The following is a 53,538-nucleotide window of genomic DNA, read 5'->3' on the forward strand; positions in this document are numbered from 1 at the left end:
GCGAGCAGACGGCCGACGAGTACGGCGTCTTCATCCAGACGCTCCTCAGCACGCGCGGCATCGAGCAGCAGCGCATCACGGGCGTGGCCATCTCGAACGTGGTGCCGACCGTGCAGCAGACGCTCGAGGCCATGTCCGACGCCTACTTCGGGGTGCAGCCGTTCAGCGTGGAGCCGGGCAGGAGCGACACGGTGCCGCTCGCCGTGGAAGCGCCGCAGGAGGTCGGAGCCGACCGCATCTGCGACATCGTGGGCGGCGTCACGCTCTACGGCTCGCCGCTCATCGTGGTCAACTTCGGCACGGCAACCACGTTCGACTGCGTGAACGCGCGGGGCGAGTTCATCGGCGGAGCCATCGCCCCGGGCCTCGTCACCGCCTCCGAAGCGCTGATCTCGCGCGCGGCGCGCCTCTACCGCGTCGAGCTGCTTCAGCCGAAGGAGGCGATCGGGCGGAACACCGTCACCAACATCCAGTCGGGCGTGATGTACGGCTGGGCGGGGCTGGTGGACGGCCTCGTCGACCGCATGCGCGCCGAGATGGGCGGGCCCATCAAGGTGGTCGCCACGGGCGGGCTGGCCGGCCAACTGCGGGGCGTCGCGCGCACCATCGATCTGGTCAACCCGGACCTGACTCTCGAGGGCCTGCGGGCGATCTGGGAGCGCGCAAATCCTCAGGAACCGCGGCGCGCGTCGACGCAGGGTTGACAGGTGGTGGTGACGCTCGTATACTCCCCCTAAATACGGTAGGGTCGGGCCGGCGGCTCCCTATATACGGGGCCTGGTGGGGTGCGGCAGGGCCACTCGGGTCCGGAGAGGACGACAGCGCATGGGCATGTGGGTGGGGCGCGGGCGCAAGGCTCGGGCGGCATACGGCTTCGACGACATCGCGCTGGCTCCAGGAGCGATCACCATCAATCCCAACGAGGTGGACATCTCGTGGGAGCTCTGCGGCCGCAACTTTCAGATCCCCATCATCGCAGCGGCCATGGACGGCGTCGTCAGCCCCAAGCTCGCCATCGAGATGGGCCGCCTCGGCGGGCTCGCAGTGCTCAACCTCGAGGGCATCTTCTCGCGCTACGAGAACCCGGACGAGGTCCTCGACCGGATCACCTCCGCGAGCCTCGGAGAAGCGACCAGGATCATCCAAGGGATCTACGGCGAGCCCATCAAGGAAGAGCTGATCCACAAGCGGATCTCGGAGATCAAGAAGGGCGGCGGGCCCGTCATGGTGTCGGCAATCCCGCAGCGGGCCGAGCGCTTCGCGAAGATCGCCGAGGAGGCCGGCGCGGACTTCTTCGTGGTCCAGTCCACGGTCACAACCGCGCGCCACGTCGCCAGCGAGTACACGCCGGTGGATCTCCGCGAGCTCAAGAAGCACCTGTCGATCCCCCTCATCATCGGCAACACGGTCACGTACGAGGCCTGCCTCGAGCTGATGGAGTGCGGGGCCGACGCGCTGCTGATCGGCGTGGGGCCCGGCGCCGCATGCACCAGCCGCGAGGTGCTGGGGGTCGGCGTCCCGCAGGTGACGGCCACAGCCGACTCCGCCGCCGCCCGGGACTTCTACTACAAGCGGAAGGGGCGCTACGTGCCCATCATCACCGACGGCGGCATGACCACCGGTGGCGACATCTGCAAGGCCCTGGCCTCGGGCGCCGACGCGGTCATGATCGGATCGGCCTTCGCGCGCGCCCAGGAGGCGCCGGGGCGCGGGTACCACTGGGGAATGGCGACGCCGCACTCGAACCTGCCGCGCGGGACGCGCATCCGGGTCGGGGTGTCGGGTCCGCTCGAGCAGATCCTTTTCGGTCCCGCCTTCACCGAGGACGGCACGCTGAACCTGGTCGGCGCGATCCGCACGTGCATGGGCTCGGTGGGCGCCATGAGCATCAAGGAGCTGCAGCAGACCGAGCTCATCATCGCCCCGTCCATCAAGACGGAAGGCAAGGTGTTCCAGCGCGCCCAGAAGCTCGGCACGCCCAGATAGCGGAGCGGCCGTTGCGCCCGCGCCGCCCGGGAAAGATTCGAGGGACGGCGCCCCCGACGGCGCCCCCGATGCTACCCAAGTTGTGTGAAGTGATTCTCGCCCGGAGTCCCGATGGATAAAATTTGCGTCCTGGATTTCGGCGCGCAGTACGCTCAACTGATCGCCCGCCGTGTCCGCGAGCTGTCCGTCTATTCCGAGATCGTCCCCTGCACGGAGCCCGTGGAGAAGCTGCTGGCCGCCGGCTACAAGGGGATCATTCTCTCGGGCGGCCCATCGAGCGTCTACGACGACGGCGCCCCGCTGCCCGACAAGCGCCTCTTCGAGGCCGGCATCCCCATTCTCGGCATCTGCTACGGCATGCAGGCCATGGGCTACCTCCTCGGTGGAGAGGTCGTGCCGGCGGAGCGGCGCGAGTACGGCCCGGCGGACTTCCTGCTCGAGGCCGGCGGAGGGCTGCTGGACGGGATGCGGCCTTCGGCGGCCGGCCGCGTCCGGGTGTGGATGAGCCACGGGGATACCGTGATGAAGCCGCCCCAGGGCTTCGTGCGGCTCGGTTCCACCGACAACTGTCCCGTGGCGGCCATGGCGGATGCCGACCGCAAGCTCTACGGCGTCCAGTTCCACCCTGAGGTGGCGCACACGGACCAAGGCAAGACGGTGCTCCGGAACTTCCTCGCGGCATGCGGCGCCAAGGGCGACTGGTCCATGGCCTCCTTCATCGACACGGAGGTGGCGGCGATCCGGAAGACCGTGGGGCGGGACCGTGTCCTGTGCGCGCTCTCGGGAGGCGTGGACTCCTCGGTGGTCGCGGTACTCCTCCACAAGGCCATAGGGGAGCAGCTGACCTGCCTCTTCGTGGACAACGGTGTCCTGAGACATGGCGAGGTCGAGTCCGTCGTCTCCACGTTCAAAGATGCCTTCAAGATCAATCTCATCCATGTAGATGCAAGCAAACGATTTCTTGACCGTTTACACGGCGTCACGGATCCGGAGATCAAGCGCAAGCGCATCGGGAACGAGTTCATCGCCGTCTTCGAGGAGGAGGCGCGGAAGCTCGGCGAGATCCCTTGGCTCGCGCAGGGCACGCTGTATCCCGACGTCATCGAGTCGGTGTCCTTCAAGGGGCCCTCGGCCACCATCAAGACGCACCACAACGTGGGCGGGCTTCCCCCCGACATGAAGTTCAAGCTCATCGAGCCGCTCCGTGAGCTCTTCAAGGACGAGGTCAGGGAACTGGGCGGCCTGCTCGGGTTGCCGGGGGAGATCATCTGGCGCCAGCCCTTCCCGGGGCCGGGGCTCGCAATTCGCGTGCTGGGCGAGGTGAGCGAAGAGCGCCTCACCGTCCTCCGCGAGGCCGACGCGATCGTGCAAGAGGAAGTCCGGCGCGCCGGGCTCGAGCGCGAGGTCTGGCAGGCGTTCGCCGTGCTGCTGCCGGTGCGGACCGTCGGGGTCATGGGCGACTTCCGCACGTACGCCCAGGTCATCGCGCTCCGGGCGGTGACCAGCCAGGACGCCATGACGGCGGATTGGGCGCGGCTGCCCTACGAGCTGCTCGCCCGCATCTCCTCGCGGGTCATCAACGAGGTCAAGGGCGTCAACCGCGTCGTCTACGACATCTCCTCCAAGCCCCCCAGCACCATCGAATGGGAGTAAGAGACTCCGCAAAGGCCGGCGCACCGCGCGCCGACTTCGTTCACCTCCACGTCCACTCGGAGTACAGCCTTCTCGACGGCGCGGCCCAGCTCGAGAAGGTCGAGCGGGTGGACGGGCAGGGGAAGAAGGAGAAGGACGTCGGCCTCATCGCGCGGGCCGCCGAGCTCGGCTTCCCGGCCCTCGCCCTGACCGACCACGGCAACCTGTTCGGCGCCATCGACTTCTACACGGCCTGCAAGAGCGCCGGCGTCAAGCCCATCGTCGGCTGCGAGCTCTACGTGGCGCCCGGCAGCCGCTTCGAGCGGTCGGGGCAGGACGGCGGCTACGAGGGCGCGAGCCACGCGACGGTGCTGGTCAGGAACGAGGCGGGTTACCGCAACCTGATCAGGCTCGTCTCCAAGGCCTACCTCGAGGGCTTCTACTACAAGCCGCGCGTGGACCGCGAGCTGCTGGCTCAGCACTCGGACGGCCTGCTGGTCCTCTCGGGCTGCCTGAACTCCGAGGTGAGCCGCCTGCTCTCGGCCGGGGAGGACGCCAAGGCCCGCGAGACGGCCGGCTGGTACCAGGAGGTCTTCGGCAAGGACTTCTACTTCATGGAGGTCCAGTCGCATGGGATAGAAGAGCAGTCGCGGGTGACCGAAGGTACGGTCAAGATCGCCGGGGAGCTGGGCGCGCCGCTCTGCGGCACCAACGATTCGCATTACGTTGACGCAGGCGCCGCGAAGGCCCACGAGGCGCTGCTCTGCATCCAGACGGGGTCGAGCATGAGCGACCCGAACCGGTGGCGCTTCTCGACCGAGGAGTTCTACCTCAAGTCAGCCGACGAGATGCGCGCCGTCTTCAAGGACCTGCCGGAAGCCTATCGCAATACGCTCGCCGTCGCCGAGCGCTGCGACCTGGAGCTCGCCTTCGGGCAGTTCCACCTGCCGAAGTACGACGTGCCGGCCGGCCACACGCTCGACTCCTACCTCGAGCACCTGGCCTTCGAGGGACTCACGCGGCGCTACGGCGGATCGCCCGCCGACGCCGTGGTAGAGCGGCTCCGCTACGAGCTCTCGATCGTGTCCAAGATGGGCTTCTCGGGCTACTTCCTCGTCGTGTGGGACTTCATCACATTCGCGCGGCGGCAGGGCATCGCGGTCGGCCCCGGGCGCGGCTCGTCCGCGGGGTCGCTCGTCGCCTACTGTCTCGGCATTACCAACGTCGACCCGGTGGGCTACGGGCTCCTGTTCGAGCGCTTTCTCAACCCCGAGCGCGTCTCCATGCCCGACATGGACATCGACTTCGCCGACGACCGTCGTGACGAGGTGATCCGCTACGTCGCGGAGCGCTACGGCTCGGATCGGGTCGCCCACATCATTACGTTCGGCACGATGGGCGCCAAGGCGGTGATCCGTGACGTCGCGCGGGTGATGGGGTTCTCCTTCGGCGAGGCCGATCGGATCGCGAAGCTGGTACCTGCTTTCCCCCTCAACATCACCCTGGACGAGGCGCTCGAGAAGGTGCCGGCGCTGGCCGAGCAGGTCAAGCGCGACCCGCGCGTGGGAGAGCTCTGGGCCGTGGCGCGGACCCTCGAGGGGTGCACGCGGCACGCCTCGGTCCACGCCTCGGCCGTGGTCATCTCGGACGAGCCGCTGATGGAGCGGGTGCCGCTCTACAAGGATCCGAAGCGGCCCGAGCTGATCACCGGTTTCGCGATGGGCCCCATCGAGAAGCTGGGCCTGCTGAAGATGGATTTCCTCGGTCTCCGCACGCTTACCGTGATCGCGGACGCGGTTCGGCTCGTCAAGGAGTCCAAGGGCCTCCAGCTCGACCCCGAGGCGCTGCCCCTCGACGACGCGCGGGCCTACCAGATCCTCTCGGAGGCCAGGACGTTCGGCGTCTTCCAGCTGGAATCCGCAGGGATGCGGGACGCGCTCAAGAGCCTCAAGCCCACGCGGATCCAGGACATCATCGCGATGGTCGCGCTCTACCGCCCCGGGCCGATGGAGCTCATCCCTGAATTCATCGACCGCAAGCACGGCCGCAAGCCGATCACCTATGAACACCCGCTCATGGAGAAGCACCTCCGGGAGACGTACGGGATCATGGTCTACCAGGAGCAGGTCATGGGGCTCGCGGCCGAGCTCGCGGGCTTCACCCTCGGCGAGGCCGACACGCTCCGGAAGGCCATGGGCAAGAAGGACCGCGAGCTCATGGCCGCGCAGAAGGCGAAGTTCCTCGTGGGCTGCCGCGCCAACGAGATCGACGGGCGCAAGGCCGAACGGGTCTGGGACCTCATCGAGAAGTTCGCCGGCTACGGCTTCAACAAGTCGCACGCGGCCTGCTACGGGCTCGTCGCCTACCAGACCGCGTACCTCAAGGCCAACCATCCCGTCGAGTTCATGGCCGCCCTGCTCACGTCCGAAATGGAGAAGACGGACAAGATCGTCCAGTACATGGAGGAGTGCCGGAGCATGGGGCTGCGGGTCGAGGCCCCCGATGTCAATGTCTCAGGGGCGCGCTTCACCGTGGTGGGCGAGACGATCCCCTTCGGCCTGGCCGCCATAAAGAACGTCGGCGGGTTGGCCATCGAGTCCATCGTCAAGACCCGGAACGAGGCGGGGCGCTTTTCATCGCTCGGCGACTTTTGCGCCCGCGTCGATCTCAGGCTCGTGAACCGCCGGGTGGTGGAGAGCCTCATCAAGGCCGGCGCGTTCGACTCGCTCGGCGGCACGCGGGCTGGGCTCCTCTCGAGCCTCGACCAGGCCATGGAAGCCGGTCAGCGCAGCCAGCGGGACCGCGACGAGGGACAAGGCTCGCTCTTCGAAGGCCCGCTCTTCGAAGGATCGTCCAGTCCGAGGCAAGCGGCCGCCGCGACCCCGCTCGCCGCCGTCGCGCAGGTGCCCGAGTGGCCGAGGGAGGAGCTGCTGGCGGCCGAGAAGGAGGTGCTGGGTTTCTACCTAACCGGCCACCCACTCGACGACTACCGCGACCTCGCTGCTCGGCTCAAGACCGTGTCGGCCCTCGAGCTGGCGGCGCGGCCCGCGGCCTCCCGGGTGCTCCTGCTGGGCCTGGTCGGCGCGCTGACGGAGAACGCGACCAAGAGCGGCAACCGCATGGCCTTCGCCACGCTGGAGCTGGTGGACGGCTCGGTGCCGCTGACGGTCTTCCCCGAGCCCTATCGTGCCTGCTCCGTCGCGTTGAGACATCGGGGCCCCGTGCTGGTGCGCGGCCGTATCGACGACAGCGACAAGGGGCGCGTCGTGCTGGCCGAGGAAGTCAAGCCACTCGACGAGGCTACGATCGCCGGCGCGCGGGCGGGGGAGAACGGCGGGACCACAGCCCGCAATGGGTCGGACGCGGGGCCGTCGGCTGTCAGGGGGGCCGATGAAGCGGCGCACACCTGTAGAATTCGCGTGCACGCGGGTCCCGGTGGCCCCCCCGGCGTTCCCGATGAGACGTTCGCTTCCGTCCGCTCAATCTGCGAGGCGCACCCGGGGCCCACGCCGGTGTTCGTGCACGTGCTGCTGGCGGACCAGGAGGTCGTGGTGCGCGCCAAGGGGCTGTCGGTCGCGCCGGAGCCGGAGCTGGTGGCGAAAATCGAAAGCCTGCTCGGGCCGGGCAGTATACTCGTCGAGTATGCCGGAAGAGCTTGAGTTCGAGCGGCCGCTCCTGGAGCTCGAGAACCGTATCGCAGAGCTCCGCGCCTCGGACGACGCGCAGGCCGCGCGCGACGAGATCGGCCGTCTCGATGAGCGCCTGAAGCGCCTCCAGCAGAAGGTCTACGGCGGCCTGACCCCGTGGCAGCGGGCCCAGCTCGCCCGGCATCCGAAGCGGCCCCACACGCTCGACCTGTTCCGCCTTCTCCTCGAGGATTTCGTCGAGCTGCACGGAGATCGCGTCTTCGGCGACGACAAGGCCATCGTGGGTGGGCTCGCGCGCTTCGAGGGCGACCCGGTCGTGGCCATCGGCCATCAGAAGGGGCGCGACACCCGGGAGAACATCGCGCGCAACTTCGGCATGCCGCACCCCGAGGGATACCGCAAGGCCCTGCGCCTCATGGAGCTCGGGGCCAAGTTCCGCAAGCCCATCATCACGTTCATCGACACGCCCGGCGCTTACCCGGGGCTCGGCGCGGAAGAGCGCGGCCAGGCCGAAGCCATCGCGCGCAACTTGAGAGAGATGGCCGGCTTGGGCACACCGATCGTCTGCGTCGTGACGGGCGAAGGGGGGAGCGGCGGGGCCCTCGCCATCGGCGTGGCGAATCGCGTCCTGATGCTCGAGCACGCGATCTACTCCGTCATCTCCCCCGAGGGCTGCGCGGCCATCCTCTGGGGCGAGGCCACGAAAGCGCCCGAGGCCGCGGCGCTCATGCGCATCACGGCGCCAGATCTGCTCAAGCTCGGTGTCATCGACGGCATCGTGCCCGAGCCGACCGGCGGCGCCCACCGGAACTGGGAGGGGACGGCCGAGAACCTCCGCGGCCCGCTCCGGGACGCCCTCTGGGAGCTCCGCTCGCGCACGCCCGAGGAGCTGGTCGCCGAGCGCTACGAGAAGTTCCGCAAGATCGGCGTGTTCGAGGAGAGCGCCTGACCGCGCTCGCTGTTTGACAGGCTAAGGCGCCGATGCTAACGTAAATGCCGATCTTTTATGCCAAAACTCCACCTGATCACCTACGGCTGCCAGATGAACGAATACGACTCCGAACGCGTCGCGGGTCTGCTCAAGCGTGAGCGCTACGAGCTCACCGAGGTGGCTGAGGAAGCCGACCTCATCCTGCTTAACACGTGCGCGATCCGCGAGAAGGCGGAGGATAAGGTCTTCTCGCGCCTGGGGCAGCTCCGAACGCTGAAGCAGCAGCGGCCCGAGATCCTGATCGGCGTGATGGGCTGCATGGCGCAGCTCTGGCAGGGGAAGATCCTGGAGCGTGCGCCCCAGGTAGATCTGGTATTCGGTTCCGCCGCGGTCGCGCGTGTCGGCGAGCTGGTCGAGCAGGCACGGGCGGCGGGCGCGCCGATCGTGGAGGTCCGCGAGGCGCCGCTGGTCAAGCTGACCGCCAAGCCCGACCGCCCGGGGCAGATCAAGGCCTTCGTCACGGTGATGGAGGGGTGCGAGAAGTTCTGCACCTTCTGTGTCGTGCCGGTGACGCGGGGGCGCGAGCGCAGCCATCCGCCGGAGGCCGTCCTGGCGGAGGTGCGTGAGCTGGCGGCGGCGGGGGTGCGCGAGGTGACTCTCCTCGGGCAGACGGTCAACGCCTATGGCCGGGACCTCACGCCGGCGACCGACCTGTCGGCGCTCCTGGAGCGGATCGACGAGGTCGAAGGCATCGAGCGCATCCGCTTCACCACCTCGAACCCCTACAACCTGACCGCCCGCCTCATCCGCGCCATCCGCGACGTTCCGAAGGTGGTCGAGTACCTGCACCTGCCGCTCCAGTCGGGCTCAGATCAAGTCCTCGAGCGTATGAACCGCGGCTACACCGCCGCGCGCTACTTGGAGCTCATCGCCGAGCTCACGGAGACGGTGCCCGGCATCGCGCTCTCGACCGATCTCATCGTGGGGTTTCCCGGCGAGACGGATCAGGACTTCGAGCGGACGGTCGACGTCGTCGAGCGCGTCCGGTACGACAACGTCTTCGCTTTCCGCTACTCTCGGCGCCCCGGCACGGCCGCCGCCGATATGAGTGACCAGGTGCCGGACGACGTCAAGGCGAGCCGAAACGCGCGCATCCTCGAGGTCGCGACCCGTGTCGGCGCCGAGCGCAGCCGGGCGCTCGAGGGCCGGGTGCGCCCTGTGCTGGTGGACGGCCGCTCCCGCAAGGACCCGGGCGAGCTGACGGGACGCACCCGGTGCAACCGCGCGGTCAACTTCGACGCCCACGGTCGCGATCTTCTGGGCACCGTGGTGCCCGTGCTCGTCACCCGGGCGCTGTCGCACAGCCTCCGCGGCGAACTGGCCGGCGCCGGCGCCCCCGCCGCCGCCCCCGGCGTCACCCAAGGCCGCGTGCTCGCGGCGGCGGTCTAGGGGAGGGGAAGCCCATGTGGCTCGAGATGAAGGTCAAGGGGCTGGCGCTGGACCCTCTCTCCAACATGCCGATCATCATCCTGCGCGACGAGGAGGAGAAGCGCTCGCTGCCCATCTGGGTCGGCCTCTTCGAGGCCAACGCCATCGCGCTCGAGCTCGAGAAGATCTCGACGGCGCGGCCCATGACGCACGACCTGATCAAAAACATCCTCGAGGCGCTCGACGCCCGCGTGGTCAAGGTCGAGGTCAACGACCTCCGGGAGAACACCTTCTTCGCGGTCATCCACCTCCAGCTGGGATCGGCCGAGATCACCGTGGACTCGCGCCCGTCGGACGCCATCGCGCTCGCGCTCAGGGTGTCGGCCCCGATCTTCGTGGACGAGGAAGTCGTGGCCAAGGCCAAGAATGTCGAGGTCGCCAAGGAGCAGGAGCTCGGCGGCAGCAAGACCGACGACCAGGCGAAGATCAAGGAATGGCTCGATTCCATCAAGCCGGGAGACTTCGGCAAGATCGAGCGCGGCCGTGATCCCAACGCTCCGGATGACTAGCGGATGCGCATCGGCCTGTTCACGAACAACTATCTGCCGTTCCGCGGGGGTGTCACCACCGCGGTAGAGACGCTGCGGCAGGGGCTCGAGGCGCAGGGACATCGGGCCTGGGTCTTCGCGCCCGCGTCGAGCGCGCCCCACGACGATCCCGCCTTTGTCTTCCGCTACCCCTCGGTGCCCGCGCCGACCTATCCGGGCTTCGCCCTGCCGCTGCCCTTCTCGAGGCGCTGGAGCCGCGCGGCGCTGGAGCTCGACCTCGACATCTTCCACGCCCAGCATCCGTTCCTCCTCGGCGTGACGGCTCGTCGACTCGCCCGCTCCCAAGGCCGCCCGCTCGTCTTCACCTACCACACCCGCTACGAGAAGTACGCCCACTACGTGCCGCTCCCGGAGTCCCTGGTCGCCTCGCTCGCGGTCAGGCTCGCCTCCCGCTTCGCCAGCTCCGCGGATCTCGTGATCGCCCCCTCGGCCGGGATCGCCGAGAGCCTCGCGGACCTCGGCGTGCGCGCGCCGATCGCCGTCGTGCCTACGGGGGTGCCGCTCGAGCTGTTCCGTCCGGGTGATCGGGGGGAGGCGAGGCGAGCTCTCGGCCTGGACGAGGACGCCCCGCTGTGCCTCTACGTCGGCCGCCTGGATCGCGAGAAGAGCGTGGAGCGCGTGATCGACGCCTTCGGCTCCATCGCCCTGGCCGTGTCGGGGGCGCGGCTCCTTCTCGTGGGGCAGGGAAGCCACGAGGCGGCCCTCAAGCGCCTGGCCGCGGCAAGCCCTGCGCGCTCCGCCATCCGTTTCGCCGGCTCGGTCGCCCGGGAAGAGCTGCCGCCGTACTACCAGGCGGCCGACCTCTTCCTCTTCTCCTCCGAGACCGAGACCCAGGGTCTCGTGCTGGCCGAGGCGCACGCCTGCGGGCTGCCCTCCGTCGCGGTCCGCGCCTCGGGCGTCGACGAGGTCGTGAGGGATGGAGAGACCGGTCTTCTGACGAAGGCCGATGTCGAAGAGCTGGCCGACGCGGCCATCGGACTCCTGCTGGACGCTCCCCGGCGAAGCGCCATGGCGCTCGCCGCGCGCGCTCTCGCGGCGAGCGATTTCTCCGCGGCGCGCCAGGTCGAGGTCATGGCCGGGCACTACCGGCGTCTCCTGGGCGGTTCCGCGTGAGCCCGGCGGGCGTGTCCGGGCGGTGGCTCCGGGCCGCGTTCCAGCCCGCATGGGATCCTGGGGCCGGGGACGCGGGACGACGCGGGTTCATGGCGCCCGACCCCCGGGCGCGGACGCTGCTGCGGGTGCTGGTCTCGTACCCGGAGGTGCGCTACGTCCTCCCGGACCGCGTGGGCCTCCAGGCCGGGACCGACGCCCGCCTGATCGAGACCTTGATGCGCTTCCTGGGGCGCCAGGGATGGCTCATCACGCGCGTGACGTCCTCCGGTTGAGACTCAGGTCGTGATCTGGAACCCGGGGGTCGTCGCCCTGTCGCTTCGGGTAGGGGAGCTGCTCCGTGCCCACCTGGGCCTCAACCCCGAAGTCGCCATCGTGCCGCCCAAGACCATTCCCCGCAGCGAGGGGAAGGCGGTGCGGGTCGTGGAAAGGAGCTGACCATGAGCCGGCGCGTCACGGAAGCGGAGCTTCTCGCACGGATCGAGCGCGGCGAGCGCATCGAGTCGACCGAGGAGATGACGGACGGGTACCGGCAGAGTCTGGTGCACCTCATGACCATGCAGGCCGACTCCGAGCTCGCGGGCGGCTACGGCTACGTGCCATGGATCATGAAGGCGCCTGGGGTGGACGAGAAGCACGTCGTCGCGCAGATCGTCAAGGACGAGCACCGGCACGCCGCCGTCATGTACGGGCTCCTCGGCGACCTTGGAGTGGACGTGGACGCCCACGTGCGAGCCCACGACGAAGCCTTCGCCATGCGCATCGACGCGTCGGCCGATGACATCGGCACGGCTCGGATCGGCGCCGACAAGCGCGTGAACATCTTCTACTACCCGATCGACACGTGGGCCGACTTCATCTTCTTCAACTTCTGCATGGACAGAGGGGCGGGTCACCAGCTGGAAGACGTGCGGCAGTGCTCCTACGGCCCGTGGGCGCGAGCCATCGAGGGCATTTTCAAGGAGGAGAAGTTCCACATCCGCCACGGCGAGTACTGGGTCACGAAGCTCGGCGGGGACCCCGCCACGCGGGCTGAGGCGCAGGCGACGCTCAACAAGTGGTTCATCCGCACGATGAACATTTTCGGCCGGCCCGGCTCGCCCAAGAACGCCCTCTACCGGAAGTACAAGCTCAAGGTCCGGGACAACGATGAGGTTCGCCAGGCCTTCGCGGCCGAGGTCAAGGAGAAGGCTTTAGCAGTGGGCCTCACGGTGCCCGAGTGGATCCCGGTCTGGGACCGGCTGCCCGAAGAGGCCCAGATCCCCGGGTAGGGACCATGCCCCGCGTCGCGGCCTTACTCCTCGCCACGAGTCTCCTGGCGTGCGCCGTTCCTGGCGAGTGCCAGACGGGCCGCCAGGTGAAGGTTGTCCTCGAGTTCCAGCAGCAGGGGCAGGACAGTCGCCAGGGCGCACAGGGTCACGGCGGGGTCATCATCCAGGACGGCAAGGCGCGGGGCCGCGGCGGTGTCGCCCTTCAGGACACGACGACGCGGACCACGAGGAGCGAGGGCATCTTCACGATCGTCCAGGACGGCGGCACGGCGAGCATGCTGGTGGCGAGCGAGGTGCCGGTCACCGTGGTCGGGTGGTTCCGCGACTACGCGACGGGGCAGGGGTACGCGGCGCAGGGGACGGCCTGGCAGCGGGTGGGCACCACCCTCGTTGTGAGCCCGACCATCCTGCCCAACGGGCAGATCCGCGTCCGCCTCATTCCACAGGTAAGCTACTTCTCGCCGCAGGGTGACGGCAGCATCGAGTTCAACGAGGCGGCGACGGAGGTGATCGTGCCCAACGGCCGCGCGATGCGGATCGGCGGCGCCACGCGCGGCATCAACCAGGTGACGCGCCAGATCCTCGGCTACCGCGGGCAGCAGGCCTCGAGCGAGTCGAGCTTCATCCTCACCGCCACCATCCAGTGACATCGTTCCCCGAGGACTCCTCCGTCCCGGCGGAACTCAGGACCCGGATCCAGGACGACCCCTGGACCCGCGCGCTCGGCGTACAGTTCCTGGCCCTGGGCCGTGGCTTCTGCCGCCTGGGGCTGACCGTGCAGCCCCACATGGTCAATTTCCAGGGCTATCCCCACGGCGGGGTCATCTTCTCCCTGGCGGACATCGCCTTCGGCGCGGCGTGCAACTCCCACGGCGAGCCCGCCGTCGCGCTCATCATGACCATCAGCTTCTTGACCGCCGTGCCGGCCGGGTCACGGCTCGTTGCCGAAGCCCGGGAGATCAAACAGGGCAGGCGGGCAGGCTTCTACCAGGTGGACGTGACGAGCGAGATGGGGGCGCTGGTGGCCCAGGTCCACTGCGTGGCCCATAGGATGCTGTCGTTGGAGGTGCCCGGCGAGGGGTGATTGACATAATGCTTCTTATCAGACATTGCCTAAGGACGGCAGACGCCAAACTAGGTTCAGAATCGATCAGGGCTTGGCTGGTGCCTGAAGGCTCGCTACGCGGGAGCGGATCTCCTCGGCGCGGCGAGTGTCCGGCAGGTCTTTGAGCAGGCGCTGATACGTCTCCACGGCCGCGGCCCGCTTTCCTCCGAGCTCCTGAGCGCGGGCAGCGTCGACCATGGCCTCCTCATAGAGGAAGTCCTTAGGCTTGGCGCCGCTAATCACTGATAGGTATGCCTTCTCAGCGGCATCGTAGTTCTTCTCGGCCTCCCAGCAATAGCCGATATCAAGACCGGAAAGCGCTGCCAGGCTGCCGGAGCCGGCCTTGGCGCGGGCCAGCTCGAAGCTCGAGCGGGCCTGAGGATATTGAGCAGCGCCGAAGCGGAGGCTTCCCAGGAGATAGGCAGCCTGGGCAACCGAGGACAGGCGCGGATAATCCGCGATGACGGCCTGCAGCGCCTTCTCGGCACGCTCGCGGGCGTCGGCGGCGGCACCGGGAGTCTGTGCCTGGGCCACGAGGGTCCGCGCCTGGGCGAACGCCATGCTCCCTTGGGACTCGTAGCGGCTCTTCCAAGCCGACCAGCCGGCCCACCCGAGACCCACGACGATGACGGCGCCCAGGCCAAGGACGACCCAGCGAGTCCAGGGCTGCTCCCGAAGCCAGTCGAGAACGTTCATCGGGCGTTCTCGTCGTCCGGGCCCGCGTCGCTGACGCGCGCGGGCTCCGCGCGCTCGAGCCAGATCTCGCCTTTGACGGAAGATCCCTCGGCGGCCGAGAAGCTGCCGGCCTTGAGGGTGCCGGTCAGGACGCCGGTGGGAAGGATGTCGAGGTGCGTGCTGGCCGAGAGGTTGCCGCGCACCTTACCCGCGATGACGATCGAGGCCGCGTTGATATTGGCGTCGACCTGAGCCGTCTCCGACACCACCACGCGGCCCGACACGTCGATCTCGCCCTCGAAGCGCCCGTAGATGTGGAAATCCCCTTCGCCTGTGATCTCGCCTCGGAGCGAAAGCCCGCTGCCGAGGACGCCACGGCCCGGATCGAGAGGGGCGCCCACAGGTGAATATCCGATGGATGGCGGCGCGGCCTCTTCAGGCGAGCCCGCGAAACCCAAGAAGCGCCACACCCCGCCGATGCCGCCCGCACGCCCGGAAGGAGCCACGGGGCTAGTCTAAGTCGGGCGGCGGCCCAACCTCAAGGAGCTTCTTCGTTTGCTCCCTTGTCCCCTGCCCGGTTTCCGCCCGAGGCGCCGCACCTCCGCGTGGCGGAAGCACGAGATCAGGTGGTCGTTGACGAGCCCGGCCGCCTGCATGAAGGCGTAGCAGATCGTGGGGCCCACGAAAGTGAATCCGCGACACCGCAGATCGCGGCTCAGCTCGCGCGAGAGCGCCGTCTCGGCCGGGACTTGGCGCGGCGCGCGCCGGCGGTTCTGGATGGGGCTTCCGCCGACCGAGCTCCAGAGATAGGCCGCAAAGCTGCCGTGCTCGCGCCGGACCGCGAGGAAGGCGCGGGCATTCCCGACGGCGCTCTCGATCTTTCCGCGATGACGGATGATGCCCGGATCGCGCAGGATGCGCTCGACCGCGGCAGGCGTGAAGCGCGCGACCCGCGTCGGATCGAATCCTGCGAACGCCCGGCGGTACCCGCTCCGCCGCCGGAGCACGGTCTGCCAGCTGAGCCCCGCCTGCGCCCCTTCGAGGATGAGGAGCTCGAACAGACGCCGGTCGGCGCGGAGCGGAACGCCCCACTCGCGGTCGTGATAGGCGATCTCGGGCTCGCCGCGGGCCCAGTGACAGCGGCGGCGCACTGGACTCAGCGGCAGTCGGTGTAGGGGGACGAGCCGATGTGGTACGTGTAACAGCGCAGGGCGGACGCGGACGGCGGCACCAGTCCCCCCTTCTTCTCGCGGGGCGCGCCCAGGCGAGGAGCGGGCACGGGAGCGCACTCGGTATGTGTGTCAGAGCCGACGGTGTAGTTGTGACAGGCGACCGTCGAGCCTTGGGGCGCCGAAGCGGGCGGGGCACAGGCGGTATGCGTGTCGGAGCCCGTCGAGTAGTTGGTGCAGTGCGCGGGTGAGTCCGCGCCTGTCGCGCCGGCCGGCTCCGCGCTCCCCGCCCCTGTCCTCGGCGCCGCGCACACGATGAGCAGGGCGGCCAAGGCCGAGGCCGGCAGGAGTCGGCTCATGGGGCGGTCTCGTCGTGCACGCCGTGGCCCTTGGGCCGCTCCGCCTCGGCCCTGCTGGCGCGCTCTCGCCTCTCTCGCCTGGTAAGCTGCCAGGCCATGAGGCCAATGACGAGGCTGATGATGATCCAGCCCGCCGTGTCGAGGTTGACGATGAGCCAGCCCACCAGGCTCAGTGCGGCCAGGAGCCAGAGAAGGGAAGCGTAGCGCGACACGAACTTTTTCACCGCCCCGACTCCCCTTCCATCTTCCCCCCCGAAACTGGCCTCCCGAAACCGGCCTCCTGAAAATGGTGCCCCGGGCCGATCCGATGATCGTTACAACAGGCACATCGGCGGAATCATTCGTGCCGCGTAGCCTTCTCCGCGACAGAGAGGCCCGCAGCGTGACCCGGGGCCAGTGTACCATCGCCCATGCCGCCTAGCCTCTCGGGCGCGCGTCCAGATATTGCGTCAACTCGCGGTAGAAGTTTTCATGCGGGCCAACGTCGAGCATTTCCAGTGTCTGGGTCTTCGCTGTGAAGGTGTAGGCCACCAGGAGCTGCTGAGGCCCGACCTTGAGCTTCTCGACGCGCACACCCTTGAGGGCTCCCATCTTCGGCTCGCCGACGAGCGGATCCGCCATGATGGCCTTGACGACCTCGTCGATCTGCAGCTGCACCGGAGCCGGGAACGCGCGCTTGGCCCGTGCGAAGCGAGGCGCTTGCACGACCGAGCGCGCGGGGGTGGCACTAGGCATTCGGGACTACGCCCCACTGGTAGGGCTGCGCCAACCCGGCCTTGAGCTCCGCCTGCGCCTCGAGGATCCCCTGGATCATCGACATGGGCAGGTCCGGGTTATCTTCGGCGATGGCGGCCAGTCGCACATAGTGCTTGATCTGGCCACCCAGCGAGCGGTCGCCCGAGGCAGCGCGCGCCCCGACGATCCGCAGCAGCGCCTCGTCGGCGCGCTCGAAACGCACCGACACCGGTCCCGCCTTCAACTTGTACCGTGCCGCCTTCATGATCATCTTCTTCTTCACCCCAGCCTTCTTGATCGTCACGGCCATGATGACCTCCTTTCCGAGATGACTACTTTGTACTACAATTGGCAGCGCTGGTCAAGGTTGCCCGACGACGCCCTGGACAGCCCCTTGAGCCAGGTAACCGGCATGTGATGCGGGTTTGAAGGGCCGAGCTCGTTCCCAGTGGTCGGGGGTGGCCCAGCCTCGTCAGATTGAGGGCCAGAATTCGGCGGGTAAGTCACGCTGGCTCGAGCCAGACGGTCGTAAAGCCTTGTCACATCACGCTGACCGGCGTGGCACGCCTCATGCGGTACTACGCCAGCAAGGGAGACTTCCCAATGAAGATCCTCGCCGTACTCATGGTCGCGGCCGTCATGCTGTCCGGCTGCGCAATGGCGACATATGAGCAGCAAGCGCGATGCGCAAAGGTAGGCGGCGTACCCAACATGTTCAATGGTGATCTGTGTGTGCAGGCCACGCCGTCATACGGTCCTGGACTCGGTACCGTCATTCAGAACAGCACCGACTATGCAACGGGCGGCGCGAACCGAGGAGCGAATGGCGGTTTCTGCTACGGTTGCCAGGGCGGCTATGCCCCGCCCCCACCGCGTCCTCCGGTGACGTGCCAGACGATGCCTATTACTCCCGGGCACCCGGAGCGTGGGACAACCACCCAATGTTTTTGAAAATGGGAGCGGGTGTGGTGTTGGCGTTTCTCGTGGTCGGCTGCGCGACCGTGTATACGAATGGGAAAACCCGAGTGGACTATGACAGAGACGAGAAGGCATGTCTCGCAGCCGTGGTCACGCGGCTCAAGGAGGTCAAGGCGTCGAAGCCCGAGGTATTTGAGCACCTCGAGGCAAATCCAGAACTGGCAAAGGCCATCCTGGCTCACGCCTATAGTCAATGTATGGTCGCGGGAGGATGGAATACGGATGAAAACGGCATTACGTTGCCCCTTCCGTCGGTTGGGGCGCCCTAGGCGGCTACATGACGAACGATCCGAGTTTCATGGCTCCACCATGCGGTCAGACGTGTTACACCGCGCCCATGGCGACTTCCGCGAGTAGCTTCGCGATGGTGTGTCGCTGAGATGAAGGCGTGCATCGGTCTCTTGGTGGCGCTGCTCTTGGCCGGCTGCGCAAGCACGCACGGCGAAACGGCGCAGTCTGCCGCTGACCGCGCGGCATATTGTGCGTCGGCTTCCGTGCCGGCGTTGGGGGTGTGCCAGACACCTGTTGGCGTGTACCCGGCCCCGCCGAGCTGGTGGGAGGGAATTCTGGACGTGCTGGCGAACCAGCCGCTGTGGTGGAAGCCATGATGCGGAGGATCATGGGCCTATTCGCCGCTCTCATCCTTGCCGGCTGCGCGAGCGTCGGCGGCCCGCCCGCTTCCCGATGGCAAGCCCTCGCGGACCAGGCGGCGACGGCGCTTCACGTCGGCCCCGTGTACGTTGACGAGCGGCCCTACAGCACCAAAGGCGCGTACCGCTGCCGGGAAATGCGTCTGGAGCTGGGCACGAAGCGGGGGGATCCCCGCTACCTGTTGGCGCACGAGCTGGCACATCATGTCCGGCGTGATTGCGGCGAGAGCCTTGCAACCGAGATGGAGGCGAACGCGTTAGCCGTGACGATTCTCCAGGTGTGGGGCGCGACACCGGACCAAGCCGCGCGGACGGTCGCGGCGGCGTTGTACTGGAACCGACGCACGATCAACAGTGTTCACGATTACTGCGCCGAACTACGCGATTTGCTCTGACGCTACCCGACGACCGTGGACCCCCGCGCGCCCGCCGAGTGCGGGGCTTGAGAGGACGCTTCTAGCCGCGGAGGGAACGATTCAACGGGGTGTCTGCGCGGGGCTCGCTTCTGGTAGACTCCCCGCCGTGCCGGGTCTCCTCGATTCGCTCGAAGCCTTCTTGCAGGAGCACCGTCCCAGTAACCGCCCGCCTCGGGCCGCGCCGCGAAGTCCTGCGAGTGGCCGCACGAATTCACGATCTTGATGACCTGTCGTGGTTTGGCCCAGCCGATCATCACCAGGTGTTCGGAGTGGTGACTGTACGCCACGGGTAGCGGAAGGGAGGCTCTACTTCGACTTCGGCGGGAAGAGCAGCTATGCCGTGTTCGCCGGAGCCCCGGGCGCCGATCTCGCCATCGGGGCCCCGGCGATTCGCACGGTGTCTCAGGATCTTAGGGGTACTATGACCCGCAACAAGACTGCCGTGTCTAACGTGTGGTGCCCCCGGGGTGGGCTGCCCGAAGCCGCCCCGTGGCGTTCTCCGCGACATGGAGGCCCGCGGCGTGACCCGGGCTCAGTGTAACATCGCCCGTGCCATGACCGAAACCGGGCCGGGCATGAGGATCTGGAAGCAGGAGCAGGCGACGCAGTAGACTGATCGCGCGGGCTAGGCGCCGATTGATCGTCGGCGTTGAACGGGGCGGACCTCGCCGCCCTGCCCGCGATTCTTTCGAGGAGCTCCACGAGGAGGGGCGCGATGGCGAAGAAGAAGGCGAAGGCCCGGCGGCGGCGGAAACTTTCCAGGCCGGGTTCCCGGATTGAAAAGCTCCTCCTGGCGCGCGAGAAAGAGCGCGCGGGCTGGGCGCCTTTCGGAAGGGCGATCTCAGAGGCGGCCAGTAAGGCCGACTTGCATCGCGCCGTGCTCGAGTCCGATTTCGTTGCCGGAATGAACGCCCTTGCGACGAGACAGGCGGCTCGCGAGGCGCGAGGGCATCCACGGGCAAGTAGACGCCCGGGCACCTCGGGCCCACAGAAGGCAGGGCGCCGAGCTGAGATTACGCCGGAAGAATTTGGCCTCTATGCGAAAACGCACCCCATCACCTCCTACGGACAACCAGGAGGGATCGGCGACAAGGAACACGCCAAGCAATTGAGCGCCATCCTCCGCCGCCCCCTGACGAGACAGCAATTCAGGGGGGCTCGGCTGCGAAAAAAACACCCCACCGTATAGGCGCTTCCCCCTAAGCGCTCTCCCCTCCTGTTCGGAATGCCTGTTCCGAAATCTGTTTGGAACAAGTGCGTTTACTCACGTTGACTCCTGCGAAGGACGCCGTATTTTGGACGCAACATGAAGGCCACCACATCGCGAACGCAGGAGGACGCCATGCCGACCCCCGCTGACTTCCGCGCCGAAATGGCGCGGCGCAAGGTGCTTCGCTACGAGCTGGCCGCGGAGGTTGGTATCAATCCGGGGCGCCTCGGCGAAATGCTGAACGAGAGGGTCCCGATGCCGCCGGCGGTGACGCTGCGGATCGTCGAAGTGCTCGAGCGGAACAAGGGACAGACGCCCAGGCAGTAAACGTAGCCGCGCCCAGGGTGGCCGCCTCAGGGCGCGGGACAACCGAAAAGGACATAGACCGAGGCGGTCATGATTATGCCGTTCGGCATGCACAAGGGCGCGGCGCTCGGCGAGATCCCCACCGAGTATCTGCAATGGCTCACCGGCCGCGCCGATCTCCGTGAGCCACTGAGATCCGCCGCGTTCAAGGAGCTACGCAAACGATATCAGGCCGCGGAGTTCCCGCAGCGGGCGTGTCCCGATTCGCAGCTCGCCGAGGAGCTTGTCGGCGCCGGCCGGCGCGTGCTCGCTAAGCGCTTACACCCGGATACCGGGGGCACGGCCCGCGATTTCGTGCGGCTCGGCGAGGTAAGCGAGTGGCTGGAGCGCGTGATCGGGAGCGCCTCGTGAGCGCCGAGACGATGGTCACCGGGATGCTCGACGCCGCGATCGCCTATGCCGCGCGAGGATGGCCAGTCTTCCCGCTCTCCCCAGACGGAAAGATCCCGTTCTCGAAAGAGCACGCCTGCGCCGCGCCACTCCATCAACACGGCTTCAAGGACGCCAGCACCGATCCCGAGACAATCCGCGCGTGGTGGACGGAGCATCCGCTCAGCAACATCGGCATCGCCACGGGCGCGCGTTCTCGCATCACCGTGCTCGACGTGGATGTGAAGCCGTGGGAAGACAAAGCGGGCGACACGACGCTCGCGGCGCTCCTCGAGCAGCACGGGACACTCCCGGCCACGCCGAGCCAGCGGACCTGGAGCGGCGGCCGTCAGTACGTATTCGCCTACGGGGTTGGCGTGCGGAACTCCGCGGGCAAGCTCGGAGACAATCTCGACACCCGCGGCGAGGGGGGCTATATCGTCGCCCCTCCCTCGCGCGTCAGCGAAAATGGGCGACGGGGCGAGTACGCTTGGGATCTCTTCGCCGGCCCCGACGATCTCCCGCTCGCGCCGCTGCCCCCATGGCTGCTCACGCTCCTCGCGCCCGAGACGACGAACGGCCATCCCGCGCCCGCGGCGCCCGTCGACGACGCGATCCCGGACGGACAGCGCAATCCCACGCTCACCTCGCTGGCCGGCACGATGCGCCGGCGCGGGATGCAGCCGCCCGAGATCGCGGCGGCGCTCCTCGAGGTCAACCGCCGCCGCTGCCAGCCGCCGCTGCCCGATGCCGAGGTCCAGGCGATCGCGGCCAGCGTCGGCCGGTATACGCTCCCCTCGGTCGAGCTCAACGCTGGCAACCTCAATCTGGCCGAGATTACGGCCGAGGCCTGGCGCGCGTTCGCCGCCGCGAATGCGCCGCCTCTCACGTTCCTGATGGGTGGCCTCCTCGTGCGCCTCGAACCTGACGACGCGGGCCCCCCCGTCATACGGCCCGTGACGCCGGATCGCCTTCGGCATAGTCTGGCGCGCTGTGCGACTTGGTATATGCCGACGAAGAAGGCGCGCGTCGACGCCTTGCCCCCACTGCATGTCGTGCACGACATGCTGGCGCAGCCGGCGCCGCCGGTGCCGGTGCTCGATCGCCTCGTCGAGGCCCCCGTGTTCACCCGCGGCGGCACACTCCACCAGGTCCCCGGCTACCACGCGGACGGCCGGATTTTCTACGCCCCCGCCCCGGGCCTCACGGTCCCGCCCGTCCCGACTCCCGTGACGGCGGCGCACGTGGCCCAGGCCGTCGAGCTGCTCCTCTGGAACCTGCTGGGGGACTTCCCCTTCGTCGAGAACGCGGATGGCGTCCATGCGCTGGCCGGTCTGCTGCTCCTGTTCGGCCGCGAGTGCATCGACGGCCCGACGCCGCTGCACCTGGTGGAGAAACCGACCCCAGGGACCGGCGCGACGTTCCTCGCGGAGGCGATGACCCTCCCGGCGATCGGCCGCAGCCCCGGCGGCATGACCGAGGGCCGGGACGAGGACGAATGGCGCAAGCGACTGACCGCGAAGCTCCTGACGAGCCCCGCCGCCGTCAACATCGACAATCTCCGGCGCCGCCTGGACTCTGCGGCGCTCTCCTCGGCCATCACCGCGACGATCTGGGAGGATCGGCTCCTCGGGCAGAGCGAGCAGGCGCGCATCCCCGTCCGGTGCCTCTGGATCGCCACGGGCAATAACCCGGCGCTCTCGGATGAAATCACCCGCCGCACCATCCGGATCCGACTCGACTCGAAGACGGAGCGCCCGTGGCTCCGCACCACCTTCCAGCACCCGGACCTCCGGGCCTGGATGACGGCGCGGCGAGGGGACTTGATCCAGGCTGCCCTCATCCTCTGGCAAGCGTGGTTCGATGCGGGCCAGCCGCTGGCCAAGACACCGCTCGGCATGTTCGACCACTGGGCCAAGATCCTCGGCGGCGTGTTCGAGGTCGCCCGCGTCCCCGGGTTCCTCGGCAACCTCGACACCTTCTACGAGGACAGCGACGCAGACGGCGCCGCCTGGCGCCAGTTCGTCGACGCGTGGTGGACGTTGCTTGGGGAGAAGGACGTTAGCGCTACCGATCTCTGGGGGCTGTTCAAGCCGCCGATAACGTCCACCATGTCCCCCCTCGACGTGGATCTCGGACTTGGTGACGGGTCCGAGCGGAGTCAGACGACCCGCCTCGGGAAGCAGCTTTCCGCCATGCGGGACAGGCAGTTCGGCGCGTACAGAATCGACAAGGGCCCGGTCAGTAGGGGCATCCAGAAGTGGCGGCTCATCACGGCCAAGACGGACGGGCCACGCCAATGATGATGGTGGACGTCATGGACGTTGTGGACGTTTTCCCGCCCTCCTACGTTATAGGATTTTCGATTTTCTCACGCGTAGACGGGGGGAGAAATGTCCTTCATGTCCTCCACGTCCCCTATCTGAGACTGCCTTCCCGGCCTTCTGCCCCTGTCTCACGGGCCCCGGCGTGGTGACCCCGGCCTCTCCCATGCCGGCCCATCTCGCGGCCGAGGTCCGTCGCCTTCTGGTCGAAGCGCTGGTCGCGGATCTCAAGGCCCATCCGACTCGGCCGTCTTCCCGCACGGTTGCCTCGGCCACGGTCGTTCCACCGTCGGGGCGCGCCCGTGGCCGACTCGCGCTGATCCAGCGCGTCACGCCAGCCCGCGCCGTTATATGTGGCAAGCCGTACCAAAGGCGCGCCGATGCCCCGTAAGCGCTCAGGTCGGCGCGGGCTACGCGGCGGAGCGCCGCGGCTGCTCGGCTTACACAACGGCGTCCATGGGCGCTGGTACCGCGAGGCCTGGGCGGCACTGAGTGCTGAGTATGGGCAGTTCGCTGGGCTCGGGCGCCTCGAAGCCGGCCGCGTGTGCCTGGCCTGGTGCCAACTCAGGGCCACGACGACGGCGCTTGTCGATGGGCAGCGCGCCAGGCAGAAGCGGACCGGCAAGCCGCCTAGCGTCCGCCAGCTCGAGCGCCTCGCCAAGCGGGCAGGGCTCGCGGACTCCACCTACAGCCAGGCCCTCGACAAGCTCCGCGCACTCATGGGCGGCGCCAGCTCGAGCGTCGCGGCAGCGTTGCGCCGGGTGCGGGCATGACGAGGCCACCCTCCACCCGCCGGTTGATTGTCGCGGCTTCGGCTCAGAGCAACACGGTTGAGGTACACCTGCTCGAAAAAAAGATGACCCGCGCCGAGTTGGATGCGTTGTTGACGAACGAGACGGGCCAGCCGCTCGTCCGGCTGCCCTGGTACGTCGAAGCGGACGCGGCGATGGACGATCCGGCGGCCAAGCTGGTGGCGCTCTCCGCGCGGCGGCAGGAAGGGAAGACGACATATCAGACGCGGACGGCGATGGGCGAGCTGATGTTGAAGCCGGCGAGCTACACGTTGATGGTCGCGGCCTCCGAGGGGCAGCAGCAGGCGATCTTCCTCCGCAAGCTGCGCCGACCGTTCGAAGCGCTGCTCACACGGCTCGGCGTCAAACGAAACGCGGCGATCATCACGAAGAAGTCGATCGAGTTGTTGGAGCTCGGCAGCAAGGTCGAGGTGGTGGCGACCAGCGAAGTGACGAGTCCGGGTCGGAGCGTGTCGCTCCTGATCTTCGACGAGGCGCGCGATATTTCCGACGCGGTTTTTACGAGCTTGGCCCCGTCCGTGCTCGCGATGCCGGGCAGCAAGATCCTGGTGGCCTCGACGGCGGGGCCCCCGCGCGGCTGGTTTTATGAGCTGATCCGCAATCCCCTGCCGGAGACGCGCGTCGTGACGTCGACGGGGAACTGCAACCCCTTCGCGGACCAGGGCATGCTGAGCTTCCTTGAGCGGCAGCTCGCGCGGATCTCGCCTGCGGCGGCGCGGCGCGAATTGCAAAATGAATTCGTCGAAGATAGCGAGAGCTTCTTGCCCGAAGCGCTGATCGAAGCCGCGATCGATGACGACCTGGTGGTGCTCGCATGATCGTGGACCAGGAATACGCAGGCTGGGATTTGGGGCGCAAGCGTGACCTGACGAGCGAGGTGCGCGTCAAGCGCGTGGCGCCCCGGCGCCCCGAGGCGATGGATCATCTCATCGTGAGCAGCCTGCGGGTCTGGGATCCGAAGGCGGCGCCAGGCGGGGAAGTGGATTTTGCCGAGGTGCGCGCGGCCTTGGCCGCGACGGCGGCCGAGTGTCCACAGCTCGAGGCGGTGTGGATTGACGAAGGCGCGGAGGCCGCCGCGGTGCTGCCGTTCTGTCGGGCGCACCCCGTGCTGAGTCTCAAGACGCATGGCTTCAAGGCGAGCGTGGAGGCCAACATACAGATCTGGAGCGCGCTGGCGGCGCGCCTGCATGCGCGCACGTTGAGCATTCCCCGCCACGATCGCCTCGTGGCCGAGCTGCGCAATCTCCGGCTCGAGGCCTTCGCGCTCGGGAGTCGCTGGCGCGTGGTCGACAGCTCGCGGCAATTCCATCGGGACGTGAGCTTCAGCCTGGCCCTCGCGGTCTGGGCGGCCGGCGAAACGTCGGCCTATGCCGCGTGCGACATCGGCGCGGACGTCCTCGGCCCACCGACCCTGCGTCCGCAGCGCGAGCCCGCGGCCCCAGCCGGACCCAAGCAGCCGCTCTTCGCGCAATTGGCGCCGCTCGGGCCCGACGATGACCGCGGCGCGCCGCTGGACCCGGAATGGGTTGAGAACGCGCGACGATTCCACCCTCGGCGCGGCGCCCCAGGCTTTTGGCGGTAGGCCGTTTCACCACGAAAGGAGCACGCGAATGGACACCGTGACCGCAACACAGACGGACGAACAGCTGCTAGCCGAGGGCCTGGGGCATCTCGGCCTCACGCTCAAGGATGTTTCCCGCCACGTGCCCCAGGTCTGGAGCGCGGCCGGTGGTCTGCTCACGATTCGCACGGCCCGCGGCCGGCTGGAGTATCGCGCGGGCGACTACGACCGGCTGACGTGCGCGAAGGGGCATACCTATCCGCGCTGGTACCGGGGGTGCAAGCAGTGCTATGAGGTGGCGAAGCACTCCCTCGATCCCGACACGAGCTACGCCGCGCGGGAGTGGCTCTCGGAACTCAAGATTTCGGAGCGGAAGCTCCGCATTGCCTCCGCGCGCGAAGGCGGCAGCCCGTGGCCGGCGCGCTACACCACATGAGGGTCGGCCTGGCGATGTCCTGGCAGATCCGGCTGGGCGGCGTGGGTGCTCCCGCAGGGGCGGGCGAGGTCCTCGACCTGGCGGCGCTCCGCTCGCTCGCCGAGATCATGCGGCAGGGACACGTGCCGCTCCGCGCGCGCGGCGCCGTGGTCGGGGACGTGCGCGAGCCTTGCCTCATCGGCCGGGAACTCTTCGCCCTGGCCGAGGTCAGCGATGAGGCCTTCGCGGCCCAGCTCGGCGAATGGGAGCGCCGCGGGTGTCTGTCGACGGTCGCCGGATTGTCCATCGTTGGTCGCCGCGTGCCGATGGCTGAGACAGAGTGCGAGCGCAGCTCCGTCTATACGGCGGTCAGGTCGGTCGACGTGATCGATCTGCCACGTGGCGCGGCCTGCTTCCTCTGGAATTCCGAGCCCGCGGCTGGGGCCGAGCTGCCCGGCCTGACGGCGCCCGGCCGCCGCGCCTGGCGGCCGCGGCCCGCCCGCGGCGCCGATCCGCTCGGCAATCTCAAGCGGCGGTTCGCGCGCGGGACCGCATCGTGAGCACGTGGACCGCGCGGTTCCTCGCGTTGGGCGCGCGCACGGCCGACGGCGTGTTAGTCGGACGGCCGACGCTCGCGGACCTGATACGTCAGCTCCCCGGCACACCCGTGTCTGTCCACTGGGTCGATGGGAAGCTCGAGCATCCCTACGTGGGCGCGAGGATGGCGGCCGACCGCGATCCGGCGGCCATCATCGGCTCCGTCCTCGGCGCGCGTCTCCTCTCGGATGGCGCCTATGGTCTCCTGTCGATCAATCAGCTGTCCTTCGATGAATTCTTCCTCGCCGCGGAGCGCGACGGCCGGCTCATGGAGACGTTCGGGCTCTCCCCGCGAGGACGCACCGCGATCGTCCCTCGTAACGGGGGCGAGCCGCTCCTCCTCTTCACGGACCTGATTTCGCTCGACGTCGTCCAGACGCCGATCGGCGGCGGCTGTTTGCTCCAGTCCGACGTCGCGGAGGCGGCCGGTCTCGCATGCCCGGTGCCCCCGAAGCTCACGCCCCTGCCGCGCCCCGCGCCGCGGCTAGCACCCAGCCCCGCGCGCGAGAACCGCGGCACGGCGCGGGTCCGCTACGAGCGGACCGAGCCACGCCTCCGCCCGCTCGTCACGGAATTCCGCGTCATTCCCGAAGGCGGAGACTACTGATGCGCGCGACGCGCGTGGCATCACTCACGCGCATCGCGCTCGGGAGATCGGCGTGACGTTCACCACGCCGTGTGGCCGGTCCGCGACGGCCAGGAACTGCGGCCTGTTCGCCCGGCGTGTCGTGACGAGCATGCTGGGTGGGCGGGCCGCGGATCGCGACTGATGTTCCAAACAAGGAGAACCGACTGATGGCCGGAAACGAAATTTTGATCAACCTGACCGCGATCAACACGACCGGGCCCGAGTTCGAGAAGGTCCGGGCCGCCACGAAGACGATGCAGGACACGGTCGCCACGGCCTCGAAGAGCATGGGGGAGGGCTTCAACCAGGTCTCGCGGGTGACGCGTGCCCTCGCCGCGGACGTCGGCTCCTCGCTGAATCCGATGCTCGGGACCATGGTCGGCAATCTCGGGCTGGTCGCGCGTGGCGCGGGTTCGATGGGCGCGGCGCTCGCGGGGGTAACCGCGGTCGCCGTGGTGGGCGCGGTGGCGCTCAAGACGTACTTCGACTCGGTGACGAATGCCGCGGAGGCGCAGGCCAGGCTGAACATCGCGGTCAAGAGCTTTGACCTTGCGTCGACGCAGAGCGCGATGCTGGCCGCCTCGGTCGCGCTGGAAGCTAGGGCCGAACGGGCGAAGACCTTCGTCGGGTCGCTCGGCAATGCCTTGGGCGACCTCTCGGACGCGCTGGGGATCACGCGCTCCGCGATGCAGGATCTCCAAGCGGCGGCCGCGGCGACGGAACAGAATCTCCCGCTCGCCCGGACGCAAAGTGTCACGGAGGCGTTGCTCCAGCAGGCGCAGGCCTGGGTCCAGCTCCGCGCGGTGCAACTCGGCCGCGCCGAGTCCCTCGGCGCCGAGACGGACTACCTCCGCGTCATGAAGCTCATCAACGACGCGCTCGGAGAGCAGTTCGACCGCGAAGAGGATCTCTTGAATATCAAGGCCAAGACGGCGATCGGCGCGGCCGAAGCCCGCCACGCCTCCCCGGCGGAGATCGGGATGATCCGCCGGCGTTTGGCCAAGGACCTCGAGACGGTCAACATCCGAGGCGTGAGCGCCCTCGAGGCCACGAGCGAGCAGCAGCGCCGCTTCACGATGGGGCGCTTTGCCGCTGAGCTGCAGACGGCCGTCGCCGCCGGGGGCTCGATGGAGCAGGCCACGGCCGGCGTGAGCCCGGAAGACTCGGCGCTGGGGGCGAAGCGGCGCGCGGCCGAGGCCGAGCGGCTCTTCACGATCGAGCAGGCCCGCCTGAACGTCATGCGGGAGCAGGGGGATCTCAGCGATAAGCAGCGGCTATCGCTCGACCTGTCCGCGATCGCCGGCGAGGCCCGCCTCAAGCTGCAGCAGGCGGGCCTCGACGTCGACAAGCAGGAGCTCGCCACCCTCGAGGCGGCGGCCCGCACGACAGAACGCGTCCGGGTTGGCCTCGAGCAGAGCGATCCGCTGATGGGCCTGGCCGCCGGCTTCCGCACCGCGGCCGACGAGGCCGAGCGCTCGGGCGCGATCATGTCGAGCTTCGCGCAGCAGACGGCTGGCAACATGTCGCGTGCGTTTTCCGATCAGTTCTTCAATGTCATGACCGGCCGGTTCAAGGATCTCAGCGCCGTCGCGAACAGCTTCTCCGCCGCGCTGCTCCGGAGCGTGACGGACGCCCTCGGGCAAATGATGACGGCGCCACTCCTCCGCGCGCTCGGCGGTGGACCTGGGGGCGGGCAGACCTTCATCCGTGGGCTCGGGGTCCTCGGCGGTGGCATGAGCGCGGGGGGCATCGTCCAGATCGAGGGCCAGCTCTTTCAGTCCGTCGCCGCGGGGGGCGGCCAGACCGTGCTGGTCCCGGTCTCGGCCGGGAGCGCGGGCGGGGCCAGTGTCGCGGGGAGCGTGGCGACCGGGGGTGCTGGGGGCGCGGGCGCGGGTGTCGGCGCGAGTGCCGGCGGCGCCCTCAGCCTCTTTGGCAGCACCAGTGATGCGATCCGGGCGTTTCTCAACACGCCGCTGTCCTCGATTGCGCCCTCGCTCTTCGGGGCCAGCACGCTCGCCCCATCGTTCAGTGCGGGGGCCACGGCTGCAGAGCTGCAAGCGCTCGGGGCCTCGGGCGCGGAGATCTCAGCCGCCACCACGGGCGCGGGGGCCACGATCGGCACCGCGCTCGGGGCTGCCGCGGCGGTGGCCGCGCTCGCTTTCACGGTGTACAGCGGGCTGTCGAATCCCCCGACGGCGCAGAGCATTGCCTCGGGCTTCGTGTCGGGCGCGATCAGCGGGGCCATTATCGGCTCATATTTCCCACCTTACGGCACGGCGGTCGGGGCCGTCGCGGGCGGTCTCCTCGGCGGCGGCGCGGCGGCGCTCGGGAAAGAGGATCCGGCCGTCAATAAGGCGCGCAAGCAGGCCGAGATCGATCGGGCGGTCGGCGCGGCGTCGGGGCTCGGCGGCGCCGTCGGAGCGACCACGAGCATCCAGGAGCTCTTCGACCTGCTCACGACGCACAACTCAGGGGCGGTCGGCGGGACTTCGGGCGTCGCCATTGTCTCGCTGGTGTATGCCAGCGGGCAGCCGCGCGTGGGGGAGGCGCTGTTCGTCGGGCGTCCGAATGCGACCTATCCCGTGGCGACGGTCGAGGAGTTCGCGCGGTTCGGTCCGACCAGCTACGTGGCCGTCATCCAGGCCGGCGTCAATCCGGCGCATCTCAGCGGGCCGAATCAGAGCCTCGAGGCCGCCGTCCGGAGCAAGATCACGCAGTTGAACCAGGCGGCCCAGCGGATCTCGCAAATCGAGATCTCGACCTCCGATGTGCTCGCCCAACCCCTGCCCTTCGGCGGCGGCGTGACCCGCGTAACGAAGTTCCGCGGCGATCGGGCGGCGGCCTTCGCCGGGCAGGAGTTCTCCATCGAAGGACCGTCGCTGGTGGGTCTCGCGGTGGCGGAGAAGATCGGGTTCCTGAAGGATCTGGCGAAGCTCGACCGGGACTTGAACCTCAACATCCTCTACCGCGATCCCGCGACGGACGAGATCGTCAGTCTCTCGATGACCGGGGCCACGGGCCTCGCGATGGCGGGCTGAGATGGCGATTGCCACGGCGTTCTATCCGAGCATCAGCTATGGCAGCGGGCCGACGCAGAGCGTTCCCCAGGAAGGAGGCAAAAGCTGCCCGTGGGCAGGATTTGAAAGCAGCCGATCCGCCAGGACCGCACCCTCAACATCCTCATCCGCCCGGAGCCGTTCGCGTTCTGCGGCGAGGAGAGACCCATGATTGACCCTGTCCCGACGCCGGCCGAACTCCCGCGCGCGCTGCTGGTCGCGCTGATGGCCGAAGCCGCGCGCGCGGTCGCCACGGTCAACGGCGCCATCGCGTTGCAGCTCGCCCAGCCCGCGCCGCTCCCGGCCGAATCCGAGGCCTGGCGGGCGACGCTCGTCCAGGTCGCGTTCGGGCCGCTGTACAACATCTGGACCGCGCTCGAGCCGGCACAACTGCCCGCGGCGGGCGCCCATGTGATCTTGGCGCTCCTTCGTGAAATGACCGCGACCGCCTCGGCGGGGATCGCCGTCTTGCGCCAGTTCGCCACGCCGCTCCCCGCGACGGAGCCGGCCAGCCCGCCCCTGCCCGCCGTGGGCGCCAGTCCCGGGCCCGGCTCCCCGATATGACGCCATTCCGGTCGGTGCTGCACGGCGCCTGTCTCGTCGGCGGGCGGCATCCCGCGGGCTCCAGGCTCGCCGCCGAATGTCCCGTTTTGCGCCGTCAGGGGCGTCGCGGACAGGGGGGGCAAGGGGGTAGTAGCGGGTCGCTCGAAATGGCCTCGCCAAAACCCTTGCATCCCGAGGGGTTGGCGAGCGGATTCCGCAACGTTGAGGACCACCCCGAAGGCGCGCTCGCCCACCGGCGCCTGAAACCGGGGCGGCCGGCGACCCAGGAGCCGTCGCGCTACGCCCGCTTCCGCCGCCGGCATCCCGAATATCAGCAGCGTGAAGCGCAGCGCAAGCAGGCGCGACCGGCGACGGACTAGGCGCCCGGCTGTGCTATCGTCCGGCCCGTCGACGATCGAGGAGTCAATCGTCCGAACACGCCCGGAGGCCTGCATGGCAACGCGACACCCGGTCCATCGAACCTGCCCAGCCCCAAAACCGTTCGGCTCCCCCTGCAACCACCGCCTCGAGGGCGCCGAGATCCGCTGCCACGCGCACCAGGACGCGGACCCAACGCGGCAGTGCGCCGCCGTGCTCGGTCGGAACGGTACGTCCCGACGCTGCGCGGCGTGGCCGATGCCCGGCCTGCCTTTTTGCGCGGCGCATGATCCCGTGACCATCGCCCTCCGCCGCGAGGAGGCACAATCGGCGCGGGCCCGGATCGCCGCCGTCCGCCAGGCCGTTGCCGCGGCGCCCGTGCTCATCCAGGGCAAGATGCTCGATCTCCTGGTGGTGGAGCGCCAGGTCGACGTCGGCGCCGTCGAGGCCGTGGCGCGGCGCTACCAGGTGCTCGGGTGAGGGGCTGGGCGAGCTCAAAGAGAGCGCTTGACAACTCTGCTTACTGAGGGCTAGCATGTCCCCTAAGAGACTGAGCCGCGTGATCCAGACACTCCGAGAGGCGAAGGGCCTGACGCAGCGCGACCTGGCCACGAAGGCCAAGGTCACGGCGGGCTATGTCGCGCAGCTCGAGATGGGGGTGCGGAAGAACCCCTCCCTCGACGTCCTTCGCCGCCTCGCCAAGGCGCTCGGCGTGCCGGTGACGGAGTTACTGGGCTAATGGGCCGCGGCCGGGCGGAGAAGAGCCTCGATCTGGTGCTGCTGGCCCACGAGATCCTGGAGCAGATCCAGCCGGCCAGTGTCCGCGCCGTCTGCTACCAGCTCTTTGTGCGCGGGGCCATCCCGGGGATGGACAAGGCCAGCACGAATCGGGTGGGCGCGCTCCTGACACGGGCGCGCGAGGAAGGCGAGATCCCGTGGGAGTGGATCGTGCAGGAGGGACGCGCGATCGAGTCCGTCGCAGCCTGGCAGGATCCCGCGGCCTTCGCGCGGTCGGTCCAAGCGGCCTACCGGCGGAACAAATGGGACGGCCAGCCCACGCGCATCATGGTGGTGAGCGAGAAGGGGACCGTCCGCGGCACCCTCGCCCCGGTCCTCGAGGAGTTCGAGGTGGAGTTCCTGCCCGTCGGCGGCTACGCCAGCGCCACCCGGGTCAAAGAACTCGCGGATGCGCGCACCGCTGGGGACAAGCCCCTGCTCCTGCTCTATCTCGGGGATCACGATCCCTCGGGCCGGGGAATGTCGGACCAAGACCTCCCGCGGCGGCTGCTCCGCTACCTGAGCACCGATCGCGCCGACAAGGACGCCTGGGACCAGGACGCCGTGGACTTCTACGCGGCCGAGTGGGGGGTGGACGTCAGACGCATCGCGCTCACCATCGAGGACACCGAGGCGCTCGGGGAGGACTTGGGGTTCCCGGCCGAGGACAAGGCGAACGACCCCCGCTATCCGTGGTTCGCGGAGACCTTCGGGTCCTGGTGTTGGGAGTTGGATGCGCTGAATCCGAACATCCTCCGCGGGCGGGTGCGCGACGCCCTGCGGGCGGAGCTGGACCCCGTGCAGTGGGCGCGCTATGTGGCGGCGGAGCAGGTCGAGCGGGCGTCGATCACCCAGACGCTCGACGCCTGGAAGTCTATTTCCGGGCTCGCACGAGAATAGAAGTAGAAACGCCCCGCGACGTCTAGCGACGTCCGGGGCGACGGCCCATCACCCACACCCGACGAAGGAGGAGCGAATGAGCACCCCGATCTTAGCAGCCCCGAAGCGACTCAGCGACGAAAAGTTCATGGATGCGATCGACAAGCTCAAGCCCAACGTGTTTCCCGCCGTGGTCGCCGGAAAGGTTGACACCGGGACGATCACGGCTACGTGCTTCAACCTCATCAACGCCGACGGGCAGCGCCTCGCGGCACTGACGACCAACGACAACGGGTGCCCCGGTTTGGTCTTCTTTCATCCCGGAAGCGACGGCGCCCGCCTGGAGGTGATGCTCGAGGCGGCCGGGCCGGTGGTGAAATTCAACGACGCGAAGGGCAGGCAACGCCTGCGGGTCCACATCGGGCCCGGCGATACGCCGGCCGTGTTCCTCACGGGGGCGACTGGCCTCCCGCGGATAAGCCTGATGGTCGATCGCGACCACCCACGGGTGATCCTCTTCCCTCGCGGTGCCCGCCATCGGTCCGTGGTTGCCGGGGTGCCCTTTCCCAAGATCCCGGAGCCCCGAGCTTGGGCGAGAGCCATGCGCGCCGCCAGGAGCAACAAACGGGCGGCATTCGAGACGGCGGCCCTGGACGCGGGCTTCCTGACGCCCGAGCTGCTGAAACTCTGGAACTTCGCCCGGCGGCGGCTCCGGCACCGGCCAGTCTCGCGTGCCCGGAAGGTGGTGGCGTGATGGCGGCGCGGGCGAAGACCGAAGCCCCGCCGGACCCGGGGGACCTCTCCTGCCTCGCCCAGCGACTCACGGCGGTACTTGTGACGCTCCAGGAGGCCACCGACGTCGAGGGCGACCTGCTCGATCGGCTCAAGGCCCATCATGAGGACCTCCCGTACGCGCTGCTCTGCGAGCTCTTCCCCGTGGCCATCCGCATGAGCAGAGAACTTGAAACGGGCCTCGACCTGCAAACGCAGCAGCCGCCGATCGCTCCAACGCCGGCCCTCAAGCCGCATGCGCGGACCGACAGGCGGAGGGCCGCGTGATGGGGGCGCGCGACGTGGGCGCGGTGATCGCGATCCCAAGCCTCGCGGAGGTCGTTGCAGACGCGAGCCGGGCCAAGGGGCTGACGCGGCCTGCGTTGGGCGCGCTCCTCATCGAGCTCGCAGCGGTCCAGACACAGCTCAGCGCCGAAGTCGCGACTGCGTCAGATGCCCCAGCCGTCGCCCCGCCCGATCGTTCCTTGACCATCGAGCAAGCGGCCGACCGGGTGCACGTGGCGCCGGCCACGATGAAGAGATGGCTTCGTCGAGAACCCTTCAACGCGGCCGTCGTCGTGCGGTCTCGGACCATGGTGCGGGTCAGCGCCGCCATGCTTGAGCAGGTGATTCAGGGAGGGGCCGCGGTCCGCCAGCGCCGTCGGCAGATCATGGCGCGGGCAGGAAGCGGCGCGTGATGGAAACGCTCCTGCTCGCCCTCTGGATTGTCTCCCTGCTCCTCTCGCTCGGATCGCGTCGGGGCGCGTCGGTGCTGGTCGTGCCTGTGGTGGTGGTGCTCGTGCCGACCCCCGAGGCGGCCACGCCGGCACTCCGGGGGGAGGATTGGTTGCGGCGCCAGCTCGAGGGGCTGGGGAAGGAGAAAGGATGATGCCAACGGCGAGACGGATGATCCCCTGCACGGAGACAATCTCCGCGATGATGGCGGCGCAGGTGATGGAGGTCATGAACGAGTACGGGTTGATCGACGTTGGCGACGACCCGCAGGCCAATGCGGAAGCGAACGCGAATGCCGTCATGCGCGTCTTCAAGGCGCAAGGGCTGATGACAGCGAATGGTGACGTCCGCGCAGGGGCCTGCATCTTGCTGCCGGGCGCCTCCGCGGGCGCCGGGTTCAAGCTGCTGTTTACCCTTCCCGCGATCGCGGAGGAGCATGACGGGGCCACTTTGCAACGGAAGCGGTCGCCGGTCACGTTCGGCCGGACGCCGCAAGGGGAGATCATTGTCCCGGCCCGCTGGCTTCTGGCAAAACTTGAGGACCTCGCCAGCAACCCGAGTGCCCCCCGCGATGTGCGATCCCTCGCGCTGGCTCTCTCTCGCGCGAAGCGAGACGATATCGTGCTCCCAGCGGAAGCCGAGACAGTCGCGGTCGCCGTCGACTACGCGGACGAGCGGGTGATCTTTGAAGCGCTGCCCGCCGGGCTCGTGGTCTCCGTGGAGGAAGTCCCATGATCGCCGCCATTTACGCTCGCAAGTCCACGGACCAGAACCTGCCCGACGAGGAGAAGTCCGTCACGCGGCAGATTGAGCGCGCCACGGCCTACGCGCAGGCGAAGGGCTGGACCGTCGCCGCGGAGCACGTCCACGCCGACGACGGGATCTCCGGGGCGGAGTTCGTCAAGCGCCCGGGCTTCCTGCGCCTCATGAACGCGCTCAAGCCGCGCCCGCCCTTCCAGGTGCTCATCATGTCCGAGGAGTCGCGCCTCGGACGCGAGCAGATCGAGACGGCCTACGCGCTCAAGCAGATCACCGACGCCGGCGTGCGTGTGTTCTTCTACCTCGAGGACCGCGAGCGGACGCTTGGCTCGGCCATGGACAAGGTCATGCTCTCCCTGACCAACTTCGCCGCCGAAATGGAGCGGGAGAAGGCCAGCCAGCGGACCCATGACAAGCTGACGGGAGTATTCGAGCGCGGCCAGGTCCCCGGCGGGATGGTCTTCGGCTACGACAACGTCGAGGTCCTCTCCCCTACCCCGGGCCGGGATGGCAAGCCCCGCCGCGCCCACGTGATCCGGCAGATCAACGCACCCCAGGCCGAGGTCCTTCGCCGGATCTTCCAGCTCTGCGCGGATGGGTGGGGCCTCGTCCGCATCGCCAAGGCGCTGACTGGCGAGGGGATCGCCAAGCCCAAAGGCAAGGGCCGCGGGTGGGCACCCTCGGCGATCCGCGAGATGCTCCACCGCGAGCTCTACCACGGCCGCGTCGTGTGGAACAAGATGCAGCGGGTGCACCGGGGCGGGACGCGGGGGAAGCGCGCGCGCCCGGAGTCCGAGTGGCTGGTGCTCGACGCGCCCGCGCTTCGCATCGTGCCCGAGCCCCTGTGGCAGGCCGCGCACGCCGCCCTCGAGCAGAAGCAGGCCGCGTATCTCCGCATGGCGGGCGGCAAGCTCATCGGCCGGCCCGAGGGCTCCCGCGAGTCGCCCTACCTGCTCACCGGGCTCTCTATCTGCCATGAGTGCGGCGGAAGCATCTGCGCGACCACGCGGACGCACGGCCGCCACGTGCGCACCTACTACGGCTGCTTCCACCATCGGAGCCGCGGCGACGGGGGCTGCCCGAACAATCTCACGATGCCGATGGACGAGGCCAACCGGCTCCTGCTCGACGCGCTCAGCCGCGACGTGCTGACGCCCGCGATGGTCACGGGGACGCTTGAGGACACGCTCGCCGCCTGGCAGGCTGAGGGCGTGCCCGCGCTCGCGCGCCGCGAGGGCATGGAGGCTCGACTCCGGCAGCTCAACGCCGAGCTTGTCCACCTGACCAACGCCCTGGCCGGCGGGGCGCCCCCAGCCTCCGTCCATGAGGCCATCCGGGCCCGGGAGCGCGAACGGGCGGACGTGCAGGCGCAGCTCGAGCACCTGGACGGGCTGACGCGATTCACGGCAGGGGTAGATCCTCTCGCGCTCCAGGAGGACCTCGGCGCGCGGCTGGCGGACTGGCAGGGGCTCCTCGAGCGGCAGCCGATCCAGGCCCGGCAGATCCTCCGGAAGCTCCTGGTCGGCCGCCTGATCTTCGAGCCCTTTGAGGATGCGGACGGACGAGGCTACAAACTCAGAGGGCAGGCCACCTACGGGCGCCTGCTCTCCGGTGTTTATTCGGTGGTGCCCCCGGGGTGACTCGAACACCCGGCCCACAGTTTAGGAAACTGTTGCTCTATCCACCTGAGCTACGGGGGCATCGGTACTTACAGCGCACTCGCCGCTGATTCTACCACCGTGTGCTGATTTTGTGCTGAACCTGAGCGCGTTGATCGCCGCTCTGACGTGGCCCTCGGCCAGGTGGGCGTAGCGCATCGTCATCGCCAGGGTTGCGTGCCCGAGGATCTTCTGGAGCGCCGGCAGGTCGCCCGTCGACATCATGAAGTGGCTGGCGAAGGTATGCCGGAGGTCGTGGAACCTGAACGCCTCGACTTTGGCCTCCCGCAACGCCCCCTCAAAGGCCGTGCGGATACTCCCCCACTCGCTGCCGTCTGCCTTGCGGAACACGGGGCCCTCGACCTTGGGCCCTGCCAGCCGGGACAGCACCTCGTCAACGGCCTGGTTCATGGGGATCTCGCGCCGGCGCCCGCTCTTGGTCTGCTCGAGGCGGAGCACCCCGCGGGCGAAGTCCACCCGCTCCCACGCGAGGCCCAGAATCTCGCCTTTCCGCATCCCCGTATTGACGGCCACGGTAACGGCGGGCAGCAAGACCGGGCTCTTGCTGGCCTTCGCCTCACACGCGGCCAGGAGGCGCACGAGCTCATCCTCGGAGAGGAAGCGCAGGCGGCCCTGCGGCTCTGGCGCCAAGCGAATCCGCGGCACCTTCTCGACGTAGCCCCACTCCTCGGCCAGCCGGAGCAGGTGCCGGAGCACGGCCAGCTCGCGGTTGACCGTAGACGGCGTGACCGAGCGGCCGAGCTTCGAGATCTCGCTTATGCGGGCGCGGTCGTACTGGGCGATCCGCTGCGCCGAGATCTCGGGCAGCGGCGTGTCGGCGCCGAGCCGTGCCTTGAGCTTCGCGAGGATCTTCTCGTCCTCGTGGATCGAGCGCTTCCCCTTCCCCCGCTTGAAGGCGAGGTATTCCTCAGAGACCTCCGCGAGGGTCTTGGGCGCGGCGGGTGCCGCCGGCGTGTCCCGCTCGAGCAGCCGCTTGGCGAGCTCATCCTGCGCGGCCTCGCGCGTCCACTCCGCGCGGAAGCACCGCTCCTGCTTGCCGTGGACCTGGAGCGTGTAGCCCCAGGCGACCTTGCGGACCTTGTGACCGGTGGCGCCGCGACTGAGCCAGGTGCGTTTCTGGACGGTGGCCATCAGGGCCTCCTTTCGGTCGTGGACTTGCGAGCGTAGAGGGCGGCGATCATCGCGGCGCCCCTTTCCAAGGGATCACGGCTTGAGAAACTCATCGATCACCGCCTGGAGGATCGGCTGAACGTGAACGCCTATGTCGACCGTGTACGCTGCCATCTTGCTCATGATCGAACGCCCTTCCGGGGATGACTGCCACCGCGTTTGGGCCTCAATCTCCGCAACGGTGTACTGTCGCACGAGGACCTCGATGATGCCCCGCTCGAGGTCCTCCCCGCGGCCCCGGAGGGTCAGGGCCAATTGAGACTTCTTCGTGTCTGGGAGACCGGGCAGCTGCGCCACAATCCCCCGGATCATGTCCTCCAGCATGGGCACGATTGCCATGTAGTGCCGGGCTGCGATCCGTCGACGCTCCGTGGAGTCCTGATTCACTGGCCCAGCCCCCCGCTCTGCCGGCGGAGCCAGGCTGGCCAATCGCCATCCTGAATCCGGGTCCGCGAGTGGCCCGAGATCACGTTGCACGTCAGCACCACAGGCTGCGGGCCCGCCTTGCGCAGCGCCCGGCCGACGCGCTCGGCCCGCAAGGAGAGCCTCGTCCGCTCGCGCAGCACGAGCAGCGACACGATCAGGCGATGCTTCTGCCCGGCGGCGGGGACCGTGAACAGCACGCCCTCGTCGTCCGCGAGGCGCGTGGACGTGATCGTGGCGGCCGCGGGGAACTCGTGGCGGAGATACTCGCCGACCTCCGAGACTCCGGCCGCAATGTCCGTGTGCGCGATCATCGCTTCCCCCCGTCCAGCCCCTCGAGCTGCCGGCCGATCCTCGGCCCCCGCACCGGGCGGCCGGCGATCGCCGACGCTGGGGGGAGCGCCGGCGGCGTGTCGCGTCGCCAGCGGTCAATCATCAGACGCGGCCCGGGCTGCAGCGTCCGCGCCGTCTCGAGGAGGCGGCCAATCTCGACGGTGAGGGCCCAGCTCTCGTCGACGAGCGCGTGAGCCTCGGCGCGGAAGGCTTCACGACGGCGCGGGCTATGAGGATCGACGCGCGGCCCTTGCAAGCGCTGGACGCCGATCACCAACCCGGAGATCCGGCCGGGCAAGTCCTGCAGCCGCTCCGCGACGGCCGCGATCCCGTCCACCAGGTCCTCCGCCGTGGCGGTCACCGCGGGGCCTGATCGTCCGGCGTCGGGGTGAGCCCCTCGAGCTGCCGGCGGAGCCAGGCGGTCTTCATGCTCTCGCCTTTCGCCGAGCCGTCTTCCGCGCTCGCGCTCGCGCCTCTGCCTGGGCGAGCAGTCGGTTGGCCACAGCGACGACGCGGACGCTCGTCCCGTGTCCCCCGAGGACGCGGCAGACAGCTGAGACTCCGACTCCGGCGGCTTGGGCGATGCGTGTCTGGCTGATCCCGGCGGCTTTCAGCCTCGGAGGCAGCCAGACGGCCACACGACTCGACTCCTCGATCGCCGTGGCTCGGGTGCGCTGCGTGTGCTCGCTCTCCGCCCGTTGCCGGGCCTGCTCTAGTTCTCGACGCTCCTTTGTGATTTTCGCGCGATCCGCGGCGGCCGAGCGTGTCAACTCGTCGAGCTCGGCTCGTTCGCGGGCCAGCTCGTCGCGCGGCGAGGGAGCCGGCGCGGCCCCCGCGAGAGAAACCGCTTCGGCTGGCGGCGCAGGCGCGCTTCCCTTCGCGCGAGCCTCCGCGGCCCCAATCATGGCCCGCGCCGTTTCTAGAACCCGCTCGTTCTTCTGGCGTCCAGCGAGGACGTGACACACCGAGGCGCGACTGAAGCCGGCGAGCTGGGCGATTTGCGCCTGAGTAATGCCCAGCTCTCTGAGGCGGCTGGCAAGGGCTGGGTGCGCGGCGACCGCTCGGAGAGCCCGGCTCATGGGATCCGGGCGCGCCGGCGGGGGCCAGCCGCCGGGCAGCAGGGCGAGCGCCGCCCGTCGTCGCCGCTCCAGCTCGCCGACCTCTTCGAGCAGCTCCGCGCGGTCTCGCGCGACCCCAGCGATCACGTCCTCGCGCAGCGCCGCCCGCTCGGCCTCAAGTGTCGCGTGGCTCTCGTCGACAGCCTGCTTGGTTGCCGCACGCTCGGCCTCCAGGGCCCCCTGCGCGCTGGCTATCGTCTGCCGCGCGAGGCGCAGCAGACGCTCCTGTTCGGCCAGACGTGCCTCTCGGCGCATGGCGTGCTGATGCCAGAGACGCTGCTCCCCCACCGACGGTCCCGGGACGGCCGGGCGCGCGATGATCCCCCGTGCGATCAGGCGCCACTCGCGGTAGGTCGGAATGGTGACACCCGCGAGGGCCTCAACGTGGGGGACGAACGCGAGGATCTCGGCATCGAGGCGCTCGAGCGCCTTGCGCTTGGCGTAGAGTGTCCCTGCCGCGTAGGGTCGACCCTTGTGTATGGGACCCGCGGAGACGCCTCGGGCCAGGTCCTCGAGGAGTACGTCTCGCCACTGGATCCCAGGCTGAATTTTCTTCCACAGCTGGTCCGCGTCCCACCGCTGCCCTTTGGCGAATCGGACCCATAGCGCTCGGCGGGCGGCGAGACTGTCGCCCCCGAGCGCCCGGGTCTCAGCGTGGGCCATGTAGGCGCTGAATCGCTCCTGCCGGCGGTCCGACGTCACGCCCCCAAGTGCCCGGCGCGCCGCCTCCCGTCGCGCTGCTGGCGGCTTCACCAAGTCTTGCCAGTCGTCTAGCGCCTCGCCCACCAAATCAACGAGCGCCTGCGGCGCCAGGCCGTGACGGAGGACGTCGAGCAGGACCTCTCGAAGCGCTGGCGCGGCCTCCTCTTCTTCTTCCTCCTCCTCGGTAGTGGCCGGGGGCAGGAGCCGCCGGAGCCGATTCGCCTCCTCGCCCCACTCGACCGGAATGCCATACCGCTCCCGGAGCGTCTCGGCGACCATCGGATCATCCGTGAGCGCGTAGAGGTGGCGCGGGTAGGCCGCAGACGCGCGCCAGCCGCGCTCGTGCTCGACGATCTTCCCCCACAGCGCGACCTGGCCGACCACTACGACGCCGGGGAGCCTGGGGGTTCCACTCGGAGGCGCGAAGGCCCAGGCGACCTCCTGTAACAGCATCGGATGGCAGACCGCCCAGATCCCGCACTTGCAGCCATCGGCGGGGACCTCGTGCGATTCCTCTGGACAGACGGCCTCGTGCGCCTGGCGCGGCTTCCAGGCGAGGCCACGCTTGTAGATCGGCCGGAGGAGCCCCTCGCCCGGCAGCACGTACCAGCACCGCCAGCCGACCAGGGGTTCGTCGCTGACCTCGAGCGGGAGTCTCGCGGCTTCGCCAGCCATCAGCCGACGTGCTCGGGCTCAGGCTCCAGGACGGGGCGCGGCGCCGGGTCTGGGATCTCTTCCTGGGGCAGCGGCGCCGGCACGGGCAGCTCGCGCGGGACGATGTACCACTTCCGCTGCGGTTCGCCGACTTCCATCGCTCGGATGGCCGGTGATACACTGACCTCGCTCATCGTCCCCTCCGTCACGTTCGGGTGATGGGCCATGGCCCCGGGCGGTTCGCGCCGCCGCGGGGCGTTTCTACTTCAGTCGTAGTGCCTCAGCCTCGAATGTCTCTTCCTCGAGCCAGAAGCCCCAAGCTCGAGCAATAGCGTCGGCCACCTTCTCTCCGCCCGAGATCTCCTCTGGAGTCTTTTCGCGGTAGTGGTCGTTCGTGCCGCTGACTCGCGTGTAGGGCTTGCCGCCGAGGGCCATGCTCCCACACGCCATCCCGGACGCCACGTGTCCCAGCTCGTGAGCGATCACCCACATGACGGAGAGATCAGAGAAGCCATCGAGCCACGGTTGGAAGAGCGTCACGGTCCACACCTGCTCGTTGTGCCCCTCGATCGGCGGATCGTCGGCGGCCGTCTCTAATTCTTCCTCGCGGAGAGAGCTCGCAATACCGCGCGCGGGTTTCTCGGGCGAAAGTTCAACGCTCAGCGTTCGGTAGTAGTCCCACCCTTCGGGAAGTCGGGTAAGCACATGCCTGAGCACTTCGCGGTAGCGGCCCGGAGGCAGCGCTGATGCGATCTCCTCGAAAGCGTGCTCGTTCACCCCAGCAGCTCCGTCACCGGCACGCCGAGGGCCTTGGCGAGGCGACGGAGCACCGCGAGGGAGGGGTTCTTCCTGACGCCCGTTTCGAGCATCGTGATATACGCGTCCGTCACGCCGATGCGCTTTGCCAGCGCCTTCTGGCTGAGCCCCTTTTCCATCCGCAGCTTTTTGATCACCTGACGTAGCCTCTTGGGAGACACGATAGACTAACTCCTAGTTAGTGTCAAGTGGGTTCCGCAACCGTCCGATGATCCCCGCCAGCTCCTCGGCCACCCGCTCGAGGGCGGCGCGGAGCCCCTGATCCCCGGCCCGCCGCGCCTCGGCCTGCTTCTGGCGGGACCTGGCCACGCGGCACTTGCCGCTGCAGACGGTCTGCCGCCCCTGGAGCTCACGCGTCCCGCAGATCGGGCATGGCCGGGAGCCTACCACGATGCCCGAGAGGGGCGTACGTACGCCTGGGGGGCAGGGCTGGGACGCGGAATCAGCCGAGGACATGGGGAGGGGGTTACCCACCCTCAGGGGGAGGCGGCGCGGCGAGCCGGGGCGCCCGATTCACGCGGGCCTGTCCATGGGCGCCGGCACTGCGGCCCGCACGCTCCTGGCGCCGTAAAGCCGGGCATTCCCGGGCGAGCTTGGAGCCCACGGGATGCCGGCCGCCCACGAGGCAGGTGCCGTGGATCACCGATCGGAACGGCGTCATGTCGAGGGCCGGGCGCCGGGCGGGCCGATGCTGACACCCCACCGCCGCGCCTCGTCGGTCTGCCGGCGCACGGGTCGGAGTGCCGCCAGCTCCGCGACCCGCTCGCGGTCGGCCCGAGCGATCCCGCGACGGACGACGGCCTGAAAGCGCCGATGCACGTCGGGCCGGATGGGCGTGCTCATGCCTTCAGGACGGCCGCTCGGGCGCCGCGGACTCGCCGCGCGCCTCGAGGATCACCCGATCGGCCTCGGCGCGGAGGCGCCCGGCCACCTCCCGGGACTCGCCCGTAGCTCGATCGATGAGCTCCGAGAGCGTCGTCAGGCTCCTGGCCACCTCGCCGCCCAGGCGCAGGTTGAGGTCGAACTGCGCCGCGGCCGCGCGGTGCAGCCTCCAGAGCCGCGTGGCGCTCCAGGCGACGAAAAGGACGAGGAGCATCATCAGGATCATCACCATCGTCGTCATGGTCGTCTCCTCTGTCAGGCCGTCAGATGCCCGATCGTCACGGTGGCGCCGAAGTCCGACTCCACGCGGAGAATCTGGAGGTCCCGGTCGCGGTCGACCTTGACGAGCTTCTCCAGGATCCGCTGCGCCTGGTCGTCGGTCAGATTGTCGAGCGTGTTCCCGATGGCGAAGAGATCCTGACCGGCCGCCTCCCCCAGGCGAGACAGCGGCAGGATCGTCTGCCGCGTGATCCGCCCCGCCGCCCCGCGGAGCCCCGTCGAGAACTGCTCGTCGTAGCCGAAGAGAATGCCCTGCTCGCTCGCCGCCAGCTCCTGGACTTTGCTGGTGACGGCTTGTTCGATGGCCCGGTTGGCGTCGTCCTTGAAGTGCTGCGCGATCCCCTGCTGGATCGAGGAGAAGAACGTGCCGGCGAGCGTGCCCTGGACGAACTGCTCCAGCGTGGCGATCGCGTACACGGCGGCGCTCGTGCCGATCAACAGCTGCCGCCCGTCTATCACCACCCCGGTGACGATGGCGACGCTGCTGCTGCCCCCGCTATTGCCCGACCCATTGGCGGCCAGCAGGGCGTAGAGCTGCTCCGTCGACGCGGTCGCGCGGATTTGCCCGATGATCGCCGAGGCCGCATCCGAGACGCGGGTGATCTCGGCCTGCTTGCGCTGCTTGGACTCCTGCTCCGCCTTGCCGAGCATGCCCGCACCCCCGCCGATCGCCGCGCCGGCGACCGCGCCGATCAAGGTCCCCCAACCGGGAGAAATGTAGCTTCCCAAAACCGCGCCGGAGAGCGCGCCGCTGAGGGCCCCGCCGTAGGGGTCGGCCGTCTGATAGGCGGAATACGCGCTGTAGGCGAGCGCGGCCACGGCCACCACGCCCCCAGCGATCGTGGCCGCGCTCGCGCCCGCACCGGCCAACGTCCCGGAGGCCCCAGCCACGCCCGCCGCGCTGGCCCCGGCCTCGCCCACCCCCGCCCCGAGCGCCGCCGCCAGGTCTCCGGCGTTCGTCACGAGGGCTGGACCGGCCGCCGTCGCCACGATCACGGCCTGCCCGGACTGCACGGCCGCCACCGCGTTGAAGCCGCCGAGTTGGAACGCCGTGGCGATGTTCCCAGCCGAGACCGACGGGCCGAAGAAGCCCTGCCCGAACTGGCGGGCCGCCCCCAGGAGATCCGTCATGTAGCCGGTCGCCGACGAGCCGGTCACGGCACTGACACCCGTGCTCACCCGTTGCCCGATGAACCCGCTGGCGCCGACTCCCGCGCCGAGCGTCCCGCCGGCTGTCGCGCTCGCGGCCCCGCTCGCCGTGATCGCCACGCCGCCCCCGCCGCCGCCGAGCGCGAAGGGGCTCGCCACCAGCGGGATCGCCGAGAAGACGCGCCCCGGGCCACCCAGCCCGAGCCCCTGGCCGAGGGCCGCGAAGACCCGCGAGGTCAGGCCTGTGCTGAGCTGCTCGATGAAGCTCGTCAGCAGGCGCTTGCCCAGCTGCTTGCCGATGTCCCCGATCTTGTCGATCTCCCCGGTAAGCCCGGCCACGACGATGTCCGAGAAGCCGCGGTTGATGTCGTGGAAGGCCCCGACCACGGACAACCGCATCCGGTCGCCGGCCGACGCCACCTGCTCCGCGATGTCCGTGAAGCCCGCCAGCATCCCGGCGGTCGGATCGGTGCGCTCACTCTCGCGCTGCGAGACGTTGCGCGACTGCACGCGCGCCGTCAGCTCGACCAATTCCCGCTCCGAATCGGACCGGGCCCGCGAGAGATCTAGCTGTCGCTGGGCCTCGATCGTGACCAGCTGGGCCTGCGCGCGCTCGTCGGCGGTGAGTCCGACCTGCTGGTGCAGGATCTCCGCCCGCCGCACGGCCACGTCGAGCTGGCTCGCTTGGGCGCGCGTCCGCTGCCCATCCAGCTCCTTCTCCAGTGCCGTCTGCTGCTCCGCGGTCTCGCGCTCGAAGTCCGCGAACGTCTGGGCGCTGCGGAGCCTCGCGTCGGCCGCCTCTTGCGCCTGGTCCGCCTTCTGCGTCGCCTGCCGCTGCAGCTCGGCTGTGAGGGCGAACTCCTCCTCGAATGTCTTCTGCGCGGCCTCCTGTTCGGCGGCCAGCGGGGTAAAGCGCTGGTCGATCAGCTTCTCGGACAGCGCCTTGCCCTGTTCCTCACGGGCCAGCTTCTGCCGTTGCAGCGAGATGGCCAGCTCTCCGCTCCGCGCCTCCTGTTCCAGCCGGAACGTTTCCTCAAGAGGCCCGGTCGGCAGGCCTTCCTTGATCGCGGCCGCGCGTCGAATCCCCTGCTCCTGGCGGAGGGCCTGCATGGCCAGGTCCCGCTCCCGGCGGTCGGCGGCTTCGAGCGGCCCTTGGAGCGCGCGGAAGCCGGCGAGGTCCTCCTCGTTCGCACGCCGCTGCTGCTGGAAGAGGAGCGCACGCTGCTGGGTGCCCGCGATCCCAGCCATGAGCCCGGTCTGCCTCGCGCCTTCCTGGACGCCGAGGAGACCGCCGAGCATCGTCATCGCCTGCGCGCGCTGGGCCTCCGGTGTCGGAGCGCCGAAGAACGTCTCCTGGGCCGCCTGCGGGAGCGCCTGGAGCCGCGACAGGAAGCTCTGGACGGCGCCGGTCCAGGTCCCCGCCTGATTCCCGATCCGGTTCCCGATGTCCGACATCCGGTCCATCTCGTTGTTGACGCGCGCGAGTTCCCCGCGGAGGGTGCCCACGTCGAGCGAATTCAACGCCCGTCCAAATCGCAATTGCTCGTCCGACACGCGGTTGAGCGCGATGCCGTAGGAGGCGAGGATCGAGACCAGCCCGGTCGCGGCGCCGCCGACCGACTGTGTCATCGTGCCCGCGAGGCCGCGGAACGATCCCGTCAGGCCGGGGATGACGGCGCCGAGCTTTTCGAAGGACTCGCGGACCGCGTTGATGCCCGTGGCGAAGTGGACGTTACCGCCCGCGGTCTTGTCGAACTCCCCGCGGACTTTGTTCAGGACCTCGGTGGCTTGATCACGCGCACTGATAGTTATGATTAAATCTTGAGCAGCCATGTCAGCTCGCCTCCTTGGACATCGCCTGCACAATGAGCGGCGCCGCCTCGCACGGGTGCACGTCGACGGCGCGCGGGCCGCGGACGGTGTCGAGCGGGGTAAACTCGACCCGCTGCCCGATCGTCAGCTCGAGCACGTCGAGGAGGTCGTCGCGGTGGGCGAAGTATTGCCGGCGATCGGCGCCGGTGACTTTTCCGAAGCCGCGCCGCGAGTCGAAGTGGTGGCAGATCCCCGTCATCACACCACCGCGCCCGTATGTCGGAATCGCATGTTAGAGAACCACCGCCCCGCGCTGATCGAGCCACGCTCGGCAGCCCTGGCAGCGGTACCGCCCGGCCGACTCACGAAACCCGGCGCCGAGGCAGCGCAGGCAGGTCACGGTGCGCGGCAGCGGGGGCCGCGCGACGAGGGGCTGCTGCGGCGCACGACGACCGCGCGCAGCGGACGCCGCGAGCTGCTGACGAAATTCTTCCGGGGAACCCGGAACGGCCCGGCGCGCGGCCAGCGCGAGCTGCTGGCGGAACGCTGCGGGGCTGTCGGAAAGGGCGCGAGGCGCCGGCGGCAGGGCCGATGCGGGCCGACGGTCGGCGCTGATGCGGTAGACCTGGGCGGCGGTGCGCGGGCCGCACAGACCCAGCGGGCGGCGCGGGTCGTTCATCTCGGCGACGTATTCATCGAACGTCATCGCCGAGCCTCCTGTTCCTTCTGCAGCCGCCAGCCGAGCTCACGTGCCTCGCCGGGCGTCAGATCGGGGCGCTGCGGCGTCGTCACGGCGTCCGTCGCGGTCGGGACGCTCGCGTCGATCGCCGCCAGCTGGCCGCGCAGCTCCGCATCGTCCAGCGCCTCAAGCTCAAGGGCGTCGAGGCGGAGGCAGGCCGCGCCGACGGCCTGCATGACGCGCGCATTTTCCGCGGCGTTGCTGCTCCAGAATTCGGGATATGTCCCGGTGGCGCGATCGAGCAACCCCGGGTGCGGCCCGGTCGCTCGGGTCGCCGCGCGCGCGGCCTCTCCGCGAACGAGCAACCGCGACCGGCACTCCCTGATCCGGAGATCCGCGGTCGCGCGCAGCTGGCGCACCAGCCCGCCGTCCTGCGCCTCGAAGGCGAGGCTGGCGCTCATCACCCGGCGCGCCGCCTCGAGCCGGGCGGCGTGCGCCAGGAGCAACTCGGCCTCGAGGGCCCGCTCACGCGCCTCCGCGGCCGTCAGCGCGTCGGCGACGAGGGGCCGCTGGCGCTCGACGTCGGCACGGAGCCGGACCCGTTGCGCCATCCAGTCGCGCCGCTGGGCCAAATCTTCCGCCTGCTGCTCGGATTCGAGCTTCCGCCCGAGCGGTGACCGCGCGAAGCGCTCCACGATCTTGTCGCTCATCGGTTCGTCTCCTCATTCGCTAAAGTGAGCTGCTGCAACCATGGCTTGAGCGCAGTGCGCACCAGGTCCTCGGGGCCGTGCAGCCCGTCCGTGGACACCACGGCAAGCGTGCCGTCGGGTGTGAGGACGAACTCGGAGAGCGGCCACGACTGCCGCCCGCCGGGGACGCCGGTGGCGACGGCGAGGGCGGGCGCTGGGTTCTCGACGAGCGTAAAGATCACGAAGGCCGGACCGCCAGGCAACGTGGACCCGATCGACACGCGATCGGCGGTGACCACGACGCGGAGCATGGGCCCGCCGCCACGCTGGAAGGCGGTCGCCGCCCGCTGGATCTCCTCGGCGAGCAGATTCTGGAAGATCACGCGATCGCGCTCGAAGACACGGCGGACCGCGGCCGCGGTCTCCAGCTCGGCGGCCTGACGCTGCGCCTCGGCGGCCGCCGCTTCCCGCTGCGCCGTCGCGATGGTCTCGGCCCAGTGGGGAGCCGCGATTCCCGCGACGCGCGGCTCGTGAAGGGGCGTGGTCGTGCGTGTCATCGCCTAGAGTCCTCCGGGGTGATGGCCATCGTGATCGGTTGAGCTCGCCTGAGTTCGCCGGCCAATTCGTCGACCGCAGCCAGGAGCCCGCGCAGGGCGTGCGACACGTGCGACGGAGCCAGCGGACGCAAGATCTTCAAGGCCACCACCATGTCGCCGACGACGGCGAGGGCCTGCAGGCCCGTCAAGCGCGCCTGCGCACAGCGCACCGTGGGATCGTCAGTCATCGCGGCGTCCGATGCGCGCCGTTGGTCGACGCCAGCGCGGGCGCCGGCAGCGGGCGCCGAGAGCCGAGATGGACCGGCGGGGCCAGCTCCGGGATCATGACGACCTCGGGCTTGAAGTCCGCCGCGCTGAGCCGCGCCAGCTCGCCCGGTACGAGCAGCGCGCACCGGCGCAAAAACTCGGCTTGGCTCTCGAAGACCATCCGCGCGGGCGCCCCACCTGGCGGACGTGATTGCGGGTGGGGCGGAAGACCGAACTCCTGTTTCCAAATCCAGCCGCCATCGCCGGGTCGCGCGCCGCGGTCCACGTAGCCCGCGGCATCGAGGCAGGCGCGAGGCGCCGGCGCGTCGTATCGCCACCAGGCCCACGGGCGCGAGCCGGGATGCTCGCGGGTCCAGTCCTCAAGCAGCGGCGCCGCGTGCTCGCGCCAGGCCGCGGGCAGCGCGGGTCGGCCGAAAAACACCGCGTCCGCGTAGCCGTCGAGGGGCGTGCGCTTGTGCGACGCCATCACGCCGCCTAGGCCGAGCTCCAGGAAGGCCCGCATCGCCGCGCTCAGTGGCGCACGCCGCGCCCTCAGTCGCCGCTGCCGCCGAGGCATCTAGCGCTTCCCCCCTTCTGGTGGCCGAGACTCCGGCGCGTCGATGTCCAGTCGCAATTCTCGCAAAAGTCTGGCGAAGAGGACCTTCGCATCACGCTCGACCGCCACCGCCGGATGCGCCTTCGGCGCGCCGAAGCGATCGTCATAAAACGGGCCGCGCTTGGCGATCACCGCACGTGCCGACTGCGCGCGGTCCCACGTTTCGGCGGCGAGTGTCAAGAGCCGCGTATGGTGCGGCTCCATCTCGAAATTCTCCATCACCGAGGCCCACCACGCCTTGGTGGCAGCCAGGAGGTGCGTCGGCGGCGTCGGCGGACGCTTGCCCGTCATGTTGGGATTTCTCGTTGAACCGGGTACGCCGGCGCGTGCGCGAGGGAACACCGCGGTACTGCTGGGCGGGATCTGAAGTTTTGAACCCGGTTACCCTTTTCCCCGCGCACAGACATGATGGCCCGACCGGCCACGGCATGTGGCGATCGCGCCGCGGCGGGCACAGCGAGCCTCGCCCGGTCCGCATCGGCGCGCGGTGAGGCGCTCACGAGGCAGCCTTACCGGCGGTCGCTGCCGTCTGCACTCGGCGGAGCCGCGGGGTCCCCTGTTCACGCTCGCGCAACCACCGCTCGAGGCGCTCCCGTGGGAAGCGCACCGTGCCGCCGATCTTCAGCGCCGGCATCGTCGGGTCCGCCTTCATCCAGCGGTACACGCTCTTCTCGCTGACCTGGAGCAGCTCGGCGACCTGGTCTGCCCGGAGGTAGGTGGGCTGCGACGCCCCGAGGAACGGGGTGGGCATCTCCCCGCCCGTGACCTTGGTGGCGAGCTGAGGAGCGGCGAGGGGCCGATCAGTCATTGACTGGGGCCCCGAGTAGAGAGGCGCGAGGCCCGTGAGGCCTCCCCTCGCGCGCGCGTATACACATGGCACACATGGCACAGATGGCACAGATGAGGCGGTTCAACTGTGCCATGGTCATGTGTGCCAACCATGTGTGCCACGTGGCAGAGATAGAAGACAGCGAGAGACTACATAGACTTACGGTAAGTGTGCCAAGTGTGCCAACGGTGCAATACGCGCGCGCGCGAGGCCGGGGGTCATCCATCTGTGCCACGGCGTGGCGACTCGATGGCAGAGATGGGGGCACGGTGGCACACTTGGCCGGCGCGCGACGCGGTGTCATGGGGCGGGTTCCCGCTGGGGGAGCATCCAGTACCAGGCTCGGCCGTGGCGCTCGGTGACGACGCTCAGGTCGGTCTTGGCTCGCCAGAGCGTGCGGCGCGCGATGCCGTTGGCCTCGGCGTCCGCCTGCAGTTCCTTCGACGTCATCATACCGGCGGCGAGCGTGTCGCGCAGGAAAGTGACGGCGGCGTCCCGCTCCTTCCGATCGGTGCGCGAGCCAAGCTCATCCACGGCCAGCAGCTGCTCGGCGGATCCTTCTACGGCTCCTGGCTCCCAGCATAGCCCCTCGTCGCCGAGCCGGAAGCCCAGCGCCGGCGGGAACGGGCCGAGGTTGTTCTTGATGGGCACGAGGAGCCGCCGCCCCGGGATCTCGGGATCACTGCCGACGGCGAGCACGGTGCGCGCCTGGGCGACGAAGGCGATGCTCCCCTGGGCGCGCATCAGGAGGCGCCGTTGGGCGTCCTTGGTCAAGTGCAAGATGCCGATGAGGGCGACACCGTATTGCTCGGCGAGTGCGGCCAGCGGTGTCAGGAGCCCCCGGATCTCGCTGTCCTTGTAGCTGTTGCGGGTGCCGAGGTAGGCCGAGATCGGATCAATCCCGACCGCCACCGCGTGGTTCTGCTGGATGGCGGCCTCGAGCGCTGGCAAGTCGCGCTCCAGGGTGAACGGGTACTCCTGTCCGTCGACGCGGACGGCCTTGAGCACCGAGACGCGCGCGGGGTCGCCGCCCTGCCGATCGAATCTCGGGCGCACGGTGTCGGCCAGGCCGTCCTCGGCCGCCAGCAGGACGACGTTCCCCATCGGCGCGATCCCGCCGTCCGGCCAGGGGAGACCGCGCGTGGTGCGGGCGAGCGCATCGATCACGACCTGGGACTTGCCTTCGCCGGGGTCGCCCACGACCAGGCCGAGCTTGCCCCGGGCGCTGCGGCCGGCCCACAGCCACTCCACCGGCTCGGGGGCGACCGTATCGAGGCGCACAAGCACTGGGCCATCGGGCACCCGCCCGCCGCGCGGCTCCTGTACCGGCTCCGTCACGTCCGCGGCTGTGACAGTGGGGGCGGCGTCCGCGAGCGTGACCAGCTCGGTCGGTGTGTGCTGGGCCTCGGGCCATGCCGCCGCGAGCCAGTCGCTCACGTCGCCCTTGTCAGGCAGGCCCGGCAGCTCGAGCATCCGCACGGCGAGCCCGGCCGAGAGGCAGGTCCGCGCCACCAGGCGCCCGTGCGCCGCGCCGACCGCATCGTGATCGGGCACCACCACCACCTCGCGCACGCCCGCCGCTACGAGCGCCGCGGTATGCTCGGGCCGCCACTTGTTCGCCCCGCCCTCATTGCAGGTCGCCGGGAGCCCCGCGGCGCGCAGGGTGTCCACGTCCTTCTCGCCCTCGGGCACGTACACACGGGCCTGGCCGGCGAGCTCAGGCAGCCGATACGGGAGCCGGCGCACCCCCTGCATGTTCCAGGTCCAGCCGTCCGCGCCATCGGGCCGGCGGCAGCGAAAATCCTTCGGGTCGAGGCGCACAACCTGATAGCGGAGCGTGCTGGCCGCGTCCTGGTAGTCGTAAGTCGTGAGGACCGTGAAGTCGTGGACAGCGGGGCCGTTCCCGTTGCGTGAAAAGAGATCCGCCACGGAGCAGCCCGCCGCCGCCGTCACTTGCTCGAGCGGGCAGCCGCGCTGGCACTTGACGATGAGGCCCTTGTCGCCGTCGGCAAAGCTCAGGCTCGCGTGGGTGTCCTCATGCGCGGGGCACTTCGCGTCCCACCATTCGCCATCGGAGCGCCGCCGGGCGCCCTTGACGAGCTGGGCGAAGTCGGCCGCCATCATGAGACCTCCGTGCAGCACGCACACGGCGCGACAGGCCCGACCGGGACGCCCGTGCAGAACACTTCGACGATGCGCGTCACGCCGTGGGTGCGCGCGGGGTCGCGGCTTACCCGCTGTTCGCCGAGTCGACAGCCGGTTTCGTCGAGCACCCCGCGGCACACCGGGCAGCGCCCGCCGAGTGGCGCGGCGCTCGAGCGCAGAACCACGTATCGCTCGGGCGCCGCGATCATTCGGCGGCGGCCCCTTCGAGGATCACCAGCGCGTCGATCCAGAGGCTCAACCGCCTGGAGTAGGTCCAGCCGGTCGCCGAGAGAACGTCCTCGATCTGGCCGCGCGCTGCCCGGGCCCAGATCGCGTGGCTCACCGCAGCCGCAGTCCTTTCGGCCCTTGCATGTTTTCCAGCGCGGCGGCCACACGCTTCGCCACTACCTCCGTGAGCGGGATCCGCTCGTTGAGCATCAGGGCGAGCCGGCCAGGATGTACGCTGACGATCGCCCCGAGCTTGTACATCGGGATTCGTTGACGCGCGCGCGCTGCCCTCAGGTCGCTTGCGGTCATGGCTGTCTCCTTTCTCGCTCTTTGATATATATGCTCTCGGGTACCGTATAGCAATTGATTTCTGTGTAACGATTATGTGGCCGTGTTATGCTCCTGACTGTGTACCAGCCCCAAAGGAGATCAACGCCATGAGGAAACGTCGTCGAGCTAGCCCACCAGCCACCAAGCGGCCGGCGGCATCACCGAGGCGCGGCGGGGCGCGTGTGACCACCGGCCTTCAGCTCCTCAACACGCCTCGCGGGGCTCGGTTTCTAGTCGCCGCGGTGCAGCGCCGGGTCGGGGAGACACCGGAACAGCGCCTGCGTTGGATCATGGACTTCCTTCGCCTCGACCTCGATCTTCTGACCTCAGGCGAGGTCGAGGCGAAGGGTGACGACCTGCGCATGATCGCCGCGCACTCACTGCCGCGCGGCGTCGGGTTGAAAACGACGGTCTCGCCGATGGCGGCCGGCGTCCTGCGGCGCTACCGGGACCAGATCCACGAGGGGCTGCGCTCGGTGCTCGGGAAGGATTGCCAATGGCCTCTATCTGGCCGGCCTGTCCTTGAGCGACGCGCAGGCGGCTTCCGGATCGTCGTTGATGGAGACGAGATGGTGGGGATCCTCAGCGGCATCGCCCAGCTCATCGTCGAGGCCGGCGATCGCCTCAGGGCCTGCCAGGATCCGGCGTGCGGTACGCCATTCGTGGCGACGAAGCGACAGGCCTACTGCACCACCAAGCATTCCCAGCGGGTGCGGAACCAGAAGCGCATCCAGAAGGAGAAGGCGACGATGGCCAGAGGGAAGCCGTGATCTACTAGGACTCGATGCGCAACCCCGGGATCTAGCCACGAGGTCAGACTACGGTTTCTCTCGCTCATGGGTGCTGGCTACAGCGAAGGTCGAGCCGCCTCTTCGCCAGAGGCGGCTCGACAGGAGATTTAGCTGGTTGGCTTGGCAGCTGCGCGAACTGACAGGATCTCACCCTTTTCCGACACCACAACCGCAGGAGCTACCGAGGCCTGCTTCTGCTCTCCAAAAGCAGCCGGGTTGGTGACGATCATGCCCGAGGCCAAAGTGACCTGGTAGATCACACCCCCCGCCGCAAGCTGAGCAATGGGACCACGGATTGTATCCATTACGCGGTGACCTCCCTCTGATAGAAGCTATCCCGAAGAGCCTTCGATCGCGACTCATTGGATGCCCGAGTTTTTACTACCTCCTCGGGAGGCAGGCTTTGGCAACCCTCTTTGCCAGGCCTTATCACTATAACATTCACCGGCCCCCCGACCTTCCCATCCTGGGTGGCAGTCTCCGTGATGACGTAGATCGCCAACGCAGTCAGCTCTTGCATCGTGCGCCCAG

General features: G+C 69.0%; 70 protein-coding genes and 1 tRNA gene (2 of these 71 running past the window's edge). 39 read left to right on the forward strand and 32 right to left on the reverse strand.

The annotated features are described in order from the left end of the window. From Q7W02_02155 to Q7W02_02215, 13 genes are all read left to right on the forward strand, one after another. Positions 1-704, forward strand: the 3' portion of a protein-coding gene (locus Q7W02_02155) for a type III pantothenate kinase (protein MDO8474993.1). Its footprint begins 94 nt before the window's first position; the window shows 704 of its 798 coding nt (coding positions 95-798); the start codon falls outside the window, past its left edge; the stop codon is at positions 702-704. Between the two features lie 121 nt (positions 705-825). Beyond that, positions 826-1,986: a GuaB3 family IMP dehydrogenase-related protein gene (locus Q7W02_02160; GenBank protein ID MDO8474994.1), complete on the forward strand. Its 1,161-nt coding sequence runs from the start codon at positions 826-828 to the stop codon at positions 1,984-1,986. Between the two features lie 111 nt (positions 1,987-2,097). Next, positions 2,098-3,639, forward strand: a complete 1,542-nt coding sequence (gene guaA, locus Q7W02_02165; GenBank protein MDO8474995.1) for a glutamine-hydrolyzing GMP synthase — start codon at positions 2,098-2,100, stop codon at positions 3,637-3,639. Continuing rightward, a complete protein-coding gene (dnaE, locus tag Q7W02_02170) occupies positions 3,630-7,277 on the forward strand; it encodes a DNA polymerase III subunit alpha (protein ID MDO8474996.1) in 3,648 nt (1,215 codons plus the stop codon). The genes guaA and dnaE overlap by 10 nt, the downstream gene beginning before the upstream one ends. Continuing rightward, positions 7,261-8,214 (forward strand): acetyl-CoA carboxylase carboxyltransferase subunit alpha, encoded by a 954-nt coding sequence (locus Q7W02_02175; protein ID MDO8474997.1) that lies wholly within the window; start codon positions 7,261-7,263, stop codon positions 8,212-8,214. Before dnaE ends, Q7W02_02175 begins: the two co-directional genes overlap by 17 nt. Before the next feature lie 57 nt (positions 8,215-8,271). After that, entirely contained in the window at positions 8,272-9,645 is a 1,374-nt protein-coding gene (gene miaB / locus Q7W02_02180) for a tRNA (N6-isopentenyl adenosine(37)-C2)-methylthiotransferase MiaB (GenBank protein MDO8474998.1), read from the forward strand. 14 nt (positions 9,646-9,659) lie between these two features. Beyond that, positions 9,660-10,193 (forward strand): bifunctional nuclease family protein, encoded by a 534-nt coding sequence (locus Q7W02_02185; protein MDO8474999.1) that lies wholly within the window; start codon positions 9,660-9,662, stop codon positions 10,191-10,193. 3 nt (positions 10,194-10,196) lie between these two features. After that, positions 10,197-11,345, forward strand: a complete 1,149-nt coding sequence (locus Q7W02_02190; GenBank protein MDO8475000.1) for a glycosyltransferase — start codon at positions 10,197-10,199, stop codon at positions 11,343-11,345. Continuing rightward, on the forward strand, positions 11,342-11,617 hold the full coding sequence (locus Q7W02_02195) for a hypothetical protein (GenBank protein MDO8475001.1): 276 nt from the start codon (positions 11,342-11,344) through the stop codon (positions 11,615-11,617). The genes Q7W02_02190 and Q7W02_02195 overlap by 4 nt, the downstream gene beginning before the upstream one ends. A gap of 10 nt (positions 11,618-11,627) precedes the next feature. Next, entirely contained in the window at positions 11,628-11,780 is a 153-nt protein-coding gene (locus Q7W02_02200; GenBank protein MDO8475002.1) for a hypothetical protein, read from the forward strand. Positions 11,781-11,782: 2 nt separating this feature from the next. Continuing rightward, a complete protein-coding gene (locus Q7W02_02205; protein ID MDO8475003.1) occupies positions 11,783-12,613 on the forward strand; it encodes a Phenylacetic acid catabolic protein in 831 nt (276 codons plus the stop codon). Positions 12,614-12,618: 5 nt separating this feature from the next. Continuing rightward, the gene (locus Q7W02_02210; protein ID MDO8475004.1) at positions 12,619-13,260 is read left to right on the forward strand and encodes a hypothetical protein; all 642 of its coding nucleotides are present in this window, start codon (positions 12,619-12,621) and stop codon (positions 13,258-13,260) included. Continuing rightward, complete coding sequence (locus Q7W02_02215) at positions 13,257-13,697, forward strand: hotdog fold thioesterase (GenBank protein ID MDO8475005.1); 441 nt, start codon at positions 13,257-13,259, stop codon at positions 13,695-13,697. The genes Q7W02_02210 and Q7W02_02215 overlap by 4 nt, the downstream gene beginning before the upstream one ends. 66 nt (positions 13,698-13,763) lie before the next feature. Here Q7W02_02215 and Q7W02_02220 read toward each other — a convergent pair whose 3' ends face one another. The 7 genes from Q7W02_02220 to Q7W02_02250 form a co-directional block, all read right to left on the reverse strand. Continuing rightward, the gene (locus tag Q7W02_02220; GenBank protein ID MDO8475006.1) at positions 13,764-14,414 is read right to left on the reverse strand and encodes a tetratricopeptide repeat protein; all 651 of its coding nucleotides are present in this window, start codon (positions 14,412-14,414) and stop codon (positions 13,764-13,766) included. Further along, positions 14,411-14,794 (reverse strand): polymer-forming cytoskeletal protein, encoded by a 384-nt coding sequence (locus tag Q7W02_02225; protein ID MDO8475007.1) that lies wholly within the window; start codon positions 14,792-14,794, stop codon positions 14,411-14,413. Before Q7W02_02225 ends, Q7W02_02220 begins: the two co-directional genes overlap by 4 nt. Before the next feature lie 114 nt (positions 14,795-14,908). Further along, positions 14,909-15,544, reverse strand: a complete 636-nt coding sequence (locus Q7W02_02230; protein ID MDO8475008.1) for a DNA-3-methyladenine glycosylase I — start codon at positions 15,542-15,544, stop codon at positions 14,909-14,911. A gap of 5 nt (positions 15,545-15,549) precedes the next feature. Continuing rightward, positions 15,550-15,921: a hypothetical protein gene (locus tag Q7W02_02235; GenBank protein ID MDO8475009.1), complete on the reverse strand. Its 372-nt coding sequence runs from the start codon at positions 15,919-15,921 to the stop codon at positions 15,550-15,552. Further along, positions 15,918-16,145 (reverse strand): hypothetical protein, encoded by a 228-nt coding sequence (locus Q7W02_02240; GenBank protein ID MDO8475010.1) that lies wholly within the window; start codon positions 16,143-16,145, stop codon positions 15,918-15,920. The genes Q7W02_02235 and Q7W02_02240 overlap by 4 nt, the downstream gene beginning before the upstream one ends. A gap of 193 nt (positions 16,146-16,338) precedes the next feature. Continuing rightward, the gene (locus Q7W02_02245) at positions 16,339-16,656 is read right to left on the reverse strand and encodes a type II toxin-antitoxin system RelE/ParE family toxin (GenBank protein MDO8475011.1); all 318 of its coding nucleotides are present in this window, start codon (positions 16,654-16,656) and stop codon (positions 16,339-16,341) included. Then, entirely contained in the window at positions 16,649-16,966 is a 318-nt protein-coding gene (locus tag Q7W02_02250; GenBank protein ID MDO8475012.1) for a hypothetical protein, read from the reverse strand. The genes Q7W02_02245 and Q7W02_02250 overlap by 8 nt, the downstream gene beginning before the upstream one ends. A gap of 631 nt (positions 16,967-17,597) precedes the next feature. Here Q7W02_02250 and Q7W02_02255 point away from each other — a divergent pair. The 24 genes from Q7W02_02255 (at position 17,598) to Q7W02_02370 (ending at position 36,520) form a co-directional block, all read left to right on the forward strand. Next, positions 17,598-17,903, forward strand: coding sequence for a hypothetical protein (locus tag Q7W02_02255; protein ID MDO8475013.1), 306 nt, complete (start codon positions 17,598-17,600; stop codon positions 17,901-17,903). A 350-nt stretch (positions 17,904-18,253) separates the two neighbouring features. Continuing rightward, complete coding sequence (locus Q7W02_02260) at positions 18,254-18,679, forward strand: hypothetical protein (GenBank protein MDO8475014.1); 426 nt, start codon at positions 18,254-18,256, stop codon at positions 18,677-18,679. 736 nt (positions 18,680-19,415) lie between these two features. Next, positions 19,416-19,889: a hypothetical protein gene (locus Q7W02_02265; protein MDO8475015.1), complete on the forward strand. Its 474-nt coding sequence runs from the start codon at positions 19,416-19,418 to the stop codon at positions 19,887-19,889. Between the two features lie 153 nt (positions 19,890-20,042). Then, positions 20,043-20,237: a hypothetical protein gene (locus tag Q7W02_02270; protein ID MDO8475016.1), complete on the forward strand. Its 195-nt coding sequence runs from the start codon at positions 20,043-20,045 to the stop codon at positions 20,235-20,237. A gap of 75 nt (positions 20,238-20,312) precedes the next feature. Then, a complete protein-coding gene (locus Q7W02_02275) occupies positions 20,313-20,627 on the forward strand; it encodes a DUF3820 family protein (protein MDO8475017.1) in 315 nt (104 codons plus the stop codon). Continuing rightward, positions 20,624-22,948: a bifunctional DNA primase/polymerase gene (locus Q7W02_02280; GenBank protein ID MDO8475018.1), complete on the forward strand. Its 2,325-nt coding sequence runs from the start codon at positions 20,624-20,626 to the stop codon at positions 22,946-22,948. The genes Q7W02_02275 and Q7W02_02280 overlap by 4 nt, the downstream gene beginning before the upstream one ends. A gap of 401 nt (positions 22,949-23,349) precedes the next feature. Beyond that, the gene (locus Q7W02_02285) at positions 23,350-23,742 is read left to right on the forward strand and encodes a hypothetical protein (GenBank protein ID MDO8475019.1); all 393 of its coding nucleotides are present in this window, start codon (positions 23,350-23,352) and stop codon (positions 23,740-23,742) included. Further along, entirely contained in the window at positions 23,739-24,599 is an 861-nt protein-coding gene (locus tag Q7W02_02290; GenBank protein ID MDO8475020.1) for a terminase large subunit, read from the forward strand. The genes Q7W02_02285 and Q7W02_02290 overlap by 4 nt, the downstream gene beginning before the upstream one ends. Next, positions 24,596-25,363, forward strand: a complete 768-nt coding sequence (locus Q7W02_02295) for a hypothetical protein (protein ID MDO8475021.1) — start codon at positions 24,596-24,598, stop codon at positions 25,361-25,363. The genes Q7W02_02290 and Q7W02_02295 overlap by 4 nt, the downstream gene beginning before the upstream one ends. A gap of 28 nt (positions 25,364-25,391) precedes the next feature. Beyond that, positions 25,392-25,778 (forward strand): hypothetical protein, encoded by a 387-nt coding sequence (locus Q7W02_02300; GenBank protein ID MDO8475022.1) that lies wholly within the window; start codon positions 25,392-25,394, stop codon positions 25,776-25,778. Then, complete coding sequence (locus tag Q7W02_02305; protein ID MDO8475023.1) at positions 25,754-26,317, forward strand: hypothetical protein; 564 nt, start codon at positions 25,754-25,756, stop codon at positions 26,315-26,317. The genes Q7W02_02300 and Q7W02_02305 overlap by 25 nt, the downstream gene beginning before the upstream one ends. Beyond that, the gene (locus tag Q7W02_02310) at positions 26,314-26,961 is read left to right on the forward strand and encodes a hypothetical protein (protein ID MDO8475024.1); all 648 of its coding nucleotides are present in this window, start codon (positions 26,314-26,316) and stop codon (positions 26,959-26,961) included. Before Q7W02_02305 ends, Q7W02_02310 begins: the two co-directional genes overlap by 4 nt. A gap of 188 nt (positions 26,962-27,149) precedes the next feature. Further along, positions 27,150-30,020 carry a hypothetical protein gene (locus Q7W02_02315; protein MDO8475025.1) on the forward strand — a complete coding sequence of 957 codons (2,871 nt, stop codon included), beginning with the start codon at positions 27,150-27,152 and terminating at the stop codon, positions 30,018-30,020. 186 nt (positions 30,021-30,206) lie between these two features. Next, a complete protein-coding gene (locus Q7W02_02320) occupies positions 30,207-30,602 on the forward strand; it encodes a hypothetical protein (protein MDO8475026.1) in 396 nt (131 codons plus the stop codon). Between the two features lie 146 nt (positions 30,603-30,748). After that, positions 30,749-30,961, forward strand: a complete 213-nt coding sequence (locus tag Q7W02_02325) for a hypothetical protein (protein MDO8475027.1) — start codon at positions 30,749-30,751, stop codon at positions 30,959-30,961. Between the two features lie 73 nt (positions 30,962-31,034). After that, positions 31,035-31,439, forward strand: a complete 405-nt coding sequence (locus tag Q7W02_02330; GenBank protein MDO8475028.1) for a hypothetical protein — start codon at positions 31,035-31,037, stop codon at positions 31,437-31,439. A gap of 55 nt (positions 31,440-31,494) precedes the next feature. Continuing rightward, on the forward strand, positions 31,495-31,698 hold the full coding sequence (locus Q7W02_02335) for a helix-turn-helix transcriptional regulator (GenBank protein ID MDO8475029.1): 204 nt from the start codon (positions 31,495-31,497) through the stop codon (positions 31,696-31,698). Next, complete coding sequence (locus Q7W02_02340; GenBank protein MDO8475030.1) at positions 31,698-32,636, forward strand: hypothetical protein; 939 nt, start codon at positions 31,698-31,700, stop codon at positions 32,634-32,636. Before Q7W02_02335 ends, Q7W02_02340 begins: the two co-directional genes overlap by 1 nt. Before the next feature lie 76 nt (positions 32,637-32,712). Beyond that, positions 32,713-33,369, forward strand: coding sequence for a hypothetical protein (locus Q7W02_02345; GenBank protein ID MDO8475031.1), 657 nt, complete (start codon positions 32,713-32,715; stop codon positions 33,367-33,369). Continuing rightward, complete coding sequence (locus Q7W02_02350; protein MDO8475032.1) at positions 33,369-33,674, forward strand: hypothetical protein; 306 nt, start codon at positions 33,369-33,371, stop codon at positions 33,672-33,674. The genes Q7W02_02345 and Q7W02_02350 overlap by 1 nt, the downstream gene beginning before the upstream one ends. Next, on the forward strand, positions 33,671-34,084 hold the full coding sequence (locus Q7W02_02355) for a hypothetical protein (GenBank protein ID MDO8475033.1): 414 nt from the start codon (positions 33,671-33,673) through the stop codon (positions 34,082-34,084). The genes Q7W02_02350 and Q7W02_02355 overlap by 4 nt, the downstream gene beginning before the upstream one ends. Beyond that, positions 34,084-34,275 carry a hypothetical protein gene (locus Q7W02_02360; GenBank protein ID MDO8475034.1) on the forward strand — a complete coding sequence of 64 codons (192 nt, stop codon included), beginning with the start codon at positions 34,084-34,086 and terminating at the stop codon, positions 34,273-34,275. Before Q7W02_02355 ends, Q7W02_02360 begins: the two co-directional genes overlap by 1 nt. Positions 34,276-34,322: 47 nt before the next feature. Beyond that, positions 34,323-34,856 carry a hypothetical protein gene (locus tag Q7W02_02365; GenBank protein MDO8475035.1) on the forward strand — a complete coding sequence of 178 codons (534 nt, stop codon included), beginning with the start codon at positions 34,323-34,325 and terminating at the stop codon, positions 34,854-34,856. After that, positions 34,853-36,520, forward strand: a complete 1,668-nt coding sequence (locus tag Q7W02_02370; protein ID MDO8475036.1) for a recombinase family protein — start codon at positions 34,853-34,855, stop codon at positions 36,518-36,520. The genes Q7W02_02365 and Q7W02_02370 overlap by 4 nt, the downstream gene beginning before the upstream one ends. Here the strand turns inward: Q7W02_02370 and Q7W02_02375 are convergent. Further along, a tRNA-Arg gene (locus Q7W02_02375) sits at positions 36,504-36,580 on the reverse strand. The genes Q7W02_02370 and Q7W02_02375 overlap by 17 nt on opposite strands. Positions 36,581-36,667: 87 nt before the next feature. Between Q7W02_02375 and Q7W02_02380 the strand changes: the two genes are divergently transcribed. Further along, on the forward strand, positions 36,668-37,726 hold the full coding sequence (locus Q7W02_02380) for a hypothetical protein (protein ID MDO8475037.1): 1,059 nt from the start codon (positions 36,668-36,670) through the stop codon (positions 37,724-37,726). Positions 37,727-37,762: 36 nt separating this feature from the next. On the opposite strand, the gene Q7W02_02385 is transcribed toward Q7W02_02380, so the two are convergent. The 22 genes from Q7W02_02385 to Q7W02_02490 form a co-directional block, all read right to left on the reverse strand. Then, on the reverse strand, positions 37,763-38,053 hold the full coding sequence (locus tag Q7W02_02385; protein MDO8475038.1) for a hypothetical protein: 291 nt from the start codon (positions 38,051-38,053) through the stop codon (positions 37,763-37,765). Positions 38,054-38,112: 59 nt separating this feature from the next. Then, a complete protein-coding gene (locus tag Q7W02_02390) occupies positions 38,113-38,466 on the reverse strand; it encodes a hypothetical protein (protein ID MDO8475039.1) in 354 nt (117 codons plus the stop codon). Beyond that, positions 38,463-38,846: a hypothetical protein gene (locus Q7W02_02395; GenBank protein ID MDO8475040.1), complete on the reverse strand. Its 384-nt coding sequence runs from the start codon at positions 38,844-38,846 to the stop codon at positions 38,463-38,465. Before Q7W02_02395 ends, Q7W02_02390 begins: the two co-directional genes overlap by 4 nt. Positions 38,847-38,910: 64 nt before the next feature. Beyond that, positions 38,911-40,980: a hypothetical protein gene (locus Q7W02_02400; GenBank protein MDO8475041.1), complete on the reverse strand. Its 2,070-nt coding sequence runs from the start codon at positions 40,978-40,980 to the stop codon at positions 38,911-38,913. Further along, complete coding sequence (locus tag Q7W02_02405) at positions 40,980-41,153, reverse strand: hypothetical protein (GenBank protein ID MDO8475042.1); 174 nt, start codon at positions 41,151-41,153, stop codon at positions 40,980-40,982. Before Q7W02_02405 ends, Q7W02_02400 begins: the two co-directional genes overlap by 1 nt. 67 nt (positions 41,154-41,220) lie before the next feature. Further along, a complete protein-coding gene (locus Q7W02_02410; protein MDO8475043.1) occupies positions 41,221-41,736 on the reverse strand; it encodes a hypothetical protein in 516 nt (171 codons plus the stop codon). Then, complete coding sequence (locus Q7W02_02415) at positions 41,733-41,912, reverse strand: helix-turn-helix transcriptional regulator (protein MDO8475044.1); 180 nt, start codon at positions 41,910-41,912, stop codon at positions 41,733-41,735. The genes Q7W02_02410 and Q7W02_02415 overlap by 4 nt, the downstream gene beginning before the upstream one ends. A gap of 37 nt (positions 41,913-41,949) precedes the next feature. Then, entirely contained in the window at positions 41,950-42,084 is a 135-nt protein-coding gene (locus tag Q7W02_02420; protein MDO8475045.1) for a hypothetical protein, read from the reverse strand. 348 nt (positions 42,085-42,432) lie between these two features. Beyond that, positions 42,433-42,618: a hypothetical protein gene (locus Q7W02_02425; protein MDO8475046.1), complete on the reverse strand. Its 186-nt coding sequence runs from the start codon at positions 42,616-42,618 to the stop codon at positions 42,433-42,435. A gap of 4 nt (positions 42,619-42,622) precedes the next feature. Next, positions 42,623-42,898, reverse strand: coding sequence for a hypothetical protein (locus Q7W02_02430; GenBank protein ID MDO8475047.1), 276 nt, complete (start codon positions 42,896-42,898; stop codon positions 42,623-42,625). 14 nt (positions 42,899-42,912) lie between these two features. Next, positions 42,913-45,918, reverse strand: coding sequence for a glycine zipper domain-containing protein (locus tag Q7W02_02435; GenBank protein ID MDO8475048.1), 3,006 nt, complete (start codon positions 45,916-45,918; stop codon positions 42,913-42,915). A 1-nt stretch (position 45,919) separates the two neighbouring features. Beyond that, positions 45,920-46,156, reverse strand: coding sequence for a cold shock domain-containing protein (locus tag Q7W02_02440; GenBank protein ID MDO8475049.1), 237 nt, complete (start codon positions 46,154-46,156; stop codon positions 45,920-45,922). Between the two features lie 33 nt (positions 46,157-46,189). Further along, complete coding sequence (locus Q7W02_02445; protein ID MDO8475050.1) at positions 46,190-46,603, reverse strand: hypothetical protein; 414 nt, start codon at positions 46,601-46,603, stop codon at positions 46,190-46,192. Further along, complete coding sequence (locus tag Q7W02_02450) at positions 46,600-47,286, reverse strand: hypothetical protein (protein ID MDO8475051.1); 687 nt, start codon at positions 47,284-47,286, stop codon at positions 46,600-46,602. The genes Q7W02_02445 and Q7W02_02450 overlap by 4 nt, the downstream gene beginning before the upstream one ends. Beyond that, entirely contained in the window at positions 47,283-47,822 is a 540-nt protein-coding gene (locus tag Q7W02_02455) for a hypothetical protein (protein MDO8475052.1), read from the reverse strand. Before Q7W02_02455 ends, Q7W02_02450 begins: the two co-directional genes overlap by 4 nt. Next, positions 47,819-48,049, reverse strand: a complete 231-nt coding sequence (locus Q7W02_02460; protein ID MDO8475053.1) for a hypothetical protein — start codon at positions 48,047-48,049, stop codon at positions 47,819-47,821. The genes Q7W02_02455 and Q7W02_02460 overlap by 4 nt, the downstream gene beginning before the upstream one ends. Next, complete coding sequence (locus Q7W02_02465) at positions 48,046-48,591, reverse strand: hypothetical protein (protein MDO8475054.1); 546 nt, start codon at positions 48,589-48,591, stop codon at positions 48,046-48,048. Before Q7W02_02465 ends, Q7W02_02460 begins: the two co-directional genes overlap by 4 nt. Positions 48,592-48,645: 54 nt before the next feature. Further along, complete coding sequence (locus Q7W02_02470) at positions 48,646-48,975, reverse strand: hypothetical protein (protein MDO8475055.1); 330 nt, start codon at positions 48,973-48,975, stop codon at positions 48,646-48,648. A 205-nt stretch (positions 48,976-49,180) separates the two neighbouring features. Further along, entirely contained in the window at positions 49,181-49,492 is a 312-nt protein-coding gene (locus tag Q7W02_02475) for a helix-turn-helix domain-containing protein (GenBank protein MDO8475056.1), read from the reverse strand. A gap of 321 nt (positions 49,493-49,813) precedes the next feature. Further along, entirely contained in the window at positions 49,814-51,637 is a 1,824-nt protein-coding gene (locus tag Q7W02_02480; protein MDO8475057.1) for an AAA family ATPase, read from the reverse strand. A 226-nt stretch (positions 51,638-51,863) separates the two neighbouring features. Then, positions 51,864-52,001: a hypothetical protein gene (locus Q7W02_02485; protein ID MDO8475058.1), complete on the reverse strand. Its 138-nt coding sequence runs from the start codon at positions 51,999-52,001 to the stop codon at positions 51,864-51,866. Next, on the reverse strand, positions 51,998-52,195 hold the full coding sequence (locus tag Q7W02_02490; protein ID MDO8475059.1) for a hypothetical protein: 198 nt from the start codon (positions 52,193-52,195) through the stop codon (positions 51,998-52,000). Before Q7W02_02490 ends, Q7W02_02485 begins: the two co-directional genes overlap by 4 nt. A 203-nt stretch (positions 52,196-52,398) precedes the next feature. Here Q7W02_02490 and Q7W02_02495 point away from each other — a divergent pair, with 203 nt between their 5' ends. After that, complete coding sequence (locus tag Q7W02_02495; GenBank protein MDO8475060.1) at positions 52,399-52,986, forward strand: hypothetical protein; 588 nt, start codon at positions 52,399-52,401, stop codon at positions 52,984-52,986. Between the two features lie 128 nt (positions 52,987-53,114). Here Q7W02_02495 and Q7W02_02500 read toward each other — a convergent pair whose 3' ends face one another. Both Q7W02_02500 and Q7W02_02505 read right to left on the reverse strand, forming a co-directional pair. Beyond that, positions 53,115-53,312, reverse strand: a complete 198-nt coding sequence (locus Q7W02_02500; protein MDO8475061.1) for a hypothetical protein — start codon at positions 53,310-53,312, stop codon at positions 53,115-53,117. Then, on the reverse strand, positions 53,312-53,538 hold the 3' portion of the coding sequence (locus Q7W02_02505) for a hypothetical protein (protein ID MDO8475062.1). The gene runs 580 nt beyond the window's last position; 227 of the gene's 807 nt are visible here — the last part of the coding sequence; the start codon falls outside the window, past its right edge; the stop codon is at positions 53,312-53,314. Before Q7W02_02505 ends, Q7W02_02500 begins: the two co-directional genes overlap by 1 nt.

The organism is Candidatus Rokuibacteriota bacterium (assembly GCA_030647435.1).
Classification (GTDB): Bacteria; Methylomirabilota; Methylomirabilia; order Rokubacteriales; family CSP1-6; genus AR37.

Coding starts and splice junctions, on each gene's coding strand:
- Q7W02_02160 (MDO8474994.1), top strand. CDS start 826: ATGGGCATGTGGGTGGGGCGCGGGCGCAAGGCTCGGGCGGCATACGGC.
- guaA (MDO8474995.1), top strand. CDS start 2,098: ATGGATAAAATTTGCGTCCTGGATTTCGGCGCGCAGTACGCTCAACTG.
- dnaE (MDO8474996.1), top strand. CDS start 3,630: ATGGGAGTAAGAGACTCCGCAAAGGCCGGCGCACCGCGCGCCGACTTC.
- Q7W02_02175 (MDO8474997.1), top strand. CDS start 7,261: ATGCCGGAAGAGCTTGAGTTCGAGCGGCCGCTCCTGGAGCTCGAGAAC.
- miaB (MDO8474998.1), top strand. CDS start 8,272: ATGCCAAAACTCCACCTGATCACCTACGGCTGCCAGATGAACGAATAC.
- Q7W02_02185 (MDO8474999.1), top strand. CDS start 9,660: ATGTGGCTCGAGATGAAGGTCAAGGGGCTGGCGCTGGACCCTCTCTCC.
- Q7W02_02190 (MDO8475000.1), top strand. CDS start 10,197: ATGCGCATCGGCCTGTTCACGAACAACTATCTGCCGTTCCGCGGGGGT.
- Q7W02_02205 (MDO8475003.1), top strand. CDS start 11,783: ATGAGCCGGCGCGTCACGGAAGCGGAGCTTCTCGCACGGATCGAGCGC.
- Q7W02_02210 (MDO8475004.1), top strand. CDS start 12,619: ATGCCCCGCGTCGCGGCCTTACTCCTCGCCACGAGTCTCCTGGCGTGC.
- Q7W02_02220 (MDO8475006.1), bottom strand. CDS start 14,414: ATGAACGTTCTCGACTGGCTTCGGGAGCAGCCCTGGACTCGCTGGGTC.
- Q7W02_02235 (MDO8475009.1), bottom strand. CDS start 15,921: ATGAGCCGACTCCTGCCGGCCTCGGCCTTGGCCGCCCTGCTCATCGTG.
- Q7W02_02245 (MDO8475011.1), bottom strand. CDS start 16,656: ATGCCTAGTGCCACCCCCGCGCGCTCGGTCGTGCAAGCGCCTCGCTTC.
- Q7W02_02250 (MDO8475012.1), bottom strand. CDS start 16,966: ATGGCCGTGACGATCAAGAAGGCTGGGGTGAAGAAGAAGATGATCATG.
- Q7W02_02255 (MDO8475013.1), top strand. CDS start 17,598: ATGTTTTTGAAAATGGGAGCGGGTGTGGTGTTGGCGTTTCTCGTGGTC.
- Q7W02_02260 (MDO8475014.1), top strand. CDS start 18,254: ATGGGCCTATTCGCCGCTCTCATCCTTGCCGGCTGCGCGAGCGTCGGC.
- Q7W02_02265 (MDO8475015.1), top strand. CDS start 19,416: ATGGCGAAGAAGAAGGCGAAGGCCCGGCGGCGGCGGAAACTTTCCAGG.
- Q7W02_02270 (MDO8475016.1), top strand. CDS start 20,043: ATGCCGACCCCCGCTGACTTCCGCGCCGAAATGGCGCGGCGCAAGGTG.
- Q7W02_02275 (MDO8475017.1), top strand. CDS start 20,313: ATGCCGTTCGGCATGCACAAGGGCGCGGCGCTCGGCGAGATCCCCACC.
- Q7W02_02285 (MDO8475019.1), top strand. CDS start 23,350: ATGCCCCGTAAGCGCTCAGGTCGGCGCGGGCTACGCGGCGGAGCGCCG.
- Q7W02_02290 (MDO8475020.1), top strand. CDS start 23,739: ATGACGAGGCCACCCTCCACCCGCCGGTTGATTGTCGCGGCTTCGGCT.
- Q7W02_02295 (MDO8475021.1), top strand. CDS start 24,596: ATGATCGTGGACCAGGAATACGCAGGCTGGGATTTGGGGCGCAAGCGT.
- Q7W02_02300 (MDO8475022.1), top strand. CDS start 25,392: ATGGACACCGTGACCGCAACACAGACGGACGAACAGCTGCTAGCCGAG.
- Q7W02_02315 (MDO8475025.1), top strand. CDS start 27,150: ATGGCCGGAAACGAAATTTTGATCAACCTGACCGCGATCAACACGACC.
- Q7W02_02320 (MDO8475026.1), top strand. CDS start 30,207: ATGATTGACCCTGTCCCGACGCCGGCCGAACTCCCGCGCGCGCTGCTG.
- Q7W02_02325 (MDO8475027.1), top strand. CDS start 30,749: ATGGCCTCGCCAAAACCCTTGCATCCCGAGGGGTTGGCGAGCGGATTC.
- Q7W02_02330 (MDO8475028.1), top strand. CDS start 31,035: ATGGCAACGCGACACCCGGTCCATCGAACCTGCCCAGCCCCAAAACCG.
- Q7W02_02335 (MDO8475029.1), top strand. CDS start 31,495: ATGTCCCCTAAGAGACTGAGCCGCGTGATCCAGACACTCCGAGAGGCG.
- Q7W02_02340 (MDO8475030.1), top strand. CDS start 31,698: ATGGGCCGCGGCCGGGCGGAGAAGAGCCTCGATCTGGTGCTGCTGGCC.
- Q7W02_02345 (MDO8475031.1), top strand. CDS start 32,713: ATGAGCACCCCGATCTTAGCAGCCCCGAAGCGACTCAGCGACGAAAAG.
- Q7W02_02350 (MDO8475032.1), top strand. CDS start 33,369: ATGGCGGCGCGGGCGAAGACCGAAGCCCCGCCGGACCCGGGGGACCTC.
- Q7W02_02360 (MDO8475034.1), top strand. CDS start 34,084: ATGGAAACGCTCCTGCTCGCCCTCTGGATTGTCTCCCTGCTCCTCTCG.
- Q7W02_02365 (MDO8475035.1), top strand. CDS start 34,323: ATGATGGCGGCGCAGGTGATGGAGGTCATGAACGAGTACGGGTTGATC.
- Q7W02_02370 (MDO8475036.1), top strand. CDS start 34,853: ATGATCGCCGCCATTTACGCTCGCAAGTCCACGGACCAGAACCTGCCC.
- Q7W02_02385 (MDO8475038.1), bottom strand. CDS start 38,053: ATGCTGGAGGACATGATCCGGGGGATTGTGGCGCAGCTGCCCGGTCTC.
- Q7W02_02390 (MDO8475039.1), bottom strand. CDS start 38,466: ATGATCGCGCACACGGACATTGCGGCCGGAGTCTCGGAGGTCGGCGAG.
- Q7W02_02400 (MDO8475041.1), bottom strand. CDS start 40,980: ATGGCTGGCGAAGCCGCGAGACTCCCGCTCGAGGTCAGCGACGAACCC.
- Q7W02_02405 (MDO8475042.1), bottom strand. CDS start 41,153: ATGAGCGAGGTCAGTGTATCACCGGCCATCCGAGCGATGGAAGTCGGC.
- Q7W02_02425 (MDO8475046.1), bottom strand. CDS start 42,618: ATGAGCACGCCCATCCGGCCCGACGTGCATCGGCGCTTTCAGGCCGTC.
- Q7W02_02430 (MDO8475047.1), bottom strand. CDS start 42,898: ATGACGACGATGGTGATGATCCTGATGATGCTCCTCGTCCTTTTCGTC.
- Q7W02_02435 (MDO8475048.1), bottom strand. CDS start 45,918: ATGGCTGCTCAAGATTTAATCATAACTATCAGTGCGCGTGATCAAGCC.
- Q7W02_02440 (MDO8475049.1), bottom strand. CDS start 46,156: ATGACGGGGATCTGCCACCACTTCGACTCGCGGCGCGGCTTCGGAAAA.
- Q7W02_02445 (MDO8475050.1), bottom strand. CDS start 46,603: ATGACGTTCGATGAATACGTCGCCGAGATGAACGACCCGCGCCGCCCG.
- Q7W02_02450 (MDO8475051.1), bottom strand. CDS start 47,286: ATGAGCGACAAGATCGTGGAGCGCTTCGCGCGGTCACCGCTCGGGCGG.
- Q7W02_02455 (MDO8475052.1), bottom strand. CDS start 47,822: ATGACACGCACGACCACGCCCCTTCACGAGCCGCGCGTCGCGGGAATC.
- Q7W02_02460 (MDO8475053.1), bottom strand. CDS start 48,049: ATGACTGACGATCCCACGGTGCGCTGTGCGCAGGCGCGCTTGACGGGC.
- Q7W02_02465 (MDO8475054.1), bottom strand. CDS start 48,591: ATGCGGGCCTTCCTGGAGCTCGGCCTAGGCGGCGTGATGGCGTCGCAC.
- Q7W02_02470 (MDO8475055.1), bottom strand. CDS start 48,975: ATGACGGGCAAGCGTCCGCCGACGCCGCCGACGCACCTCCTGGCTGCC.
- Q7W02_02475 (MDO8475056.1), bottom strand. CDS start 49,492: ATGACTGATCGGCCCCTCGCCGCTCCTCAGCTCGCCACCAAGGTCACG.
- Q7W02_02480 (MDO8475057.1), bottom strand. CDS start 51,637: ATGATGGCGGCCGACTTCGCCCAGCTCGTCAAGGGCGCCCGGCGGCGC.
- Q7W02_02490 (MDO8475059.1), bottom strand. CDS start 52,195: ATGACCGCAAGCGACCTGAGGGCAGCGCGCGCGCGTCAACGAATCCCG.
- Q7W02_02500 (MDO8475061.1), bottom strand. CDS start 53,312: ATGGATACAATCCGTGGTCCCATTGCTCAGCTTGCGGCGGGGGGTGTG.